Annotated in this window: 34 protein-coding genes; 18 read left to right on the forward strand and 16 right to left on the reverse strand. The window is 47.8% G+C overall.

Going from position 1 to position 41,115, the window contains the following annotated elements; genetic code table 11:
• Positions 1–818: 818 nt before the first annotated feature.
• From DKW60_RS24380 to DKW60_RS18590, 8 genes are all read left to right on the forward strand, one after another.
• Positions 819–2,396 carry a type I restriction endonuclease subunit R gene (locus DKW60_RS24380; protein ID WP_245929737.1) on the forward strand — a complete coding sequence of 526 codons (1,578 nt, stop codon included), beginning with the start codon at positions 819–821 and terminating at the stop codon, positions 2,394–2,396.
• Entirely contained in the window at positions 2,363–4,012 is a 1,650-nt protein-coding gene (locus DKW60_RS24385) for a type I restriction endonuclease subunit R (protein WP_245929738.1), read from the forward strand. The genes DKW60_RS24380 and DKW60_RS24385 overlap by 34 nt, the downstream gene beginning before the upstream one ends.
• Before the next feature lie 156 nt (positions 4,013–4,168).
• Positions 4,169–5,905, forward strand: coding sequence for an ABC transporter substrate-binding protein (locus DKW60_RS18565; RefSeq protein ID WP_109839191.1), 1,737 nt, complete (start codon positions 4,169–4,171; stop codon positions 5,903–5,905).
• A 92-nt stretch (positions 5,906–5,997) separates the two neighbouring features.
• Complete coding sequence (locus DKW60_RS18570) at positions 5,998–7,059, forward strand: ABC transporter ATP-binding protein (RefSeq protein WP_109839162.1); 1,062 nt, start codon at positions 5,998–6,000, stop codon at positions 7,057–7,059.
• An 11-nt stretch (positions 7,060–7,070) separates the two neighbouring features.
• Positions 7,071–8,174, forward strand: coding sequence for an ABC transporter ATP-binding protein (locus tag DKW60_RS18575; protein ID WP_109839163.1), 1,104 nt, complete (start codon positions 7,071–7,073; stop codon positions 8,172–8,174).
• Positions 8,164–9,048 (forward strand): carbohydrate ABC transporter permease, encoded by an 885-nt coding sequence (locus DKW60_RS18580; RefSeq protein ID WP_109839164.1) that lies wholly within the window; start codon positions 8,164–8,166, stop codon positions 9,046–9,048. Before DKW60_RS18575 ends, DKW60_RS18580 begins: the two co-directional genes overlap by 11 nt.
• A complete protein-coding gene (locus DKW60_RS18585) occupies positions 9,048–9,845 on the forward strand; it encodes a carbohydrate ABC transporter permease (protein ID WP_109839165.1) in 798 nt (265 codons plus the stop codon). The genes DKW60_RS18580 and DKW60_RS18585 overlap by 1 nt, the downstream gene beginning before the upstream one ends.
• A 2-nt stretch (positions 9,846–9,847) precedes the next feature.
• On the forward strand, positions 9,848–10,126 hold the full coding sequence (locus DKW60_RS18590; protein ID WP_109839166.1) for a DUF2160 domain-containing protein: 279 nt from the start codon (positions 9,848–9,850) through the stop codon (positions 10,124–10,126).
• A 6-nt stretch (positions 10,127–10,132) separates the two neighbouring features.
• Here DKW60_RS18590 and DKW60_RS18595 read toward each other — a convergent pair whose 3' ends face one another.
• From DKW60_RS18595 to DKW60_RS18625, 7 genes are all read right to left on the reverse strand, one after another.
• Positions 10,133–11,254 carry a M56 family metallopeptidase gene (locus DKW60_RS18595; protein WP_109839167.1) on the reverse strand — a complete coding sequence of 374 codons (1,122 nt, stop codon included), beginning with the start codon at positions 11,252–11,254 and terminating at the stop codon, positions 10,133–10,135.
• Between the two features lie 2 nt (positions 11,255–11,256).
• Positions 11,257–11,646, reverse strand: coding sequence for a BlaI/MecI/CopY family transcriptional regulator (locus DKW60_RS18600; RefSeq protein ID WP_109839168.1), 390 nt, complete (start codon positions 11,644–11,646; stop codon positions 11,257–11,259).
• Between the two features lie 89 nt (positions 11,647–11,735).
• Positions 11,736–12,377 (reverse strand): rhomboid family intramembrane serine protease, encoded by a 642-nt coding sequence (locus DKW60_RS18605; protein ID WP_109839169.1) that lies wholly within the window; start codon positions 12,375–12,377, stop codon positions 11,736–11,738.
• Positions 12,378–12,423: 46 nt separating this feature from the next.
• Complete coding sequence (locus DKW60_RS18610) at positions 12,424–14,244, reverse strand: SLC13 family permease (RefSeq protein WP_109839170.1); 1,821 nt, start codon at positions 14,242–14,244, stop codon at positions 12,424–12,426.
• A 145-nt stretch (positions 14,245–14,389) separates the two neighbouring features.
• The gene (locus tag DKW60_RS18615; RefSeq protein WP_109839171.1) at positions 14,390–15,310 is read right to left on the reverse strand and encodes an AEC family transporter; all 921 of its coding nucleotides are present in this window, start codon (positions 15,308–15,310) and stop codon (positions 14,390–14,392) included.
• Between the two features lie 101 nt (positions 15,311–15,411).
• Positions 15,412–15,750 (reverse strand): hypothetical protein, encoded by a 339-nt coding sequence (locus DKW60_RS18620; RefSeq protein WP_109839172.1) that lies wholly within the window; start codon positions 15,748–15,750, stop codon positions 15,412–15,414.
• Positions 15,747–16,316, reverse strand: coding sequence for a hypothetical protein (locus DKW60_RS18625; protein WP_109839173.1), 570 nt, complete (start codon positions 16,314–16,316; stop codon positions 15,747–15,749). Before DKW60_RS18625 ends, DKW60_RS18620 begins: the two co-directional genes overlap by 4 nt.
• 118 nt (positions 16,317–16,434) lie before the next feature.
• Here DKW60_RS18625 and DKW60_RS18630 point away from each other — a divergent pair, with 118 nt between their 5' ends.
• Positions 16,435–17,115 carry an HAD family hydrolase gene (locus DKW60_RS18630; RefSeq protein WP_181389788.1) on the forward strand — a complete coding sequence of 227 codons (681 nt, stop codon included), beginning with the start codon at positions 16,435–16,437 and terminating at the stop codon, positions 17,113–17,115.
• Between the two features lie 160 nt (positions 17,116–17,275).
• On the opposite strand, the gene DKW60_RS18635 is transcribed toward DKW60_RS18630, so the two are convergent.
• Positions 17,276–17,482: a hypothetical protein gene (locus tag DKW60_RS18635; protein WP_109839175.1), complete on the reverse strand. Its 207-nt coding sequence runs from the start codon at positions 17,480–17,482 to the stop codon at positions 17,276–17,278.
• A 633-nt stretch (positions 17,483–18,115) separates the two neighbouring features.
• Here DKW60_RS18635 and DKW60_RS18640 point away from each other — a divergent pair.
• The gene (locus DKW60_RS18640; RefSeq protein WP_109839176.1) at positions 18,116–19,018 is read left to right on the forward strand and encodes an SMP-30/gluconolactonase/LRE family protein; all 903 of its coding nucleotides are present in this window, start codon (positions 18,116–18,118) and stop codon (positions 19,016–19,018) included.
• Between the two features lie 74 nt (positions 19,019–19,092).
• Here DKW60_RS18640 and DKW60_RS18645 read toward each other — a convergent pair whose 3' ends face one another.
• Entirely contained in the window at positions 19,093–20,139 is a 1,047-nt protein-coding gene (locus DKW60_RS18645) for a LacI family DNA-binding transcriptional regulator (RefSeq protein ID WP_109839177.1), read from the reverse strand.
• Between the two features lie 183 nt (positions 20,140–20,322).
• The gene (locus tag DKW60_RS18650; protein WP_146203524.1) at positions 20,323–21,951 is read right to left on the reverse strand and encodes an endonuclease; all 1,629 of its coding nucleotides are present in this window, start codon (positions 21,949–21,951) and stop codon (positions 20,323–20,325) included.
• A gap of 215 nt (positions 21,952–22,166) precedes the next feature.
• Between DKW60_RS18650 and DKW60_RS18655 the strand changes: the two genes are divergently transcribed.
• The gene (locus DKW60_RS18655) at positions 22,167–22,889 is read left to right on the forward strand and encodes an ABC transporter ATP-binding protein (protein WP_109839179.1); all 723 of its coding nucleotides are present in this window, start codon (positions 22,167–22,169) and stop codon (positions 22,887–22,889) included.
• Positions 22,873–25,419 carry an ABC transporter permease gene (locus tag DKW60_RS18660; RefSeq protein ID WP_109839180.1) on the forward strand — a complete coding sequence of 849 codons (2,547 nt, stop codon included), beginning with the start codon at positions 22,873–22,875 and terminating at the stop codon, positions 25,417–25,419. Before DKW60_RS18655 ends, DKW60_RS18660 begins: the two co-directional genes overlap by 17 nt.
• A gap of 124 nt (positions 25,420–25,543) precedes the next feature.
• On the opposite strand, the gene DKW60_RS18665 is transcribed toward DKW60_RS18660, so the two are convergent.
• From DKW60_RS18665 to DKW60_RS18675, 3 genes are all read right to left on the reverse strand, one after another.
• A complete protein-coding gene (locus DKW60_RS18665; protein ID WP_109839181.1) occupies positions 25,544–25,969 on the reverse strand; it encodes a GFA family protein in 426 nt (141 codons plus the stop codon).
• A gap of 300 nt (positions 25,970–26,269) precedes the next feature.
• Positions 26,270–26,563, reverse strand: a complete 294-nt coding sequence (locus tag DKW60_RS18670; protein ID WP_109839182.1) for a type II toxin-antitoxin system RelE/ParE family toxin — start codon at positions 26,561–26,563, stop codon at positions 26,270–26,272.
• Positions 26,563–26,826, reverse strand: a complete 264-nt coding sequence (locus DKW60_RS18675) for a type II toxin-antitoxin system ParD family antitoxin (protein WP_109839183.1) — start codon at positions 26,824–26,826, stop codon at positions 26,563–26,565. Before DKW60_RS18675 ends, DKW60_RS18670 begins: the two co-directional genes overlap by 1 nt.
• Before the next feature lie 129 nt (positions 26,827–26,955).
• On the opposite strand from DKW60_RS18675, the gene DKW60_RS18680 reads away from it, so the two are divergent.
• From DKW60_RS18680 to DKW60_RS18690, 3 genes are all read left to right on the forward strand, one after another.
• Entirely contained in the window at positions 26,956–31,269 is a 4,314-nt protein-coding gene (locus DKW60_RS18680) for a TIR domain-containing protein (protein WP_109839184.1), read from the forward strand.
• A 164-nt stretch (positions 31,270–31,433) separates the two neighbouring features.
• Complete coding sequence (locus tag DKW60_RS18685; RefSeq protein WP_109839185.1) at positions 31,434–32,840, forward strand: ATP-binding protein; 1,407 nt, start codon at positions 31,434–31,436, stop codon at positions 32,838–32,840.
• 143 nt (positions 32,841–32,983) lie between these two features.
• On the forward strand, positions 32,984–33,586 hold the full coding sequence (locus DKW60_RS18690) for a class I SAM-dependent DNA methyltransferase (RefSeq protein WP_109839186.1): 603 nt from the start codon (positions 32,984–32,986) through the stop codon (positions 33,584–33,586).
• Between the two features lie 93 nt (positions 33,587–33,679).
• Here the strand turns inward: DKW60_RS18690 and DKW60_RS18695 are convergent, their stop codons facing one another.
• Positions 33,680–34,894 carry a helix-turn-helix domain-containing protein gene (locus DKW60_RS18695; RefSeq protein WP_109839187.1) on the reverse strand — a complete coding sequence of 405 codons (1,215 nt, stop codon included), beginning with the start codon at positions 34,892–34,894 and terminating at the stop codon, positions 33,680–33,682.
• A gap of 271 nt (positions 34,895–35,165) precedes the next feature.
• Here DKW60_RS18695 and DKW60_RS18700 point away from each other — a divergent pair, with 271 nt between their 5' ends.
• Both DKW60_RS18700 and DKW60_RS18705 read left to right on the forward strand, forming a co-directional pair.
• A complete protein-coding gene (locus tag DKW60_RS18700) occupies positions 35,166–35,750 on the forward strand; it encodes an RICIN domain-containing protein (protein ID WP_109839188.1) in 585 nt (194 codons plus the stop codon).
• Positions 35,751–35,861: 111 nt separating this feature from the next.
• Positions 35,862–36,077, forward strand: coding sequence for a hypothetical protein (locus tag DKW60_RS18705; protein ID WP_109839189.1), 216 nt, complete (start codon positions 35,862–35,864; stop codon positions 36,075–36,077).
• 35 nt (positions 36,078–36,112) lie between these two features.
• Here DKW60_RS18705 and DKW60_RS23540 read toward each other — a convergent pair whose 3' ends face one another.
• The gene (locus DKW60_RS23540; protein ID WP_146203525.1) at positions 36,113–36,319 is read right to left on the reverse strand and encodes a hypothetical protein; all 207 of its coding nucleotides are present in this window, start codon (positions 36,317–36,319) and stop codon (positions 36,113–36,115) included.
• Positions 36,320–36,374: 55 nt separating this feature from the next.
• On the opposite strand from DKW60_RS23540, the gene selD reads away from it, so the two are divergent.
• Positions 36,375–38,555, forward strand: a complete 2,181-nt coding sequence (selD, locus tag DKW60_RS18710; RefSeq protein WP_109839190.1) for a selenide, water dikinase SelD — start codon at positions 36,375–36,377, stop codon at positions 38,553–38,555.
• 267 nt (positions 38,556–38,822) lie between these two features.
• On the opposite strand, the gene DKW60_RS18715 is transcribed toward selD, so the two are convergent.
• A complete protein-coding gene (locus DKW60_RS18715; protein ID WP_181389789.1) occupies positions 38,823–40,739 on the reverse strand; it encodes a CotH kinase family protein in 1,917 nt (638 codons plus the stop codon).
• Positions 40,740–41,115: the final 376 nt, after the last annotated feature.

Below are 41,115 nucleotides of genomic sequence, written 5' to 3' on the forward strand. Positions count from 1 at the left end.
ATCGCCAGGACAAGCAGTGTCAGATTCATCTGCTTCACTTGCAGCAACGCCAGCAATAAACTGACAAAGCAGCCTAAACGCGGCTTGCTCCACTTCAAATGTTCCTTTAGGCTACTTTGTAGCCCATCACTTAGCGTCATTTCAGTCTCCGTTTGGTCACAGTGATTGAAATAACAACTTAGTGATGGGTTTTCAGTTGTTCAATATTTGAACTATATTCGGTCGTTTAATTTTTTGTCGTGTACAGAGCATAATCTCATATCCTTTTTATTGGTATTTTGGTCAAATTAAAATCAAATAATATGTTATCGTAAATGCCTTGTTTTGCACGACAAATACACATATTGACCTAGTGCCTATTAAGCAATTAAAACGTGATATTGATCCTTTCAGATACTCGATGCACCTACCAGAAGACAATGTATTTTTGTCCTAAAGTCTGCAGTATTAAGTGGCTAGAATGATTCAATACTACTGTTTTTTGCTAAATGATTGAACTGGTCATAAGCGATTCTATGGTTTTTTACCTTTCTCTAATGCAAGATTTTGCAGCCTAACTTATTTTTAGTATGTTTTATAGTCTAAATATACTTTAATTTCATGTTGTAAGCTGTTTTAACATGTCAAAACAGTACAGATATAACAACGTTGATTAGTCATGTGATTTGATACGTCAGTAAGCTTAAAACTAGGAACAAGTGCACATTGTTTGATTGCGATTTTACTCACGAAGGCTAATATAAAGAAGGCTGAAGTTTAACCTAATTTTTATTTAAATCAGGCAAGCTCAAAGGTATCGAATAGATAAGGACAAGCCCATGATCACCGAAGACCAGCTCGAACAAATATGCCTCGAATGGTTCCAGTCCATCGGTTACGACTACGTCTGTGGTTATGACATCGCGCCGGATGGCTCCAGCCCTGAGCGCAGTAATTACCGCGAGGTGGTGTTGCATGATCGCTTGGTGAGTCGTTTACAGGTGATCAATCCGCACATTCCGCAGGCGACGCTGGAGCAGGTAGCGCTGGGTGTGGCCAAGCCTGAGTCGTTGATTCTCAATATAAACAACCGCGCATTTCACCAGCAATTGTTGGAAGGCGTCAAAGTTGAGTATAAAAAAGACGGTAAAGATCACAGCGATTACGTGCAGTTGCTTGATTTCTCGACGGTGAGCAATAACCAGTTTTTAGTAGTGAATCAGTTCACTATTTTAGGCAGTAAAGGTAATCGTCGGCCTGATGTGATTGTGTTTATTAATGGCCTTCCCATTGCTGTTTTAGAGTTGAAAAATCCCGTGGATAACCATGCGGATATCTGGACCGCCTTCCAGCAATTACAGACTTACAAAGACGAAATACCGGATCTGTTTGCCTTTAACGAAGCCTTGGTGGTGAGTGATGGTTTGGACGCGCGCGTTGGCTCGCTGACGGCAAATAAAGAGCGCTTTATGGCGTGGCGCACGGTGAATAATGAGCATGATAAGCCCTTGTTTGAGTATGCGCTGGAAACCTTGGTCAAAGGCTTTTTCAAACCAGAATTGCTGCTGGATTACATCCGTCATTTCGTTTTGTTTGAAGAAAGTGGCGACGCGATTATCAAAAAGATTGCCGGTTATCACCAGTTTCATGCGGTGCGCGAAGCGGTGCGGGCTACGGTGGTTGCCTCACAAGCAGATGAGCAATCCTTGGTGGCGGAGCCTCGCGCTAACTACGCGAATAAAGTGCTGCCCGGTTCGAAAAAAGCCGGTGTGGTGTGGCATACGCAAGGTTCTGGCAAGTCGATTTCGATGGTGTGTTATGCCGGAAAATTATTGGCGCAGCCGGAGATGAACAATCCAACGATGGTGGTTGTGACGGATCGCAATGATCTGGATGGCCAGCTTTATAACACCTTCAGCATGGCTGCTGACACGCTCAAACAAACGCCAGTGCAGGCCAGTGATCGGGATGCTTTGCGTGAGATTCTGGCGTCGCGTCAGTCCGGTGGCATTATCTTTACCACGGTGCAAAAGTTTGCGTTGCTAGCCGATGAGTTGTCGCACCCTGTGCTCAGTACCCGACACAATATTGTCGTGGTGAGTGATGAGGCGCACCGCAGCCAGTACGGTGACAAAGCGAAGTTGGTCGAGGTTAAAGATAAAGACGGTGTTGTTACGGGCACCAAATACACCTTTGGTTATTCCAAGCACATGCGCGATGCGATGCCTGAGGCGTCATTTATTGGTTTTACCGGTACACCGATTGATAGCGCGGACAAAGACACACGTGCTGTGTTTGGTGATTATGTCTCGATTTATGATATTCAGGATGCGGTGGATGATGGTGCGACGGTGCCGATCTACACGAATCACGTCTTGCTAAGTTGGATATTAACGCTGCTGAAATTGAAACTCTAAATGACGAAGTGGATGAAGTCATTGAGGATGAGGAGGATGTTTCTGAGCGGGAAAAAACCAAGTCCAAATGGGCTGCACTTGAGAAATTAGTCGGCACTACGGCACGCATTGATTTGGTGGCCAGCGACTTGGTGAAGCACTTTGAACAGCGTACAAGCAGTATGCCAGGCAAGGGTATGATTGTGTGTATGAGCCGCGAAATTTGTGTGGATATGTACGATGCGATCGTGGCGATTAAACCGGAATGGCATGACACGGATACTGACAAGGGCGCGATTAAAATCGTTATGACAGGCTCGGCCTCTGATAAGGATAAATTGCAGCCGCATATTCACAATAACAAAATCAAGAAGCTATTCGAAAAGCGCTTTAAAGATGTGAACGACCCGCTACAGTTGGTGATTGTGCGCGATATGTGGCTAACCGGTTTTGATGCACCGAATTGCCACACCATGTATATCGACAAGCCTATGAAAGGCCATAACCTGATGCAGGCCATTGCGCGGGTGAATCGGGTGTTTAAAGACAAGCCTGGTGGCTTGGTGGTGGATTACATTGGTATCGCGAATGAGTTAAAAGCGGCGTTAAAAACTTACACTAATGCTAATGGGCGCGGAAAGCCAACGGTGGATACGCACGAAGCATTTGCCGTGTTGCTGGAGAATATCGATAAGCTTCATGCGCTGATGCATGGTTGTGATTTTAGTGAGTTTGAGACTAAGGCTTTGCAGTTGTTGCCTTGTGTGATGAATCATATTCTTGGCTTGCCAAATCCTGCTAATGGCGAGTTGGACGGAAAAAAGCGTTTTCTTGATATTATGGCGGCGATTCGTTCGGCCTATACTTTGTGTGGAACGCTGGATGAGGCCGCTGATTATTCCAAAGAGATTGCTTTTTGGGGGTATGTGAAAAGTGCGATTACTAAGCACACCAGTGTCGATAAACGCCTGACTGATGAAGAGAAGAACTCAGCATTCAAGCAGATTATTGATAATGCCGTCATGGCTGAAGGTGTGGATGATATCTTTAGTTTGGTAGGTTTGGATAAGCCGAATATTGGACTACTGACGCCGGAATTTCTGGAAGATGTGGCCAATATGAAGGAGAAGAATCTGGCGGTTGAGCTGTTGGAGCGTCTGCTGCGGGATGAGGTCAAAGCACGCATGAAAACCGATGTGGTGTCGGAGAAAAAGTATTCTGAGCGTATTTTGGAAACGCTGCGCAAGTATCACAACCGAGGGATCGAAACGGCTCAGGTCATCGAAGAGCTGATTAAGATGGCTCAGGATATGGCAGAGGATGCGGAGTTGGCAGAGAAGTCGGGGCTCAATACCGATGAGTTAGCCTTTTACCGCGCACTCATTCAAAACGAAAGTGCCGTGCGGGAAATGGGTGATTCTAACCTCCGGGCACTAGCCACGCATGTGACGCAGCAGCTTAGAAAGTCAACGACGGTAGATTGGCAGGTGCGCGATAGTGTGCGTGCCAGACTTCGCAATCTGGTTCGTCGGGCTTTGCGTAAATGGAAGTATCCACCGGATGGGGCGGATGATGCGGTTGAACTCTGCTTGCAACAAGCAGAAGCGCTGAGTGAGCATTGGACGACTAAAGGATGATGCTTGATCACTATGTCTTTGAAATTAATTTGCTTTTCATCTCCTATTAATTTAATACTAAAAAAATAGTTGACTTGATTTGGGTGTTGTTGTGTACTAATTAGCATGGGTGACGGCGATATTGTTCGTTATCCGTTTAACCAAATGGAGGAAACTATGCGAAAGCATCTTATGACTGTGGCAGTAAGTATTGCGCTGTTTGCAGGATCTCAAAGTGCGTCTGCTGACTCGACAGCTGCTCAGAAGTGGATCGATAATGAATTCCAACCTTCCACACTATCTAAGTCTGACCAAATGTCGGAAATGGAGTGGTTCATCAAGGCGGCCACACCATTCAAAGGTATGGAAATTAATGTCCTGTCAGAAGGTATTCCTACTCATTCCTATGAGAGTGAGGTTCTGACCAAGGCATTTGAAGAAATCACCGGTATAAAAGTGAATCACCAAATATTGGGTGAGGGCGAAGTGGTGCAGGCTGTGCAAACACAGATGCAAACTAAGCGTAACCTGTACGATGCCTATGTAAATGACTCAGACCTGATCGGCACACACTCACGCTTGCAGTTGGCCTACGTGCTATCAGATCAAATCGCTGGCTCCTGGAAAGATGTCACAAATCCTGGTTTGGATCTTGATGACTTCATGGGGACACAATTCACCACCGGCCCTGACGGAAAACTATACCAGCTACCAGACCAGCAATTCGCCAACCTATACTGGTTCCGTAAGGACTGGTTTGACGACAAAGATAACCAAGCCAAGTTTAAAGCTAAGTATGGCTATGACTTAGGCGTACCGGTTAACTGGTCTGCTTATGAAGACATTGCTGAGTTCTTCTCAAAAGATGTTAAAGAGGTGAATGGCACCAAAATCTATGGTCACATGGATTATGGTAAACGAGCACCTGACTTGGGTTGGCGTATGACTGACGCCTGGTTGTCAATGGCGGGTGCAGGTTCTAAAGGTGAACCAAACGGTGTCCCTATTGATGAGTGGGGTATCCGTATGGAGAAAGGATCTTGTAACCCTGCCGGTGCCTCTGTGACTCGTGGTGGTGCGGCGAATGGTCCTGCTGCGGTCTACGCGATTCGTAAGTGGGATGAGTGGCTGCGCAACTATGCGCCTCCGGGTGCTGCCAGCTTTGACTTTTATCAGTCATTGCCTGCCTTGAGCCAAGGTAATGTGGCTCAGCAAATCTTCTGGTATACCGCGTTTACTGCTGACATGGTAAAGCCTAAGTCAGAGGGTAATAACACAGTTGATGATGCTGGTAATCCATTATGGCGTATGGCTCCTTCACCACACGGCCCATACTGGGAGAAAGGTCAAAAGGTGGGGTATCAGGATGTTGGTTCCTGGACATTCCTCAAATCTACGCCTGAGGATCGAGCAAAAGCGGCATGGTTATATGCGCAATTTGTGGTCTCAAAGACTGTTGACGTCAAAAAGTCTCACGTAGGACTAACCTTTATTCGTGACTCGTCGGTGAATCATGAAAGCTTTACCGAGCGCGCTCCTAAGCTTGGTGGCTTGGTTGAATTCTATCGTTCGCCAGACCGTGTGGCATGGTCACCAACGGGTATTAACGTTCCGGATTATCCAAAGCTTGCACAAATCTGGTGGCAACAAATCGGAGATGTTAACTCAGGTGCCTTTACGCCTCAGGAAGCGATGGATCGTCTTGCACAAGAGATGGATACCACGATGGCCAGAATGCAGTCGGCAGATGAGCGTGCAAACGTGTATGGCGGTTGTGGGCCACGTCTGAATGAAGAGAAGGATGCTTCAGAGTGGTTGGGTAAAGGCGGGGCAAAAGCCAAGCTTGAAAATGAAAAGCCACAGGGTGAAACGGTCAATTATGATGACCTGGTTGCCCGTTGGTCCAGCAAGTAAGTTCCTCCTGATGCTTCCGATGTTCTTTCGGAAGTGACTGGCCTGTCGGGGCACTTGTCCCGGCAGGCTTTTACCTTAACCAATGGCACACTATGGCATTAGAGCTTCAACAAGTCACCAAAGTGGTGAGCGGTAAAACACATATCAAAGAAACTTCTTTGACCCTTGAGACCGGCCATTTTAACGTACTCCTCGGTGAAACTGGCGCCGGTAAAACTTCATTAATCAAATTGATGGCGGGACTGGATAAATTGGCCTCCGGTACGCTGTTGATGGATGGCGAGGATATTACTGAGCTATCAACACAAAAAAGACAAATTAGTCTGGTGCATCAATTCTTTGTCAATTATCCGCACATGACGGTGTTTGACAATATTGCCTCCCCGTTGCGGGTTGCAGGCATGGCTAAGTCTGAGATTGCAGGGCGTGTTGAGGAGGCGGCGAATATCCTCAAACTCGGTCCGATGCTAAAACGAAAGCCACACGAACTCTCTGGTGGACAGCAACAGCGAACCGCTTTAGCACGTGCGATTGCTAAAGAATCGCGTGCTGTTTTTTTAGATGAGCCGTTGGCCAATCTGGATTACAAATTGCGTGAAGAGTTACGTGAGTTGTTACCTGAGCTGTTTGCAGGTCGTGGTGCAGTGGTTGTTTATGCTACTTCTGAGCCTGAAGAGGCACTGCTGTTAGGCGGTGAGACAGTACTAATGGATGATGGCTACGTTCGTCAATTCGGGCCAACTGCGGAGATATACCGCAATCCAGTCACACTCTCGGCTGCCAGTATTTTTTCAGATCCACCGATTAATCATGCAGCAGTCTCTAAGGCGGGTGATCGTATGACGATGGGAGAAGTGTCATGGACACTGCCTGCATCCCACCAAGCGATGTCTGACGGAAGTTATCAATTAGCAATTCGTCCGCACCATGTTTTGCCGTTAAAGCATGAAGGGGCTACGGTCGCGGTTACCGGTGAAATCGGCATTACTGAACTCAGTGGTTCTGAGTCCTCAGCGCATTTTATGTTTGATGATCATAGCTGGGTGTCACTGGCTCATGGCGTACATCCGTATACCCGAGGTGAGGATCACACCTTTTATTTTAACCCTGATGAGTGTTTGTACTTCACTCCAGATGGTCATCAGATTAGTTAGAGGGCTAAATCATGGCAAAAATTACACTCTCAAAAGTTCGCCATAGTTATATGCCCAATCCAAGTAGGCCAGAAGACTATGCTTTACAGTCTATTGACCTGGAGTGGGACGACGGAGGTGCTTATGCGTTATTAGGCCCTTCAGGTTGCGGTAAAACCACGCTGTTGAACCTGATTTCAGGCTTGCGAACGCCCTCAGAAGGAAAGATTCTTTTTGATGATCAGGATGTCACTAATTTATCCCCTGACCAGCGCAACATTGCTCAGGTTTTTCAGTTTCCGGTTATCTACGACACTATGAATGTGTATGACAATCTGGCGTTTCCACTCCGCAACCGAGGCGTTGAAAAGTCGGTAATAGACCAGCGCGTGCGGGAAGTCGCGGAGATGCTAGAAGTCTCAGATATGTTGAAACGAAAAGCTGCAGGTTTGTCGCCGGACAATAAGCAGAAACTTTCCATGGGACGGGGCTTGGTTCGTGATGATGTGAATGTGGTGATGTTCGATGAGCCATTGACGGTGATTGACCCTCACTTGAAATGGAAACTTCGTTCTAAGCTCAAAGAGCTGCATCAGAGTATCCGTCATACCATGATTTATGTGACCCACGATCAAACGGAAGCACTCACTTTTGCAGATCAGGTGGTTGTAATGGATCGTGGGCAGGTCGTGCAAATCGGTACGCCGGTGGAGTTGTTCGAACGGCCTGCACATACTTTTGTCGGGCATTTTATCGGTTCACCGGGAATGAATGTATTGCCCTGCGATGTCAAAGAGGGTGTTGCAATGTTGGGTGACACAGCAATCGAACTAGATGGCCCCATTGACCGTAGCAGACAAGGAAAAACAGAAATAGGTGTTCGTCCTGAGTTTGTATCGTTGGTTGATGAAGGTATCGAGGCAACCGTCAGAAGAATATCCGATGTGGGGAGGCACCATGTTATTGAGGCCATGATTGGTTCTCATCCGGTGGCTGCCATTCACAAGGGTGATATTCCTGACTTGGGGGAGTCTATCAAATTGTCCTTTAAGGCTTCACAAACTCGTCTTTATGTGGATGGTTGGCTGGCCATGCAGGACTCGCCAGTCAACAGAGGGGAAACGTATGAAAACTGAAAATCAGAAAGCATGGTTCTTTGTACTACCGGTGCTTATTCTGGTGGCGTTTAACGCCATTATTCCGATGATGACGGTGGTGAATTATTCGGTGCAGGAAACCTTCGGGGATAACTTATTCTTTTGGGAAGGGTTGACCTGGTTTGAACAGATTTTGAATTCGGAACGCTTTCATAATGCACTGGGTCGTCAGTTCTTCTTTACCTTTATGATTCTGATCATAGAAATTCCATTAGGCATCGCGATTGCTTTGTCGATGCCGCGCAAAGGCTTTTGGGTACCGGTTTGCCTGATTCTGATGTCATTGCCAATGCTGATTCCCTGGAATGTAGTAGGCGCAATGTGGAATATCTTTGCCTTACCGGATATTGGTTTACTTGGTTATTTCTTTAATCACGTATTGGGCATCAATTATGACATGACGCAGGACCCCACTGCCGCCTGGATTACCATCATTGCGATGGACGTGTGGCACTGGACATCTCTGGTGGTGTTGCTGGCTTATGCAGGCTTAGTGTCTATTCCGGATGCTTATTACCAAGCTGCCAAAATTGACGGGGCTTCAAATTGGTCTGTGTTTCGGTTTATTCAGTTGCCAAAAATGAAGAACGTACTAACCATCGCAATTCTGCTGCGATTCATGGACTCGTTTAATATTTATACCGAACCCTTTGTGCTCACAGGAGGAGGGCCCGGTAATTCCACTACTTTCTTGTCTATTGACTTGGTGAAGATTGCGCTCGGTCAGTTTGACCTCGGACCTGCAGCAGCAATGAGCTTGATCTATTTTGCCATTACATTGCTGGTTTCCTGGCTGTTCTACACTTTAATGAACCGGGAAAATTTAAACGATTATGAAGAGGTAGAGCACTAATGAAGAAACGATCTATTGTTCCTATTGTTTACATCTTTCTATTGATGTTGCCGATCTATTGGCTGGTGACGATGAGCTTTAAGCCAACCAATGAAATACTGGCAGGCTTTTCCTTGTTCCCACAAAGTTTTACTACCGAAGCATACGAGACGATATTCACCGATCCTACATGGTACTGGGGGTATATTAATTCGATCATCTATGTCTCTCTCAATATGGTGATTTCGGTCTGCGTCGCATTACCGGCTGCCTATGCATTTTCCCGCTACCGTTTTTTGGGTGACAAGACGCTGTTCTTTTGGTTGTTGACGAACAAAATGGCTCCAATCGCGGTATTTGCTTTACCGTTTTTTCAGCTCTACTCAGCTGTTGGATTATTTGATACCCATTTGGCTGTTGCGTTAGCTCATTGCATTTTTAATATTCCACTAGCGGTTTGGATTTTAGAAGGCTTTATGAGCAGTGTGCCTAAGGAGCTTGATGAAACAGCGTATGTCGATGGTTATTCTTTCTGGCACTTCTTTCTGTCTATTTTTCTGCCTAACATCAAAGCCGGTGTCGGCGTGGCTGCGTTTTTCTGCTTTATGTTTTCGTGGGTCGAATTGCTACTGGCAAAAACACTGACAGCAGTGGCTGCTAAGCCGATTGTGGCAACCATGACTAAGACTGCGTCCAGTGCAGGTTATGAGTTAGGTTTACTTGCTGCTGCCGGCACTCTCACAATCATACCGGGTGCGATTGTGATCTATTTTGTACGTAACTACATAGCGAAAGGCTTCGCAATGGGGAGGGTATAATTATGTTGAGTTGGATGGCTTGGACCTGGCCGACTACCTTGTTATTCGCAGGAATTTTTCTGTCGATGGGAATCATCACTTTCATTGAAATCAAGAAACCAGGCACCTCAGAACGTCACGGTATTTTGGGTTTAACAACCACACGAGGCGATCGTTTGTTTTTATCGATACTCGGTTCGGTTTACATCTTTTTGGCGTGGCTTGGTTTGGTAGGAATGCCGTTATGGGAGCCGTTAGGTATCGCTATCGTTTGGGCGGTATTTTGCTTCTGGAAAGTCTGATATAACCTATCGAAGTGGTGGAGTGCCAAATCCATTAATGCGATTGAGGCGCTCCAAATTAATCACTGCGGACAGCATCAAACGGTCATGGCTCCAGTCCGCAGGCTTCGATGAAAAGGCGATCATCAATGTCATTAGAGCAACCAGAATCATCGCTGGCATGATGCTGACATAACGCATGATCCCCGAGTGCTGACTCGCTTCATTGTTACTGGCTAGCGCCACCACACGCTGTCGAAGTGCGCTGTGATTGGAGCGGTTCAGGATACCTTCACGTCCCCAAAACGGTACACTTGTGGCTAAGGCACTACTGCGGTTACTACTGCTTTCGCGCGTTGCAATAGACAGTAATAATAAACAGTATTCCTTGGCATCAAAACGTTTTTGGCGGATCAGTGCTGCGTCACAGCTGTATTCACGAAAACGTCTGATCCGATCTGATAAACACCAAAAGGCTGGATTTAATACAAAAAGCGGGGAGATCAACGATAATAACGCTTCCCAGTCGACATCATGTTGCCGGATGTGTTGTGATTCATGCCCCAGCGCTATGCGAACCGCGCGTTTGTTATGCATCATCGATGCGGGCATAACGATATGGTATCCCAACAAGCCACGTGTCGAGAAGGGGACTTCAGTCACTGTCGATTGCCACATGGTTACACGGCCTGATTGATGGACTTTTTGTGCGTTAATCAGGAGATGTTTAATTTTAATCACATTCAGAATGATGTAAGCCGCACGCAGAAACGCTGCTACCGCAAAAACAGCCAGCACTAAAATTGACAGTAGTGTTGATGCATTGATTAGGTTATCAACTAAGCTGTTTTTGGCCGATAGCACCTCAGCAACCTGTGTCGCAGAGAGGGCGATATTGCCTTTCAGATATTGCGCTACCAACAGCTCGGTGGCGTTCACAGAAATAGCGGAGGAGAGAGAGCTAATAAAGGGTGTCAGGATAATGGGCAATGCTGCCGCTGATAGGGCGGTAACGGATAGATTCAGGCGAAGTTTGTAGGAATGTCGAAACGGTGTCTTTTTTAGTAATAATTCAAATAACCAGACGGTCAGGAAAGAAGCAAGCAAGACTCCATTGCCTAACACGATATACTCTAACACCGTTTCCATTTTCACCTCCCAAAGCGGGTATCAATAATGTCTTTGATTTCCTTTATTGTTTCCTCACTGAGGTCTTCATCATCGACAAGTCGTGCCACAAGCGCAGTTGGCGTGCCATTAAATAGAGTTGCTGACAAACTCTTTAGAGTCTTTCCTTCGTACTCGGTTTTACTCAACGTGGGTCTGTAGAGTATGGCACGATTTACTTTTTTTGCAGAAAGATAGCCTTTGTCGTGTAGTACTTTGAGTACCGTTGCGACTGAGGTGTAGGCGCGCTTTTCTTCGCCACCAAGGCCTTGCAGCACTTCCCGAACTGTTCCTGAGCCAATAGACCATAGCACCATCATAAACTCGAGTTCGACGGTGGTGAGCAATTCACTTTTACCCTTAGGTCTAGGCATTGGCGTTGATCCATTCAAAAATTAATAAAATAGTAGCTCAAAAGCTTAATAAAAACAATATCTTATCAAGATGAACCGAAGAAGCAGGTTCATAGCCAGCTTGGCCCTTCCAGCGTCTTCTGAATGAAGCGTGTCAGCAGGTCAATATTCAGCGCACAAGTAAACGCGAAGCCCCAGATAGCACCGGTAAAATGAGCATTGTGCCCGATGTTGCCTGTACCGCGTCGGTCGGCATACCAGGAGTAAGCGAGGTAAGCGACACCGGCCAAAATCTGTGGAACAGGGATTAGTGCGTAGAGGTAAAGGTTCTGCCAAGGCTCAAACACAATGACTGCAAACACGACGGCCGACACCCCCCCGGAGGCACCGAGCGCTGCATAATTAACATCGTTTTTATGGCGCAGGTAGCTGGGAATTGAGGCTACCGCGATACCGCCAAAATACAAAAACAAGTACATCGCTGACGAGGATTGCCCAAGGAAACTAGGATAATAAAAACGCTCCACCGCATTACCAAACGACCACAGCACGAACATATTAACCGCCAGATGTAACACATCAGCATGGATAAAGCCGGAGCTCAAAAAACGGTAAAACTGCCCCTGTTGTTTGATGGTGACAGGGTGAAATATCATGGCTGATTTCATGCGTTCATTATTCATGCACAAGAATGAAATCAGGCAGGTAATCGCGACGATAATATTAGTTATCGATAAAGCATCGGTATTCATAAATCAGCCCGGCGGTTTGTTTTTGAAATAGTAGTGAGGTATCGAATCACAGAGAATACATCATCGGTAATATAATGCTGTAAGCCAACCACATGATCAGGGATAAAGGTACGCCCACCCGTAAGAAGTCGGTGAAAGTATAGTTTCCGGCACTCATGATTAACAGATTAGTTTTATAAGCCATGGGGGTGGCGTAGCTCATATTGGCGCCAAACAAAACCGCTAAAACAAATGGTTCCGGATTTAATCCCAGTGTGTTGGCAATACTGACAGCAATAGGAGTGCCGATTACCGCTGCCGCATTATTTGAGACGACATTGGTAAAGACCGCCATGAGCAGAATTAAACCGCTAAGTATGACAGCTGGTGAAGCGCCTTCAGTGAGGCTGACAAAGCCATTAGCCACGAGTATGCTGGCCCCTGTGACCGTCATTGCATAACCCAATGCCAGACTAGATACCACGATCATAATCACCGGTACATTCAAGGCTCGGCTCACGTCATTCCAGCTCAGGCATTTGGTGAGCAGCATGGCTAATACGCCGAGCATTGCGCTGACCGCAATCGGCATAATTTTAAGGGCTGCCAGCGCTATTACGATAAACATAATCAGGATTGATAGGGGCGCTTTGGTGGATAACGGTAACTCGATGTTGCTGTCCAGTATCAGAAATTCATGTTCAGACTTGAGTGAGTCAATGTCTTTACGTGTGCCTTGTGCCAGCAGGATATCACCGAGTTGCAAACGGAAATTGCCCAGACCACTAGGCATCTCACTAATTTTTCCACCCTGACGATGCACGGCCAGCGCGATCATCGAGTAGTTCTCTATAAAGCGGGTGGACTGTAGGGTGCGACCCAGTAGGGGAGAGCGTTGATCGATGATGATTTCGATAATCGATTGGTCTTCATTTTTCAGCGGGTGTTCGTCATCAACGCGCTGGTTTTTTGCATATAAAACGGTGCCGGTAGCATGCTCAAAGGCTTTGAGTTGTTCTGGTGTGTCGTGGACTAAAATCTTATCGCCGGGGCGAACCACCACGTCTGGTAAGGGCACAACGAATGAGCTTTCTGAGCGTCGTATCTTATCGACATTTAATTCGCCATTGGTCTCATCAATGAGTTGCTTAACCGTCTTTCCGGCTGCCGGACTCCCGTCTTTTACCAGCAACTGGGCGGTGTAAACACGGTTGCTGCTATCGGTTAATGGTATGTCGCGCTTTGGTAGCATTTTGGGTGCGATTAGCCACAAGAAGGCGATACCCACCACCGAGCCCATGAGTGCGGGCACAAAGAAATCAAAGACGCCCATTTTGGGCAAGCCAAGGTCATTGGCAACACTGACCACCAGCAGGTTGGTCGAGGTACCAATGGTGGTGCCCATGCCGCCAATTAAACTGGCAAATCCCATTGGCATCAGAAGCGCTGCGGGGTTGGAATTAGTGCGCAAGGCTACACTGACCAATATCGGGATGAACAACACGACAATCGGTGTATTGTTAATAAAAGCACTCAAGGCAGCTGCGATCAGCAGGGTCGTTAGTAACGACAAGGAAGGGCTATACTTCCACATGCGTGACAGCATATTGCCAACCGGTTCCAGTGCGCCGGTTTTGACTAGTCCGGTGCCCACGACCATTAGTGCACAGACGGCAATCAGTGCCTCGTGGCCAAAGCCGTGGAAAAAGTCGACCGGGTTGACCGCTACCCCATCCACTTTATATTCAAAGACAGAGAAACCAAGTGCTAATAGGCAAAGTACGATAAAGGCTGAGGTTTGCAGTGGTATGCTTTCGCGAGTGAACAATATCAGCGCAAACACAGTGAGTGCCAATACCGCGATAGTGTGAGGATCTACTCCTGCCATGTAATTATTTCCTGACGCTTAGATTTGTTTAATGATTGATTAGAATTACGTAACACATCGGTAATATAGGGCTTAGTATACCGATTTCATGGATCGATTTTTTGATCAAATTATATTTGTATTTCAGTTGGTACTGTTTTAGTTGTTAAGGGGCCGAGGTTTCAATCCAATACAATATCAGTGCCAGTGTCCCCGCTGAGAAGATGGTTTGTATGGTAATGATTTTGGCCATCACACGCTGATCTCCCCCCAGTTGCCCTGCCAGAATATAGGCATTGATCGCCGTTGGCATAGCAAATATTGTCACCAATACCTGATGACTAATTGTGTCCAGACCGAACAGATGGCCCAGTCCAAACGCAGTCAGCGGTATCAGCAATAACTTGAACACCACGGATTGCAAAATAGCATATGAAAACCAGTCGTTAAACTTGAGTATTAACCCTGCACCGACTGATAGCAAGCCCATTGTTAAGGCGACACCGCCGAGCAGTTCCATCGAGCTCAATAACCAAACCGGTAAACTAATGGCAAGTGCATTGAGCAATAAACCAGTAGTGCAGCCGATAATGAGTGGATTTTTTAGCACCATCAGCAGCTTATTGACAAAGGAGCTGGATTTATTCAGGTAGATCGCAAATACGCTGATGCACAGAATATTCACGAACAGTACTTTTATACCAACAATTAGGGCCGCTACATCCATCGCTTGTGGCACGCTCCACGCAGCGGTGACCACTGCCATTGCAATGAAGGTATTGAAACGTGCGCTGCCTTGATAAACCGAGGTGAAGATTGCGGGTTCGATAGGTTTCAGCGCCTGAATAATCATCAGTATCAGGGTTAAACAGCTCAGTAGCAGAATGATAATTGCACCAAGCTTTAGCATCGGTACCCGGGTTAAATCCATGGTAGAGATTTTTGAGACCAACAGCGCGGGGAAGAATATGTAATACACCATGCGGTCAGAAGCTTTCCAGAAACTATCACTTACAAATTGTTTCCGCTTCAATACAAATCCCAGCAGTATGATGCAAATAATCGGGATTAGTGTGCTGCTAAACATGGCGCAACTCCGGTGAATTAATGTTGCATCATAGTCCCTTTGTTGGCCATGTAAAGTCAGGAAATTTCAATACTCGTTGTGGATTTGTTGAGGCTGTTTGATTACTTTTTCAGAGCGGTCATTGCCTTAATAAAGTCCTGCTTGTAACGGTCTAATGCAGGCAGGCTTATGCGGAAATTTTCGCTGTCAAACAAGGCTGCCGCTTTTTCTCTTTCCTGCTCGACATTACCCGGCCGGAATCCGCTAACCAGTCGATTAGCCCATGGCATGAGCGGTGGCAAAGTAACGTATTGCGCACCCGGTGGACCGTCGCGCCCCGGAAGACTGCGTTGCTCACCGAGTCGGCCTTTAAATGTGTAGAAGGCATCAGAACTGGGTAGGAATTTGAGCGTGTATTCTTGTTCCTCTTCACCGTGGGTAATATCCCAACCCGCCATCATCGGTTTGTTTTTGCGCTGGCATGTTTTGGCAGATCACTGACTAGTGTGCTTCTGTTTATTACCGATGTGGTGTTTTTATTACCTTCAATTTCGGACTCCGCATCTGTCGCGCGATCCAATAACCAAACGGTTTGATAATTATGTTGTTGAAGCAGCACCGCCAATGGTTGATTTTGATAAAGTACCACGGTCAAGCCGACATAGTGATCCAGTTGGTGCCAGTCCTGATTGCTACCCACAACCCCCATCGCGACACGTTGCCATCCGGCCAGCCCTTTTAACAAGCCACTGTGGGCAAACACGAGGTTGTAGCTGAGGAATGTTAGCGGGTAACTCTGCTCCTGATAGCTCAATGTGTCGTAATCAACACGGCCATAGGCAACGGGAGTGCCTTGGTGTGGCACATGACGAAACTCTGCCTGACCATTGGATTTATGCTGATTAAGGAGTGTCTGATCCACTTTTTTGCTCACCAACTCACTAAATAAGGTTTCTTTTTGGCTGCATGCGCTGAGAAAAAAGCACAGGCTTATAACGATAATAGGGCGAGATAAAACACGAGACATATTGACTGCTCATTGGTTTGTGTGATGATCCAGTATAGGCAGCTGCTATTAAAAAAGCAGTAGTAATTTGCGGCGTGTGTCAGGCAGGCCGAACCACCAAACATAAGGACAGATAGCCGTGAGCGCACCTCCAGCATTACCTGAGTTTATCTTTTTTGATCTCGACGATACATTATTGGATGATGAGGTATCGACACAGTCCGGAGTGAATGCCTTGTTTGCGCACTACAGTACGGATGAAGTGGAAGACCGACATCAACGGTGGGATGCGGCGTTGCAGCTTTACTATCCGGACTTCTTAGCAGGCAGAATCAACGTGCAACAGCTGCAGCAATCACGTATTCGCCATGTACTCCCAGAGCGAATGTTTACTGATGAAGAAGCGCTGGCCGCCTTTGAATATTTCATGGTGCATTATGTTGAGGGGTCGACCTTGTTTTCAGATACGCGTGATGCGATTTCGCGGTTAAAAGCCAGAGGCATTGGTCTCGGCGTGATTAGCAATGGACCCAATGACATGCAAGTTCGCAAGCTGACAGCAGTGGGTTTGTACGATGAACTTGATGTGGTAGTGACTGCTGAACGTGCTGGAGTTGGTAAGCCAAATGTGGCTATCTTTGATTTTGCACTGGCAGAAGCGAATAAGCAGGCAAAGGATTGTTGGTGTATCGGCGATAACTTAAACAATGATGTGTTGGCGGCGAACGAGGCTGGTTTGACTGGGGTCTTATTGGACCGGAATGGCCGTAATATTGATTATGCCGGGTTGAAGATTGCTGCGCTGGATGAGATTGCTTAGTTACGTCCCGTGCCCGAATTCGTTGAGTACAATACCAACTGGGTTATATAAGGTTGTCAGAAATAAAAACCGCCAGAGAGCTGGCGGTGGGGTGGTACACAAATTATTTTCCGATCTGTGGTTGTGAAAATAATTCGCTTAAGGGAAGCGGTTATGTCTTCTAGACAGTTATCAATGTTTGGTCTGTACATTTGTCTTTGACCAGGATTTTAATCGTCGATGAGCCATTTACCTGTTCAGTTTTGCTGAGCTTCATTTCGATCGAGACTGTGTTAGGTTTCTTGTTGTTTACCTGAAAAAATGTCTGGATACGTTCCTGTAATTCTGTTTCAAGCGCCTGTTTATTAGCTGCTAATACGTCAATCATGGTCTGACCTCTAGCGTTGTTAGGAGTGGTTATATTTATAGCACTGCAAATATGAATAAAAAATGAACATAATATGAATTATAAGCATTGGATGACACTTATTTTTCTTTTGAGTTACATGATAAGGGTAGTGTGTTAAGTGGAGAATCGTGACTAGAAATGGTTTAGAGGTCTGTTCTTTGGAATTAACGGTATTTCAATTGATTTAAAGCCCATTAGGCTTAAATTCTATTACATACCATAAAATATTATCATTAAAAATGAACGCTAGCTTAATGATATCTGAGTTTTGCTATGCTATATTTACTAAAATAAGTTAGAGAGATGCAAGAATTAACTATAAAAATCTCCTTCATAACACTGCTTTAGCCCGAGCAGTGAATAAGATCGTAACGCCTTAGCCCGGGTAGTTACGAGAGTGTCGCGAAAATGCAGGTTTCCCCCAATATCCTGTAAACCGCACACATAAACCACCGCATGGATGCGGTGGTTTTTTTATGGGTCCTATTCCACGATGACACTCTTCACTAAATTCCTCGGTTAGTTTACATCTTGCCTGAGTGCTTAAATTGATAGGCATGCGGTATTTTTTGAGTATAGTTTGCAAAACAGCAGCTGCGAAAAGGAGAAGGCATGTCATTTTTCGAGGTCATTGACCCGCGTTTCAACCGCTATGTCATCGGCAATGCACCGGTTAAACAACTCGCCACAGGGTATGACTGGGTGGAAGGGCCGGTGTGGTTTGGCGATGCCAACTGCCTGTTGTTTTCTGATATTCCCAATAATCGCATTATGCGTTGGACGCCAAACGTTGGCATCTCGGTGTATCGCGAGCCGTCTAGTTATGCCAATGGTCACACACGAGACAGAGAGGGGCGGTTAATCTCCTGCGAGCATGGCAGGCGTCGCGTCACCCGTACTGAGTTGGATGGCTCTATTACTGTCATCGCTGATAGTTATGAGGGGAAGCGTCTGAATTCCCCCAACGACGTAGTGGTTCACTCCGATGGGTCGATTTGGTTTACTGATCCTCATTACGGCATCATGACCAATTACGAAGGTTTTCAGGCAGAGCAAGAACTGCCCTGCAATGTGTATCGGGTAGCCCCTGACAGCGGTGAAATCAAAGCCGTTGCCACTGACTTTGCATGCCCCAATGGTTTGGCCTTTAGTGCGGATGAAAGTCTTTTGTATATCTCCGATACCGGTGCAATGTTTGATGAGCATGCGCAACGTCATATCCGCGTGATGCCGGTCAATGACGACGCAACACTACAAGAGGGCAGTGTATTTCATACCATTAACCCCGGTTGCGCGGATGGTTTTCGGCTGGATCAGGATGGCAATATCTGGTCATCGGCGGCAGATGGGGTGCATTGTATTAGTCCTGAAGGCGAGTTGATGGGGAAAATCTTAGTACCGGAATTAGTTTCCAATGTGTGCTTTGGTGGACGCGCTAAACATCAGCTATTTATCACCGCCACTCAGTCGCTTTACACCGTCACACTCAATCGACGCGGCATTCAACAACCATAGGGAATCTTCGCAGCAAGTCAGCGTAAAGCGCTATTCTCTATAGTTCTGAGTTGGGTACTGCCCGAGGGGTTCACTTACTCGCCAGTACTCAGTCTGGGAAGTAGTGTGATGGGCATTTCAATGCAGCGTGAGTTATCCGTGGCGGTGCTGTTATTTGCCAGCTTGCGGCTGTCACCGGCTAATTCCATTAAGATCAATTTGGCCGTTTCTACGCCGATATCATAAGCGCCCACATCAATAGAGGTGATTTCAGGGAAGCAGTTGGCGGAAATGTCATAAGCGCCAAAACCTGCGATAGCGATATCTTCCGGCACACGCAAGCCCGCCCGATGACAGGCCATCATTGCCCCAAAAGCGGATACGTCGGAGGCACACATCACTGCTTCAGTGTCGGGGAATTTCTCCAACAAACCCGACATCGCATTGCGTCCGGCTTCCATGGTGATGATTGCCTCATTGGACTCCCAGAACCGTTCAGTACTAAGACCTTGCGCCCGGACTTCTTCCTCAAAACCATGTCGTCGGTCAGCACCACGGCGATCCCGTTCGACGTTTCCACCAATGAAGCCAATCTTTTTGTAACCCTGCCCGACAAGGTGTCTAGCCATGATGCGTCCAGCGCGTGCATTGGAAAAGCCAACCGCGTGGTTGATCGGTGACGCAGGAAGATCCCAGGTCTCAATCACCGGAACACCACTGGCGGCAAGATAGCGTCGGCAAGACTCTGTATGCACGCCTCCTGTAACCACAATCGCCTCGGGTCTGCGCCTTAAAAACGCCTTCACAATGCGCTCTTCCTCTTCCATATCGTAGTCAGAGTAACCCAGTAATACCTGCAAGCCGCTGTTACTCAAATGCTCATTGAGCGCGCTGATGGTCAAGGCAAAATTGGCGTTATTGATAGAGGGAATAATGACGGCAACAAAGCCTGTTTTACGCGTGGATAAGCCCGCTGCAGTGCTGTCTAGTACGTAACCGAGCTGATCGGCAGCGTCCAGTATGCGTTGGCGAGTGGTCTCAGAAACTGAGGAATTAGCCTTAAATGCACGTGATACCGTCATGGAAGAAACCCCAGCTACACGGGCTACATCATTCATGGTTGGCGTGCTGTTTTTTGTCATTAGATAGCTTTTTGTGGAATGTCGCCTGAGTATAAAAACAGACTATTTAATAGTAAATGAAATAATTGTTTATGGCTGTATTGCTCGGAAGTGGTCAGGTGTGTTTCATAATTTCATTAATGTTGAGGGAGGCCGTGACAAAGCGCTAGGCCAGTGCTCGCACAGGTACAAACACGATACGCACTACGTCATTGGGGTGAGTTTATCACCCCAGCATTGATTGTCCGTGTTTCGTGACTTTCGGCGGTGCGTAGCCACTGCAGCTCCGCTATGTGACTTGTTATGGCTAATATCCAGCACTAACTCTGTTTCCCTGTTTTGAATAAACACCAGATTTTCATCAGCTGCAGTCGGGACTAACTTCCACTCCTGGTGGTTGTTCGAGACTCGTTTTTTCTCCTCCAGTATCACCGGTGCATCATCTTTTTTCAGGCCATTTTCAACGGCCAAAACCTTGTTGGTGTCAAGGTGCTGAATAAACACATAGCCCTCGGTTTTATTACTGGGAATCAGTTGCCAACGCTGGGCATGTGCGCGGCTGCTTTTTTCGACCACCAGCTGACCGTCGTCTTCGATAGACAACACATACTGATTCATAGCGGAACGAATTTTGACGTATTCGGGGTCGCTGTCTTGTGTGGGTGACGGATTGTTCTTTGGTGTCGATGTGGTCTCAGTAGCCTGATTGTCCGCAGCGTTTCCCTTACCGTCCGCCGTATCACCCGCTGCATCTTCTTGCTCAGCTTTCTTCTTACGACGGTTTCGCCAAAACAAATAAGCCGCACCTAGCAGAATCACTACCTCGGCAATTTGCACTGGTAGGTAATCAAACAGGAAATTAAAACGTTCGCGCAATGAACGAGTGATACTGTCAAAGTCAGTGTCTGGCGAGCTGGTGACCACCTCATTTTGCTGTAGTTTTTTGTAATGAGTGATGTATTTATTTTCAGTATTTTGCAGCGCCTTCACCCGCTGGTTTTTCTCACGTTCCCAGTCGTCGACAGGGTCCATATTATTCCAGGCAATAAACAGCTTTTTCTGTTGATCACTGATCTGTAGCTGGTACTGATCCGTCATATAAAAATAAGCACGGGCAATATCACCCATCACATTTTCAGGCGGCTCTGCTGTGCTGGATTTAAACGCCACCTCCATATTCACCGTACTGCCGTACAGGCGTGGCTCATTGGCAATCATGCTGTATTTGTAATTGCTGCGATCACCGTTGATCTCACCAATTGCAGGTACCAAATTGTGCATATCTGCTTCCATCTCTCGGAACTTCTCATTGTTATTGCGACAGTGAAGTCGACCACCGTCTTGCCAGCAGCGCAGTTGATGCCCGAAGTGCCAGGCAGGCACAATATGTTCCCACTCGATGCGCTCTGAACGCGCTTTGTTTTTGCGATAGCTAAAGCCGCAGCTGCTTTTCACTGGGATGAATTTCTTCTGATATAAGCGATAACGGCAGCCGCTGTAGAAGGCCAGTAAGTGATCCGTGTAAACCTCTGTTCCTAGCAGTCGTTTTGATCGGCTGAAGGAGTACGTGCTTTGTAAGCCGAACTGTTGATCATCCAATGTGGCCACGTCTTCCTCAAAGATGTCGCCATCCTGCTCCAGATACACCGTGCGCTGTTGATCGGTGATGGTTTTTAGTAGTTTGCCGGAAGCTAAGTCATGAAATACACCGCTGTCAGACTCTTTGAATAAGGTCATGACGGGGTAGTCTTCGGCTTGGGTGTTGGTGCTAAACAGGCATAGCCATAAGCAGCAGATACTTGCCGCTTTGGTGAATCTTTTGGGGTAAGACACTGGGTTTTCACAGGGTTTATTGAGTGCCGTTACTTTAACCCAGTGGCATTTAATTACAAAGTGGGGCGTTAAGTTGTCGATGTGTTTTCTTTAGTGGATTCCCTTATGACCAAAAGCTTTTATTGTTAGCTACACGCTTTGATGTAAGATTCTAAAATCACAATAATCTAACCAGACCTGACCTAATTAATTTAGCTGCCAGAGATAATATAACAATGACTTCAACCCCGACACACGACACAGATTCAAACCCCATAGTAGACCTTCGGAAACTTAGTTTTTCCTACGAAATGCAGGAGTCCAGACTGGATGTATTGGTCGATGTTGACCTGACGCTTCAGCAAGGTGAGAGCGTGGCTATTTTAGGCCCGTCCGGCTCAGGTAAAACCTCATTGTTATTGCTTCTGGCCGGTCTGGAGCAACCCACCGGTGGCGCTATCTTGTTGGATGATAAAGATCTCGCTAGCTTGGATTCAGATGCATTAGCAGATCTGCGTCGTGATAGTTTAGGTATTGTATTTCAGTCATTCCACTTAGTGCCCAGTTTAACAGCTTTGGGGAATGTCATGTTGCCGCTGGAAATTGCCGGACGCGATAATGCCCGCAAGGTTGCTCTGGAGATGTTGGAGCGTGTTGGTCTGGCAGAGCGAGCGGGGCATTATCCGCCGCAGTTATCCGGTGGTGAGCAGCAGCGGGTTGCCATTGCCCGTGCTCTGGTACACAAGCCACACCTGTTATTAGCCGATGAGCCAACGGGTAATCTGGATGCCAAAACCGGTGAGCGCATCATCGAACTACTGTTTGGTTTGAATCGCGAAAGTGGTTCGACCATGATTCTGGTGACACACGATGAATCCATCGCAGCGCAGTGCCAGCGTGTATTTCGTCTGCATCAAGGCAAATTAGTGGAGGACGCGCCTCATGCGATTTCTGCTTAGTCTAGCCTGGCGAGACCTACGCGCCAGTGGTCGTTCATTGTGGATATTCTGCGCCTGTTTGGTGCTCGGTGTCACGCTGGTCTCGGCTAGTGGCAGTATGTACCGTTTGGTGGGTGATGGTTTATTAGCAGACACACGCCAGTTGTTAGGTGGTGACCTACAGGTGAGTTCGAGCAGGCCGGAACCTTTACCCGATGAGGCATTGCAATGGATGTCGGCACGCGGCAAAGTCTCGCAACTGATCGAATTGCGCACCATGCTGGGTACGCCAAACGATGATTTTGTTCTGGTCGAATTACAAAGTGTTGATGATTTCTACCCGTTGTATGGCAGCTTGCAACTTGATCCAGCGAAACCCTTAAGTGAGCTGATCAGTCAGCAAAATGATCGCTGGGGTGTGGCGATTGATCATTCGCTGGCAGTACGTTACGACTTGAAAGCGGGTGATGTGGTGTCTATCGGCAGTCTGCAAATGGAAGTGCGCGCGCTGATTATGAAACAGCCTGACCGCAATCTCACTGCAGACTGGCGTGGCTCGCCGGTGTTGATTTCTCCGCAAGCAATTCGTGATGCCCAGCTAATCAGACCGGGTTCGCGGGTTGAGTACGACTACCGCGTTGCGACAGAACAACCGACTGCCGACTGGAAAACTGAGTTTTACCAGCAGTTCCCAGACCGTGGTTGGGAGGTCCGCACTTTTGAAGACCGCAGTCAGCGTATTTCTGAACGGATTGGACAGATCGCGTCAGGCTTGTTGATTATCGGTTTTAGTACGCTGTTTATTGGCGGCTTGGGTGTATTCAGCAGTATTCAGTCTTATTTGCAGAGCAAGCTAAAAACCATTGCCACCTTGCGTTCACTGGGACTACGCAATGGACGTATCGCCACTGTTTACTTGTTACAGGTCGGTATTATGGGAGGTGCGGCGAGTTTATTAGGTGGCTTCCTTGGTATGGCATTAGCCTTGTTAGGTAGTACAGCAGTGGCCGCAGAATTACCGATTAGCACCACTTTTGCAGCCTTGCCTGCGCCATTCATTAGTGCCGTTATTTTCGGTTTATTAACCGCGTTTTGCTTTGCGCTGCCAGCCATTGGCACGGCCCTTTCAGTGTCGCCTGCAAGCCTGTTTCGTGATGCTGCCAACAGTGCCTTAAGTGTGCCGCGTAATTGGGCAATCGCAACGGCAGTTTGTGCTGTGGGCATCATCGCCTTGGTACTGATTAGTGTGCCGTCTTTAGTGTTTGGGGCGGGTTTTATTCTGGTGGTCGCACTGATGTTGGGACTATTAGAAATTACACTGCGCTTCATTAGAAGAGGTGCTAAACGTCTGGAAAACACAGAGGGCTTACGCACAGGCATAGCCTTCCGGTTAGCACTGGCTAATTTGCACCGTCCTGCTGCGCCACTACGCAGTTCTTTGTTATCGCTTGGCTCTGCGCTGACATTGCTGGTGATTTGTACTTTGGTGGTGGTTTCGCTGCAACGTACGATTCAGGCAACGATTCCTCAGGAAGCGCCCGCCTTGGTGCTGTATGACATCAGTCCCGATCAGGTTAAGGATGTTGAAAATGCACTGACTACCACTTCACCTCAGGCCAGAGCAGAGTTAGCGCCTCTGGTACAAGGGCGTATTGTTGCGGTGAATGGTGAGACGGTAGCGGACTTAATAGCGGATGCAGAGCCAGGCTCTGAACGAGAAGATGACCTGCGTGACAGCTTGAATGACGATCACAAACTCAGTTATCGCGGTGGCAATGTCGATGGGATTGAGTTGGTAGAGGGCAGCTGGTGGAATGACGGTGAAGATCAAAGCATTCCTGGCATGTCACTGGAAGATCGCGAAGCTCGCCGTATCGGGATTAATATCGGTGACCGCATCAGTTACGCCGTTGCTGGCTCCACGATGGAATTCATGATCACTGCGATTCACCGACAAAAAGGGGTTCAAACCCGTTTTTGGTTTGAAGGTATTGTGGCCGACGGTGTGTTTGGTGACACACCGGAGCGTTATGTTGGCGCGGCATGGATGGATGATGATCTGGCTTTGAAAGCACAAAGAAGCATTGCCGATGTTGCTGCTAATGTGGTGACCGTGCGCACCGCGCGGATTCTGGCTAGTGCACGTGACTTGCTGGGGCAGGCCACCAGTGGTTTGTTGGTGGTCGCTGTGATTAGTTTCCTTGCCAGCTTGCTGGTGCTATTTAGTGTGATCGCGGCGAGTCGGGTGCGGCAGGTTTACGAAGCTTCCGTACTGAATGCGCTGGGTGTGCGTTTGTCTGAGGTACGTAAAAGTCTGTATCTGGAATTCCTGCTAATCGCGCTGGTGACGGCTTTATTTGCGGTCTTACTTGGCTCGGCGATTGCCATACCACTGCTGGAGTGGCGGATGAAACTGCCCTCGACGGATTTGGTGTGGGTTGGTTTGCTGACTGCATTAGTGGTGAGTGTATCAACGCTGGTGGTTGGAGCGCAGTATTTACATCGTCGGATGAGTGTGAAGCCTGCGTTGTTGTTGCGGAATTTAGGGTAGGCATAAGGCCGTGCCTGTTGGATCAGAACCTCAGAAGTGATAGTTAAACATGATCACTTCTGAGGCTTTTTATTATTTTTAATGCAGACACTTAATCTGTTGCTAAATTAAAAAGTGCACAGTCCTATTTAGGCGCAGGCGGCATTTCTTCAAAGGTGGGTACACTCGTATCCATATGATCCCACACAGGCTTATGTTTGTTATAAACAATGACGTGTGGCTTGAACCACGAACTATCATCAACACAGCCTACAGCAATTGAGACGATGGGAGGCGCTGAACTATTTGTGCCATACAATCGGCTGCCACACTCAGGGCAGAAATGGCGCGTTAATTGTGCTCCATCATCCGCAGTCGTTGTGTAATGACTGGTTTCACCTGTTACTTCGAAGTCATCTTTTTTGAAGAAGGCCAGGGATATATGGCCTGTGCCTGTGGAGCGACGACAATGATCACAGTGGCATTGCGCCATCCTGACGGGTTCATTGCTGAGGGTGTATTGGACTTTTCCGCACAGGCAGCCGCCTGTTGCAAATGATTCTTCTGACATTACTTCCTCCAATCGATTAACGGTAGTCATTGACTATACATGAGAGCACTATACGGTGCTTGAGATCTGCTAATCAGATACTCTTTCATTCCCTTCATAGCGTCGCCATTGCTCCACCATTGTCAGCCTTAACTACCATCGCACGCAATATGCCGGCGGGGCATACTGAAGGGTATCTGGAGGGGGCTAATATTTATGGGGATACGGTTTATTGATTCCTGTGTGCGTTCGTCTAAGGCGAATTCGATTTGGGTAACACTGTAGACTGATCCCCTTATTCAAAAGAAGAATGGCGGGCACTTAATTCACTAAGTGCCTCATATAATCCATACGTTGATGAAGTACTCTGATCACCCACAACACATCGTCTATTTCCCAGAAAAACACAATATGAGACCCAACTACATAGCTTCTGTAGCCTGATTTGATGTCAGAGCGGTCTTTACCAAGCTCGGGGTGGTTTGCCAGAAACTGCATCATGTCTAAAAGCTTATCCTGATATTGGTTAGCTTGTTTAACACTCCATCGTTCAGCACCGTAGAACCAAATTTCATCCAGATCGGTTGCCGCAGCTGGTGACAGCTCTATTTGCATTATTCCTCACTGCCCTGCTGTGCAAGATACTTACTGCGCTTTTCAGCAAACTGGGCTTTATAATCATCTAAAGAAACACCTTCACCTACTTCGCCTTTACTTAACTCTTCACGCAACTTAGCCAGTTTAAAGCTTTGTTCTTCCAGTAGGCGCAAACCTGCACGGATTACGTCACTGACTGAGCCGTAATAGCCAGACTCAATTTGTGACTGCACAAAATTTTCCAGATCCCCACTAAGAATGATAGATGTATTTTTGCTCATCGCTTTAACCTCTGTTTAAGTGAATAACTTAAATATACCATTGAATGGTATTTTAGATAAAGCATTGCTCAACCAACATACCACCCATCCCTGCTATAATGCTGAAAACCTCAACAAACAGGGCCGGTTATGACCTCAAACTCCCAACACGTTTTTATTTCCCATACCTCAGCCGATGATGACTTTGTTAAAGAGTTACGCATCAAGCTGGAGCTACACGGTATTAGCGTTTGGGTGGACTCACAGCAGTTGCGCGGCGGCAGTAAGCTGGAGGCTGACATTGAGCAGGCGATTAAAGACTCCGGCCATGTCATTGCGGTGCTCAGCCCGCGTACTATCAACTCACCGTGGGTACGCAAGGAAATTCAGTTCGCAGAGGCCAATGGCCATAAGGTCATCCCGTTGTTATTGCCGGGCATTGAAGTCACCGCGCTGGGTATGTGGTTTGATGAGGAACCGGTAGCGGAAAAGATTGAACTGGATGTCGGCAAGCTGGATGAAAAGCTACCACATATTCTGGCTGCTTTGGGGCTGCGTGCTCCTGATCATGATTTACCTTCCGAACAACAGGTCGCCAATAAACCCGTCGCCGAGCTATTACTGGAATTATCCGAACCCACGTTAAGCCGGGATGAGCACGGCGCGGAACAGCTGAGTGCCCGTGCTGAATTAAGTTATCTTCCGGCGGATATGGCGGTTGAGCGGGAGGTAAAAAGTCGTCCGTTTCGTTTCACTGCACCCATCGGGCAAATTGAACAGGATGAGTTGCATTGGTATCTGGAGGAGTATTACCGCTGGCCGGTGGGTTTGTTTCGTGAGCGGGCAGAGCGTACCGAGGGGCAGTTAGCGCAGTGGGGCGCGGCACTGTTTGCGGGTAGCCTTGGGAATACGGTGTGTCAGGCACCACTGAACGCTTGGAAGCAGGTGCGGGATGGTGTGGAGCGGCGTTTTTCGGTACAGGTGGAGGCGACGACCTTGGCAGAGGGTAAGGACGCACAGGCCAACGCCAATGAAGCGGCCAGCCGTTTGCAGAGCCTGCCGTGGGAGTTGTTATACGATGAGGCGTATCTGAGTGAGGGAGCTAATCCGGTGGGCATTCGTCGTCGCTTACCGAACTTTAAACAGCAGTTGCCTCGTGTTACCGAGCTGCCAATCTGTATTTTGTTAGTGAGTCCGCGTCCGGAAGAACAAGGCGTGAGTTATATCGATCATCGCGTCAGTGCTTTGCCGTTGGTGCAGGCGGTGGAGTCGTTGGGGGATTTGGTGCAGTTGACGGTATTAAGTCCACCGACCTTGGGCGCATTGGAACAGGCTCTGCACCGCGCTCGTGATGCTGGGCAGGCTTATGATGTGCTGCATTTTGATGGACATGGCATATATGACCGAGAGCATGGTTTGGGGGCTTTGTGTTTCGAAAATCCGCAGGATAGCAAGGCGCTGGAGGGGCGGCGCAATGACTTGGTGCATGCGGATACCTTGGCGAAGTTATTGAAGGATTTCCGTGTGCCGCTGGTGTTTCTGGAGGTTTGTCAGACCGCACAAGCTGAGGCTGATCCGAATGCGTCGGTGGCGGCGAGTTTGTTGGAAGAGGGTGTGACTTCGGTGGTGGCGATGACGCATAGCGTGTTGGTGGAGACGGCGCGGCGCTTTGTTACCGAATTTTATCAGGCACTGGCACAGGGGCAGCGGGTCGGTGCGGCGATGTTGGCGGGGCAGCGGGTGTTAATGCGTGATACCCAACGTGGTCAGATTGCGGGAGCGGGTGAGTTGCATTTACAGGATTGGTTTGTGCCGATTTTGTATAAGGAACAGCACGACCCGCAGTTATTCGAGCGGATTCCGTCGGCCACCGCGCAACAGATGCAGGCGCAGCAACAGCAGAGCCGTTTGGGCTGGCTGGGCAAACATGAGTATGACTTTGTTGGTCGTAGCCGTGAGTTATTGCAGCTGGAACGCTTACTGGAACACCAATCGTATGCGGTGATCCGGGGTCAGGGCGGCGCAGGGAAAACCACGGTGGCGGTGGAGCTGGCGCAGTGGCTGGTGCGGAGTCGGCGCTTTGACCGGTGTGCCTTTGTCAGTGTGGAGGAATACACCCACGCAGGCGCGGTGGTGGAGGTGTTGCTGAAGCAATTGCTCAACCCGCAGCATAATCTGGCGGCGGAATACAGTAGTGATATTGAGCAGGCCTTACAGGCAATCCGGCGGGTGCTGGAGAATGAACGAGTGCTGATTGTGGTGGATAATGTGGAGTCGTTATTGGCGGCGGCGCTTGAGGAGAATCTGGCGGGGATTTTTGGGGTATTGGAAGGGCTTGCAGGGGCTAAACTCCTGTTCACCACCCGTGAATCTCTACCCAAACCCTTCAATCACAAAAAACGCGAAATCCTGCTCGGCGCACTCGCTCCGCAGGATGCCAAAGCGCTAGTGATGCAGGTGATGAATCATCAGGGGTTGAACCTGCGTCATGATGATCAGGGCAACACCCCGCAGGAAGTGGAAGCACTGGTGCAGTCGGTGGGCTGTCATGCGCGGGCGCTGGTGTTATTGGCGCGGGAGCTGGCGTTGCATGGCGTGACGGCGACCACGGGGACTATTCGCGGGATTATGCAGCGGCTGGAGGCGGAACATCCGGGGCAGCGGGAGAATTCCTTGTTTGCCAGTGTGGAACTGTCATTACAGCGTTTATCGTCGGAAGTGCGGGAGCAGATTGCTGGATTGGCGGTGTTTCAGGATGGTGGAAAGCTTGAAGCCTTGGCTTATGTGCTGGACGTAGATACTGACCATGCGCGGACGATTGGCATGGATCTGATACAGGTCGGGCTGGCGCAGACGGTGGGTGAATATGGTTATGTGCGCTTTGATCCGGCCTTGGCGGCCTATCTGGATTTGGGCCTGACGGATGAACAGCGGGCGGCTTATCTGGCGCGTTGGCGGGACGTGATGGGGCAGTTGGTGGGGTTTCTGTATCAACAAATATTCAAAGATACCAAACTGTCGTTCAGTCTCACACAACAGGAACTGCCCAATCTGATGGCGTATCTGCAAAGTCTGATGACGGATTTACAGGCCGGACAGGTGACAGCGGAAGCGGTGACTGATCAGCTTGGTCGCGTCGAGCAACTACTGGCAAACCTGAATCAACCACAGGCACTGGCGCAGATGGTGGTATGGCGGGGGCAGGCGGCGCAGGGTTTGGGGGAGTGGAGTCGACAGCGTTTTGAACATGAACGCATGAGTATTGAGCGCTTGTTGCAACAAGGTGATGTGCAGGCGGCGTTTCAGGCGGCGCAAGCTGTATTGGAGCAGTGTCAGCAGGGCGGGGAACAGGCGTATGCCGGGGCGGATTATGATTTGGCGATGGCAAACGTTCTATTGGTGCGGGTATTGAAAACCGGTGGTGCAGCCGCCCAAGCCTTGCCCTATTTGCAGGAAGCACAGCAGCGTTTTGAAGTCCTAGGGGAAGATGGGGCAAGGATGGCTACAGTTGCTTTGGCAGATCAGGGTGATTGTCTGCTGGCATTAGGGCAGTTGGACGCGGCAGTGGCAGTTTATGAGGAAGCTATCGTACGGTCGGAAAAACTGGAAGATACCCTGCAGGTTGCTGTTGGGAAAGCATCGCTCGCTACTACCCGTTTACTGCAAAATAACACTTCTGAGGCGCTGGAAGGGTATAAAGAAGCAATGACAATATATCAGCAATTGAATGATTCGGGTGCGGTGGCAACGGCTTGGCATCAGATGGGGATGACACATAAGGCTGTAGGTGATTTTACACAGGCTGAGCAAGCGTATCGGCAGTCGTTGTCGATTAACAGTCAGCAGAGAAATAAAGCGGGTGAAGCCAAGAGCTTGAATGAACTGGGTATTCTTTATGATGACTGGCAGCGTCCGGAACAGGCCGTGAGTTTTTACCGGCAGGCAGTGGCTATTCATGTTGCTTTGGGGGATTTGTGCTCTGAAGGTATGGCTCGCAGCAATATTGCAGGTACCCTGATCACACTACAACGTTATGACGAAGCACGTCCGGAGTTATTGCGGGCGATTGAGTGTAAGCAGCCTTATGGTCATGCGGCTGAGCCGTGGAAGACCTGGTATATTCTGCACAATCTGGAGCAGGCCAGCGGTAATCCACAGGCTGCCCGCGAGGCACGGGAGCAGGCGGTGGCCACGTATCTGGCGTATCGGCGGGATGGTGGGGAGAATCATTCGGGGGCGGGACGTTTCGTTTTGGCGGTGGGGCAGGCGATTCAGCAGGGGGATACTTCGGAGGTTGAGCAGGTGATTGCAGATGCGCTTGATAATCCTGAGGAAGACAAAAACTTCCTGCACAAGCTACAAGCCATTATCGCCGGAGAGCGTGATTTGGCGTTGGCGGCGGATGAGGATTTGAAGTATGACTTGGCGGTGGAGCTTCAAATGCTATTGGAGGGGCTGGGTTGAGTGTGGTCACTGGGGAGTTAGTACTGATTAGTTAGCCACCAAAGGCTTGGATAAAGGCTTTAACACTACGAATATCAACGCGGCTGCCAATTAAGATCAATTAATTGACTCTAGTTCTTATGGTGATATGATTAAGATCAAATATTTGATCTTAGTGGTTTTCAATGCTCACCATCTCAAAACAAGCAATAATCTCCCGCCTACACTTTGATAACCCTTGGTGGGAAAATGGTCGTGTGGAGCGTCGGTATAAAAACTACCCTAGACGCTTTTATTTTGCGCCTTTCTATGCGCTTATTAAGGAAACCTCGATCAATAGAGCCGCAGTGCTTATGGGGCCTCGAAGGGTTGGTAAGACCGTTATGGTCTATCACGCAATCGACCAGTTGCTCGCGGAAGGTGTCTCGCCCAATAACATTTTTTATGTACCACTAGAGACTCCGATTTACACGGGGTTATCACTTGAGCAGTTGGTCAATATGCTGCAAGAGGAGTTTGCTCATAAAAGAGATGATGAGCTTTTTATTATTTTCGATGAAATCCAGTATTTGCCGAGCTGGGAAGTTCACTTAAAGTCACTTGTTGATTCTTACCCGTCTTATAAATATGTCGCGACAGGGTCTGCCGCTGCTGCACTCAAGTTAAAAAGCAGGGAGTCAGGTGCTGGCCGTTTTACTGAGTTTTTGCTGCCACCTCTAACGTTTGCAGAGTACATTTCGTTTATTGGCAAGGTTGATTTACTGGTCGAAGAAAAAGAAGCCTTCAGTTATCAGGCAAAAGATATTCATGAGTTAAATGATGAATTTGTGAATTATCTGAACTATGGAGGTTACCCCGAAGCCGTCTTCTCTGAGCTCATTCAAGGTGACAGCTCGCGGTATATCAAAAGCGATATTATCGACAAAGTGCTCTTGCGAGATTTGCCAAGTTTATATGGTATCAATGATGTGCAAGAGTTGAATAAGTTGTTTAACTCTATTGCCTATAACACTGGAAATGAGATTACCCTAGAGTCGCTGTCAAAATCTTCTGGCGTATCAAAAAATACGATTAAGAAGTACATGGAATACTTGGAAGCGGCGTTTTTAATAAAGATCGTTAATCGAGTTGATATAACGTCTAAGAAATTTAAACGAGCAACTACCTTCAAAATTTACCTAACGAACCCTTCAATGAGAGCCGCCTTATTTGGTCCTGTAACGGCTGATCATGAGGCAATGGGAGCCTTAACAGAAACGGCTATTTTTAGTCAGTGGTTTCATGATCAGGACATAGATAAGCTGCATTATGCGCGTTGGAAGAATGGCGAGGTTGATATTGTGTGGCTGAATACTGCTATCCAAAAGCCTGAATGGTGTGTTGAGGTGAAGTGGTCTGATCTACCGTGTGGTGATGCTAGAATGGTGAAAGGTTTGACAGAGTTTGCTAATCAAAACAGTTTAACAGATGTGCTGATTACGACTAGAACGGCTTCCCAGGTAGGTAACATTAATGGGGTTAATATTCGTTATCAGCCAAGTGCATCTTATGCTTATGAGCTGGGAGTGAAAATGTTTACGCTGAGTGTGTAGGGTGGCGAGTAGATTTGAACGTGAAATCGGCAGTCGCGACTGAGAGTACATCGGCTGGCCCAATTCCACAGACCAATTTATACAACCGTAGTTCGTCTTTTTGATAAAACATCAACGGATATGATACGCACGAGTATAGGCTTATGAACCCCACAGAACTTGGCACCAAGTACGATAAAATCGCCCAATGGTGGCACGACCGTCATCATAATTCTGCCTATGGTGTTTCGCAATTCAAGCGCGCGATTGCCATGGCAGAAAAGGGCGGTAAAGCGTTAGATGTAGGCTGCGGAGCAGGTGGTCGCTTTGTGCGTATTTTACAAGAACACGCATTCTCGGTGACCGGCTTGGATGTATCCAAAGAGATGGTGCATTTGGCGCGGAAAAATCACTCGGAGCATCAGTTTATTCATCAGGATATTTGCACGTGGGAAACCTCTGAACGCTTCGATTTTATTGTGGCCTGGGACAGTATTTTTCACTTACCGCTTGCCATGCAAAAGCCAGTCATCTCGAAATTATGTAGCTTACTGACCAGTGGCGGTGTGTTGATTTACAGCTTTGGGGACGGTGAGGGAGATCACACCGACACATGGCATGATGATACTTTCTACTACAGCTCGATTGGTATTGAGCAAAATGTACAGTGCCTGATGGAACATGGTTTAGCGTTGCGACATTTGGAGCTGGATCAGTATCCTCAAAATCATGTCTATGTAATTGCTCAGCGTGATCCTCCGAAGTAGTCCACAGCGCTTACTCGACCATGTCCGAATCTGGCTCTATGTTATTGGGCAAATGTGCAGTAAATACTGTGGATTGTTAAAGATTGTGTAAATTTATGAGGAGGGGGGTGTATGATGCGAGGTATCAACAGGGGAATGCTGTTTAAGCTGCTTACGGTACTGCGAAGGTGTCATCTCACAGTGTTGTTTAAACAAACTATTAAAGCTGGACTTGGATTTAAAGCCGCAGCGAAAAGCAATATCCAGGATCGTCGATTTCGCCAGCGCCGGATCTTTTAACAGGCGTTTAACTTCCTCAATTCGATATTCATTTACATACTGATAGAAGTTTTTAGACAGACCATTATTCAGTACTTGGGACAGGTTTCGCCTCGGTGTATTGACTGCATCGGCCAAGGTATACACCGAAAAGTCGGCATTTAGAAAAGGCTTTTCACGCAGCATATATTCCTGCATGTCTTCGATAAGCTGAGCAGTGGCTTCATCACTCATATCACAAGCACTCGTATCAGGTGCTTCAACTGCTATCTCCCCGTCATTTGCTGCCGCTGTTTTTAAGGCAATATCAACCTCAGTCAATGCAGGCTGAAACAAGAAAACCGGCTTCTGTTTGACCCCAAAGAAACACAGCAAAACCGTAAAGCTGAGAAACGACAGCATATGGAATGTGAGTGGTTTAATAACAGCTGTTGAGTCCAGCATACCCTCATTCAAAAAATTCAGAATAACCAGCACTGCAAACGTTGCGGGTAATGCAAACAACCACTTCAAACTGATCAGATTGTCATTGCGCGAGAAGATCCCTGAGATATTCTTTTGGTGCTTGCGCAGCGCGAAGATTGTGGCAATGGAGTAGGCGATAAAGATAAGGCCATTGATGAGTCCAAACCGTGCCATCAACAGTGCGAACAACGATGAGGCATGCTCCGGGTTGTCCAGTGTCGGTCGCATAGGCTGTGAGTGATCCATGGAAATGAATGCGATGTAAAAAACCACGAAGGGAATGAGGTGCAGCAGTTCAGACTTTCCAAAGCTAATTTTTTGATTACTAACCAGCGTTTGTACGTACAAATAAAGGATTGGACCATGCAATAGGTTGAGCGTGGGATTGGTAACTAAGTTAAAGCGTGGCGCATCATGATCAAGATAAGAGAGGGTCGTGTGAAACAGCGGAATATTCAGCAGGACTAACCAGATGCACAGTAGCCAGTCGGACTGGTGTTTGTAAGATTTACTCAGAATATTGATCAGGGTAAACGCTGTAAGCGCCAGACCGATGATACAAATTTCCCACGTCCAGTTTTCCATAAAATTGTTGCTGTCCTTAAAGCGCGAATCATGATTTTTTTAGTAAACGGAAGTCCAAATAACGCCATTTGGACGACTCATCAAGGGTGTGACCCTAAACTTATAGGCTATACACACATCTAACAAGTGATGAGGCTTATCTAATGAGTATCAATAACTGGGTTCGTTTGGTGCGTGACGCTAAGCCTGAATAATTCATGCTGTTTGGCATGCAAAGCAGGTTGTAATAAATCTGCATCGATACAATGGAAACTACAATAAGGAACATACTATGACTAAATCAATTCACACAAGCCTCATCACACTGGGCTTAGTCACTGCGACAGCCACAATGCCAGTCATGGCAGCAACCGCTCAGGAGGCAGAGCCGGTAGCAGAGCAAAAGCTCGTGGAAGTCCGCTTGGTCGACACCATTGATGAAGATCGGGGCTATTGCCTGGATATCGCAGGCGGTAAAGGGGCTAATGCGCCTCTGGATAAAGGCATGCAAGCACACACATGCTATGACTACACCGGTGGTCTGCTGGAAGATCAGAGTTTTGATGAGGCACTGCTAAAAGCGGGGCAGTTTAAGATTGTCTATTTTGATATCTGCATGACAGCTTCAGCGGTTGAGACCGACGCCTCCATCGAACTGGCGTCTTGTGATAATAGCCTCGACACACAACAGTTTTCATTGGAAGAGAATGGCAATCTGGTGATGAAGTCAAAGCCTGAATTATGTGTGACGGTGAATGCGACCGAAAAACGTGAAGGACGAGGCGCGAAGCCTGTTCATGTGATGCGACCTTTGTCATTACAAGCTTGTAGTGAAGACAATGCGAAGTACCAGACTTGGTCACTGTTTAGTTTCTAAGTTTGAATAGCCAATCTCTGAGTGGGTCTTTATGGCAGCACTCAGAGAGTTTGGCAGTGTCTTGGGTTTGTTTTCGTGAGAAAATGCGGTCATCGACTAAAGGGATTTCCAATGAATATAAGCTTAGACCCGGGACTGATTTTTCTGACCATTGTAATGGCCGTGTTTGGATACCATATGGGGAAACGGAAAACGCAGTTCCCAATCCTTATTTCCGGCATCGCTTTTTTTACCGGATTCATACCAATACTGGCACTGATTTGTGTGATTGTGCTCGTGTTGGTCAAAGATACGCGAGACACAACCAGCAATGAAGATTGGCTTTGATCGCTACCATGCTCAGGTAGCGAAAAGTCCCATTATTAGAAAGCAACTGTATTGATCACTTTACCATCTACCGCCCGGTGCATTTCTTTGTGCTCGTCATAAAATCCGCTGACCGTTACTTCAATCTTGATCGGACCTTCTTCTAAGTTCATAAAGTACCAACCGTGATAACCGGGGAGTGGTGCGATAAACGACCCCGTCTGGCCTGTGCCTTCTCCTTCTCCTCTCTTGATGTGGAGCAAAGTAATTTATACGTCTAGCACTAGAATACCCGCTTGTTTAACGTAGAATGCGCCCATGAATTCACAAATACCTTTAACCCGCGACGTCGTACTCATCGGTGGCGGGCACACCCATGCCTTAGTGCTTCGTCAATGGGGCATGAACCCCTTACCCGGCGCCCGAATCACCGTAATTAATCCGGGACCGACAGCACCTTACAGCGGTATGTTGCCGGGCTTTGTTGCCGGACACTATTCACGTGATGAGCTGGATATTGATCTGGTACGATTAGCGCGGTTTGCCGGTGCACGGGTGATCATCGGGAAAGCGACGGGTATAGATCGCGAAGCCAAACTAATTCATGTCACGGAGCGTGAGCCGATTGCTTATGATATCGCCTCGGTTGATGTGGGAATTCATTCGGCAATGCCTGAAATCACTGGCTTTATTGAGCACGGCGTACCGGTAAAACCGCTGGAAATTCTAAGCCATCGCTGGCCACATTATCTGGATCAGGTACAAGACAACGCGAGTCTGGCGGTAATCGGAGGTGGGGTTGCCGGTGTGGAGATCACGCTGGCGATGATGCATGCCCTGCAAAGCCGTGGCGTGACGGCAACGATGAGTCTGATTGATGCAGGTGAAATCCTGGGTGGGGTTGCACCACGAGCGAAAGCGAAGCTATTACAACGATTAGCGGATTATGGCGTTACTTTGAGGCCTGACAGCAAAGTTGCCGAAGTGACCGCCAACAGTATCCGCTTAGAGAGTGGTGAATCAATCACTTCTGAATTTAGCTTGGGTGCAGCCGGAGCACGGCCACACGCGTGGCTATCTGAACTCGGCTTGGATTTGCATGAGGGTTATATCGTTGTTGATGAAATGTTGCGTTCCAGTGACCCGACGATATTTGCTGCCGGTGACTGTGCGCATCTGCCGGATAATCCGCGACCAAAGGCCGGTGTGTTTGCGGTGCGCGCTGCGCCCGTGTTGTGGCACAACCTGCGCGCTGCCTTAAGTGGCAATAAGCTCATCCTGTTCCGCCCGCAAAGTGATTATCTAAAGCTGATTTCACTGGGCAGTAAGATGGCATTAGCAGAAAAATTTGGCATTACGCTGTCCGGTGCGGCGTTGTGGCGCTGGAAAAATCAGATCGATCAGACGTTCATGGCGAAATTCTATGAATATCCTTCGATGAACGTTGAGAAGCTGCCTAAAGAGCTGGCCTCCGGTGTTACGGATGTCTTGGCGGATGGTAAGCCCATGTGCGGTGGCTGTGGTGCGAAAGTTGGTCGCGATGTGTTGTCGCAGGTATTAAAAACCTTACCGCAAGCTGGTCGTGATGATGTGTTATCCCAACCCGGAGATGACGCGGCAATCATGCGCTACGGCGAGCAGTATCAGGTGATTACCACGGATCATCTACGCGCCTTTACCGAAGATGTAGCATTGCAGGCGCGCATAGCCGCGGTGCATGCCATGGGGGATATCTGGGCGATGGGTGCGCAGGCACAAACGGTGCTATCCACGATTATTCTGCCGCGCATGTCAGCAGATATGCAGGCGCGTTACCTCAGCGATATTATGACAGCGGCCTCCGAAGTGTTTGGCGCTCAGGGTGCGGAGATTGTGGGTGGTCACACCTCGCTGGGGTCGGAACTGACCATTGGCTTTACCATTACGGGCATCAGCGAGCGTGAACCGATTCAACTCTCTGGCGGGCAGGCGGGTGACGTGTTGATCCTGACTAAACCTATCGGTACCGGCACATTACTGGCGGCAGAAATGACCATGAAAGCACGAGGCGAGGATACTATCGCTGCATTAAATGGTATGAAGCAGGACCAAGCAGAGGCGGCAACGATTTTACAAGATGCGCATGCTATGACGGATGTGACGGGCTTTGGTTTAGCTGGGCATTTGTTGGGGATTTGTGAAGCGTCGGGTTGTGGTGCTGAGTTGGATTTAGCGGCGATTCCGGTATTAGCAGGGGCTGAAAAGTTAGCGGAGCAGGGTGTGCATTCGACCTTGTATCCGGATAATTTCAAGGTTGCGGCGTATATGGATATGACTGAACCGAAGAGTGGGCGGGAGACGTTATTGTTTGATCCGCAAACGGCTGGTGGGTTGCTGGCGGCGGTGAGTGCTGATGCTGCAAATGAGAAGCTGGCGGCGTTGCAAGAAGCCGGTTATCAGGCAAGTAGGGTTGGTGTTTTGCTTGAAGGCGAGTCTTTGATCTCTCTGATTGATATGTAAGCGTGAATATTGAGTTATGATGGTGTGTGTTTACGCCACGGACTAGTCATGGAAACTATCTCATCATCACTCACCAACTTCATGATTTGTGGCCAAAGTCCGCTTTTCACTATTTCAGTTTCGCCGTCATCCTATGGTTGAGGAGCTGGCTGATCGATGTGGCCTTGAGGAGTATTGGTAGGCGTAAAAAAGCACAAGACAAGTTTTTGAACCTGCCTTGTGCCTGATGACTTACCTATGGACCGTTAGGCCCGTAGCGGATAACTATTAGTCGTCCAAATAATTATCCACCGCAGTCGCCCGACTTGCAGCATGGGCTTTAAGCGTCGTCACCTCACTATAAAATTCACTGGCATTATTCAGGAAGCTATAGCCGTCTTCTTCAGTAGTGGCATCGCTTTCAACCATGTTTTTATACGTTTCGTACTTTGCCTGCATGGTGGTGGTGTCAAAAGCGCCATCAATCACTTCACTCAGGTAAGCGTCGTAATCTGCTTTGTACTCGGTATCAGCGTAAATTTTGGCGATCAATGGCCATTGAGAATCCGTTAAATTCGAGAAATCAAGATTCAGCGCACCGCCTTGCTTACCGGTTTGAAGCGGTTCGTTATTATCCCAGGGAATCCAGGTCAGCTTGCCGTTGTCAGGATTATTGTAGAGATAGTAATTGTGAATCATGCGGCCGTAAGTATCCCAGTTCTGAATAATACCGTTCACTGCCAGATACCTCAGGAAGCCCTGAACATCAAAAACTGCTTCAAGATTGGAGCGCCATGTCGCTGGATCATTGGTTCTGCTGTCATCGTGGAGTGCGGCAAATAATGCTTCAATATCTGACCAGTCTTCGTCGTCCTCGTTGGTCTTCTTTTTGAAATCATCGGCGTTGAGTGTGCCTTCAACGAAGTTGGCGCTACCATCTTCTGGCTTGTACAAGTTGCCGTCGTCACTAGAGAACTGAGTGTCGATTACTGTGCCATCCACCTCTTCAACCAAGGTGTATAAGCCGAAGTACTGAGGCCCATTCCCGTGATCCACATACAAGGTATAGAAAGCGGTGTGAGAAACCGGAACCCCCGCATCTTTGAATACATCAGCCGCCACCTTTTCACGCAACATCGATGAGTCGTTGTAGTTATTTTTCAGGCTGAATTTCTTGAAGCCATAAAAACGCTGATTATCAATTTGTGGATAATCATCTTCGAATTCGTCAAAGTCCAGTTTGAATGAAAGTTTGAGAATACCTGATTGCCATGCGCCTTGGAGTGATGAATTACCCTTGAAGCGGATACCCACACGATACCATTGTGTGCCGTTGTAATAGACTTCAGCAGGGACAAAAATCGGGTCTTCATCGCTGTCGATTAAACCAGAACCTTGGCTGCGTCGTCCGAATTCACCGTAAATACTGGTCATATCGTCCAGCATGCTTTGCCAGTGTTCCGCAGTAACGACAAAGTCCAAACGCTTCACTTGTGTATCGTCGAAGACTTTATCGAAGTTGGGATCAACGTCTTTACTGTGAGTCTCGTCAGTCCAGTCGCTGGCTACAAAGTCAGCGTCGGCTGCAATATCTGCTTCATCGTCAATATTGGCCGCACCGGGAGTGGCGGTGTCGAAGTACACAAGCTCGCCTGATGAGTTGATGCCGTAAGCAATGTCATCGAACTGAACCGGATAACTATCCGCATACTCGTAGACCACATCCCCACTGGCATCCGTTAGTGCGAGGTATTCACCGTCTTTACCCAGCTTGAAGTTGGTGTGGAGCTCTGAGCCGGTTTTAACATCATCGCCACTGGCGAAGACGACCATATAACCACCGGATGCTAATGTGCCTGACTCGAAGCACCATTGTGATAAGTCTTCGGAATCATCAGTTAAGCACCATCCGGTCAGCTCAACCGAGCTGCTGCCGGTGTTTTTAAGTCCGATCCAGTCTTCGTACTCGCCTGCGTCAGTTACTAGCGTGCTGTCATTGCCTGCCATGAATTCATTGATCACGATACTGCTGGTAGAGCCAGTTGTATCAGTTGTGTCCGTGGATTCTGTTGTGGTGCTGTCGGATGTGCCGGTGCTACTGCTGCTGTTACAACCAGCAATGACTATGGTCGAGCTTAAGAGTATGAATGTTATGGTTTTTCGGAACACATCGGCTGAATGTTTGGAGAATGGCTTACCGAACATGGAGAGTACCTATTAATGTTATTGTCAAAAGATAGTACAGGCACAATGTGTAGGAATTGTGGAGAAAGTAGCCGATACTCATTCAATAACGAATGTTCGGATATGTTGAAGGTCAGTAGGTTTTCTATGGAGACGAACTGTTGGGGTTATTCAAGTGATTATGTGTATAATTGACTTAAAATAGTTTGTTAAATGGCTGGTTTGTGACATATAGCTCGAAATTTATAAGGAGGTAAGAATCAATGAAAACCATCTCATCATCACTGACTTATTTCATGAAGTACTACCTGATTCCGGTATGGACACTAATCGCACTTGCTCTGTATTTTTTGTTGAAAGACTTAGACTTTCTTGAGCTAGTAGTGCATCATTTTTG

Source organism: Leucothrix pacifica (assembly GCF_003172875.1).
GTDB lineage: Bacteria > Pseudomonadota > Gammaproteobacteria > Thiotrichales > Thiotrichaceae > Leucothrix > Leucothrix pacifica.

What these genes read in the sequence shown, in the direction of transcription:
- DKW60_RS24380 (WP_245929737.1), top strand. Translation starts at nt 819, where the DNA reads ATGATCACCGAAGACCAGCTCGAACAAATATGCCTCGAATGGTTCCAG.
- DKW60_RS18565 (WP_109839191.1), top strand. Translation starts at nt 4,169, where the DNA reads ATGCGAAAGCATCTTATGACTGTGGCAGTAAGTATTGCGCTGTTTGCA.
- DKW60_RS18570 (WP_109839162.1), top strand. Translation starts at nt 5,998, where the DNA reads ATGGCATTAGAGCTTCAACAAGTCACCAAAGTGGTGAGCGGTAAAACA.
- DKW60_RS18575 (WP_109839163.1), top strand. Translation starts at nt 7,071, where the DNA reads ATGGCAAAAATTACACTCTCAAAAGTTCGCCATAGTTATATGCCCAAT.
- DKW60_RS18580 (WP_109839164.1), top strand. Translation starts at nt 8,164, where the DNA reads ATGAAAACTGAAAATCAGAAAGCATGGTTCTTTGTACTACCGGTGCTT.
- DKW60_RS18585 (WP_109839165.1), top strand. Translation starts at nt 9,048, where the DNA reads ATGAAGAAACGATCTATTGTTCCTATTGTTTACATCTTTCTATTGATG.
- DKW60_RS18590 (WP_109839166.1), top strand. Translation starts at nt 9,848, where the DNA reads ATGTTGAGTTGGATGGCTTGGACCTGGCCGACTACCTTGTTATTCGCA.
- DKW60_RS18595 (WP_109839167.1), bottom strand. Translation starts at nt 11,254, where the DNA reads ATGGAAACGGTGTTAGAGTATATCGTGTTAGGCAATGGAGTCTTGCTT.
- DKW60_RS18600 (WP_109839168.1), bottom strand. Translation starts at nt 11,646, where the DNA reads ATGCCTAGACCTAAGGGTAAAAGTGAATTGCTCACCACCGTCGAACTC.
- DKW60_RS18605 (WP_109839169.1), bottom strand. Translation starts at nt 12,377, where the DNA reads ATGAATACCGATGCTTTATCGATAACTAATATTATCGTCGCGATTACC.
- DKW60_RS18610 (WP_109839170.1), bottom strand. Translation starts at nt 14,244, where the DNA reads ATGGCAGGAGTAGATCCTCACACTATCGCGGTATTGGCACTCACTGTG.
- DKW60_RS18615 (WP_109839171.1), bottom strand. Translation starts at nt 15,310, where the DNA reads ATGTTTAGCAGCACACTAATCCCGATTATTTGCATCATACTGCTGGGA.
- DKW60_RS18620 (WP_109839172.1), bottom strand. Translation starts at nt 15,750, where the DNA reads ATGATGGCGGGTTGGGATATTACCCACGGTGAAGAGGAACAAGAATAC.
- DKW60_RS18625 (WP_109839173.1), bottom strand. Translation starts at nt 16,316, where the DNA reads ATGTCTCGTGTTTTATCTCGCCCTATTATCGTTATAAGCCTGTGCTTT.
- DKW60_RS18635 (WP_109839175.1), bottom strand. Translation starts at nt 17,482, where the DNA reads ATGATTGACGTATTAGCAGCTAATAAACAGGCGCTTGAAACAGAATTA.
- DKW60_RS18640 (WP_109839176.1), top strand. Translation starts at nt 18,116, where the DNA reads ATGTCATTTTTCGAGGTCATTGACCCGCGTTTCAACCGCTATGTCATC.
- DKW60_RS18645 (WP_109839177.1), bottom strand. Translation starts at nt 20,139, where the DNA reads ATGACAAAAAACAGCACGCCAACCATGAATGATGTAGCCCGTGTAGCT.
- DKW60_RS18655 (WP_109839179.1), top strand. Translation starts at nt 22,167, where the DNA reads ATGACTTCAACCCCGACACACGACACAGATTCAAACCCCATAGTAGAC.
- DKW60_RS18660 (WP_109839180.1), top strand. Translation starts at nt 22,873, where the DNA reads ATGCGATTTCTGCTTAGTCTAGCCTGGCGAGACCTACGCGCCAGTGGT.
- DKW60_RS18665 (WP_109839181.1), bottom strand. Translation starts at nt 25,969, where the DNA reads ATGTCAGAAGAATCATTTGCAACAGGCGGCTGCCTGTGCGGAAAAGTC.
- DKW60_RS18670 (WP_109839182.1), bottom strand. Translation starts at nt 26,563, where the DNA reads ATGCAAATAGAGCTGTCACCAGCTGCGGCAACCGATCTGGATGAAATT.
- DKW60_RS18675 (WP_109839183.1), bottom strand. Translation starts at nt 26,826, where the DNA reads ATGAGCAAAAATACATCTATCATTCTTAGTGGGGATCTGGAAAATTTT.
- DKW60_RS18680 (WP_109839184.1), top strand. Translation starts at nt 26,956, where the DNA reads ATGACCTCAAACTCCCAACACGTTTTTATTTCCCATACCTCAGCCGAT.
- DKW60_RS18685 (WP_109839185.1), top strand. Translation starts at nt 31,434, where the DNA reads ATGCTCACCATCTCAAAACAAGCAATAATCTCCCGCCTACACTTTGAT.
- DKW60_RS18690 (WP_109839186.1), top strand. Translation starts at nt 32,984, where the DNA reads ATGAACCCCACAGAACTTGGCACCAAGTACGATAAAATCGCCCAATGG.
- DKW60_RS18695 (WP_109839187.1), bottom strand. Translation starts at nt 34,894, where the DNA reads ATGGAAAACTGGACGTGGGAAATTTGTATCATCGGTCTGGCGCTTACA.
- DKW60_RS18700 (WP_109839188.1), top strand. Translation starts at nt 35,166, where the DNA reads ATGACTAAATCAATTCACACAAGCCTCATCACACTGGGCTTAGTCACT.
- DKW60_RS18705 (WP_109839189.1), top strand. Translation starts at nt 35,862, where the DNA reads ATGAATATAAGCTTAGACCCGGGACTGATTTTTCTGACCATTGTAATG.
- selD (WP_109839190.1), top strand. Translation starts at nt 36,375, where the DNA reads ATGAATTCACAAATACCTTTAACCCGCGACGTCGTACTCATCGGTGGC.
- DKW60_RS18715 (WP_181389789.1), bottom strand. Translation starts at nt 40,739, where the DNA reads ATGTTCGGTAAGCCATTCTCCAAACATTCAGCCGATGTGTTCCGAAAA.